Genomic DNA, 55,449 nt, shown 5'->3' on the forward strand with positions numbered 1-55,449 from the left:
TCCGCGCAGATCCGGATGATCGCGCATCTTGAGGAGATCGAGGCCTGGCTGCTGGCCAACCGGCCGAGGACGACGTCCCGGATGCGAACCCGGCCCGTCGACCCTCATCCGGACATCGATCCGAATCGCAAGCGCGCCGAGGTGCTCGCCGGCCTCATCCACGACGACATCGCCGACGGGGAACGCCAGGTCGGCGACGTTTTCGGGTCGGAGACCGACCTGCTGGCTCGCTACCGGGTCAGCCGGGCCGTGCTCCGCGAGGCGGTGCGGATCCTGGAGCACCACAGTGTCGCGCAGATGCGTCGCGGCCACGGTGGTGGGCTGGTCATCCTGGCGCCCGACCCGGCCGCGAGCATCCATTTGATGGCGCTCTACCTCAACTACCGGGGTCTGCGCGCCGAGCACCTGGTGTCGGTCCGTGAGGTCCTCGAACTGGGCTGCATCCGGGCCGCCACCACGGTGGCCCGCACCCCAGAGGGGTCGGCCCGGCTGCGCAGCGCGCTCGCCCGCGACGACGGCGAGGTCTTCCACACCGAACTCGCGGAGCTGGCCGGCAACCCGGTGTTGTCCCTGTTCCTCCGCATCACGACGGAACTCTGGGCCGACCAGGGCTGCGTCGATCTGTCGCCGGGAACGACCGACACCACCGGGGTCGGTGGCGTGCACGAGGCGATCCTGGAGGCCATAGTGGCTGGCGACGAAGGGCTCGCCCAGCACCGCATGCGTCGCCACCTGCGGAAAGTCGCCCTAGAACGACCGTAGGCCCGGCCCGTGAAACGGGCCAGGCCAGGTCGGAACGGATCAGCCGATGTCGCGGGACGCCTGACGGGCCACGTGTCGACCGGCCCGGTACCCCATCGTCACGCTGGAGCCGATGCACGCTCCCCCGCCCGGATACGTCGACCCGAGCACCGCGGCGGACGTGTTACCGGCCGCGTAGAGCCCCTCGATGATCGGCACCCGGTTACCCAGCACCCGGGCGTCAGCGTCGATCCGGAGCCCACCGTTGGTGCCGAGCGTGCCCGGCCACTGCTGGATCGCCCCGTAGGGCGGCCCGGCGATCGGCGCGATGTTGACGTTGTCCGGCCCGGTGAGGACGTGCGTCTGGAGCGGGTCGGCCCAGTCCGGGTCCTCGCCCTTCTCGGCATACAGGTTGTAACGGTCGACGGTTTCCTGGAGCGCCGCGGCGTCGATTCCCATCTTCGAGGCCAATTCCGCGATCGACTCGGCGACGGCCAGGAATTCCGGCGCCTCCTGTCCGTCCGGGCCGGTCAATTTCAGTTCGATTCCCGGTTTTGCCCCCATGATTCCTTCGGACAGGTGCCGGGCTCCGAAAATCACCCACGCCGGCGGCTTGTTCGGGAATCCCGGAAGCCGTTGATCGAATTCATTGAACGGGGCCGAGAAATCGTTGTACGTGTAACCGCCGTGCATGAACCGACGACCCGACTGGTTGACGATGATCGAACCCGCGCCCAGCCCCATGAGCATCTGCGGGAGCGGATTTCCGTCCCGGCCCTTCTCGAACGGCTCGTAGATCACGCCGTAGCTGAAGAAGCTGTTCATGGCCCCGAGCTTGGCGCCGACCTCCATCGCCATCAGGTGGCCGTCTCCGGTGTTCGACCACGGCGTCATCGGCTTGACCTCGTACCCGATGAACGTCTTGACCATCTCGGCGTTCCACTCGAAGCCACCGCAGGCCAATACGACGCCCTTCCGGGCCCCGAGCAGGCGTCCCTCGCCGACCTCGACTCCGATGACCGCGCCGGAATCGTCGGTGATCAACCGCCGGGCCGGCGTCTCGTTGCGTACCTCGACGCCCCGGTCCAGTAACGCCTTGACCAGCGGCGCGATCAGGCCACCGCCCTTGGCCCGCCAGCCCTCCCGCTGCCGCTTCGCCAGTTCCTCGTCGCTGACCCCACCGCGGCGCAGCTCCGGGAAGCTGACCTCGGCCGGCGGCACCCACGGTCCCCGGTTGATGAGCTCGGCCAGCTCACCCAGCTCGGCCCCGGCCGGATACGGCTTCACCGAGACCGAGCGGGGGAAGTGCCGGACGCCGGGGATCCGGTCGCCGATCACCGAGTAGTAGTCGTCCAGCTGCAGGTGCGGCTCGGACTCGTACCCGGTGTGCGCCTCCAGGTAGTCCAGGGCTTCCGGGGCGGTGTCGACGTACGTCTCGATCAGCGACGGATCGGACGCCCGTCCGTCGGAGAGCGCGGTGATGTATGCAATCGCGTCCTCGCGGGTGTCCTTGCCCGCGATGTGGTGGTTGTTCGGGATCCACATGTCCCCGCCGGAGACCGCGGTCGTTCCGCCGATGAAGTGGTCCTTCTCCACGACGACGACGCTCGCGCCGCCGTCCCGGGCCAGCAGCGCGGAGGTCAGCGCACCACCGCCGCTACCCACGACGACGACATCGAAGACCTCGTCCCAGTTCCGGGTCATCAGTCGGCCCAGATGAAGCGGTCGGCGACCCGGTGGTGGTTGTAGATCGTCATCTCCTGCTCCTCGGACAGGCGGTGCCCGTCGAAGCTCGGAGAGTGCATGCCGACCGTGACCTCCTTGGCGTTGGCCAGGTCCTGGTTGAAGACCTCGCCCAGGTCGGCGTCCTTCCAGTCGTCGAAGTACTCGGGCTGGAAGTTCCGCTTCTTGTCGTAGTCGGCGATCGGGATCAGGTCGAGGCTGCCGATCTCGAACAGGCAGCTGTCCGGGTCGTTGCCGTTCGGCCGGGCCCGATACATGAACATCGAGCCCTGGTTGGGCAGCAGGATCGTGTTCGGGAAGACGTTCCACGCCGTGCCGGCCTCGGCCCACTGCTGAGCCGAGATGTCGGGCCAGTCGTACCCCTCGGCGAGGGACAGCTGCCGGTAGATCTCCAGGTAGTGCTGGCCGGCGCTGACGCCCTCGGGCACGTCCGCGGTCTTCAGCGCCTCGGCCGCCCGCCAGCTCCGCTCGTTCTCCAGGCCACGCATGTCGTCCTGGATGTACTGCACGCTCAGCGCGACGGCGAGGCGCTCGTCGACGACGCCCTCGGTCCCCCGGTCGGTCGGGTCCTTGGCCGCCGCGCTCTGCTCGACGGTCTTCTTCTTGCCGACGGCCGAGTAGTGCGCGTGCCGCTCGTAGGTGGTCGTCGGCGCCCAGATGCGCTCCTCGATCTCCGCGAGCGAGGCGATGTTCGTGTTGGTCTTGTCGAATCGGTGCAGCTGGGGGTGGGTGCCGATGACGTGGTAGGCCTCGAGGAAGCCGTCGAGCGCGGTCTTCCAGTTGCACGGCAGGATGACGCCCTTGAGCCACCGGTACCGCATGTGCTCCAGGTTGAACGGCTCGAAGATCCGCGGGATCGGGTCGAGGTAGTCCAGCAGCGGGACCGCGTTCGGGTCCATGTTGATGAAGACGAAGCCGCCCCAGAGCTCGGCCCGCACCGGCACCAGACCCAGGTCGTCGTCCGACCTCGGTACGAACTCCTCGCGGTCGAGGACGAGCCGGATCGAACCGTCGAGGTTCCAGCGCCAGCCGTGGAACGGGCAGATCAGCGAGCCGACGCGACCCCGGCCCCGGGCCAGACGCGTACCGCGATGGCGGCACGCGTTGTGGTACGCGCGGATCGACGTCTTGGATTCGCGCACGATGAGGATCGAGTACGAGCCGATCTCGTACTCGATGAAGTTCCCGACGCCCTGCAGCTCCTCGACGCGGCAGGCCATCAGCCAGGTCCGCTTGAACATCTTGTCCAGCTCCAGCTGGAGGAACTCCTGGTCGAGGTAGCGGCTCTTGGGCACGAAGGCCCGCTGAAGCCGGAACTTCTCCGGTACCAACTCGGGCGGGATGTCACCCTTGAACCAGGGAGTCTTGCCACGCAGGCTGGGTTCAAGAACCACGGACACCGAGAATCACTCCTTGTTCGACTCTGAACGGGCGGTCAGCCGGCGTCGGGGCCGGCGACCTCGGCCCCGTCCGTGCGCCGCACCACGTGGATGCAGTTGCCCGGGCACTCGTCGGCGGCGTCGATCACGTCGAGGCGCAGCCGGTTCGACACATCGGCGGCCGCGCGATCCGCGGTCAGCAGATCGCCTTCCGGCTCCTGCTTGACGTAAGCCAGCCCGTCCCCACCGAATTCGAAGACGTCCGGCGCGAACTGCACGCACAAACCATCACCGGTGCAGAGCTTCTGATCGATCCACACGCGTACTTCTTCGTCGTCGCTCATCAGATTTTCCTCCGCGGGATACCCGCTCGTCTAGCGCCGGAATTGACTCTCTCCCGCTCGTCGACCGGCGTCCATCGCTCGTTCCACTAAACGGAATCGGCTGTGACGGAGCAGTTCTGGGCGCTCATATGCTGCCCCCGCTGCCGGCGCCACTCCGATCGCGCCGAGAGACCCCGGAGGGCTCCAATGACGGAACCAGCTACCGATCAGGGCTGGACGGCCAGACTCGTCCTGTCAACTCTCTTCATGGCTCTGGTGCTCGAGGCACTGGGGCTGGCCGCCACGATGATCGCCATCGCACTCCCGAGCGTCCTCGAGGAATTCCCGACCACCCAGGGCGGCTGGCTCACCACCGTCTACTTCCTCGTCGGCGCCATCGCCGCCCCGCTGCTCGGCAAGGCCGCCGACCTCTACGGCAAGCGCCGGATCCTGACGATCGCGGTCCTCGTCTCCGCCGCCGGCGCGCTGATCTGCGCCCTGGCCCCCAGCTTCGGCGTGCTGGTCGTGGGCCGGACGCTGCAGGGCGTCATCCTCGCGACGCTGTCGCTCATCCCGTCGCTGATCCGGGACGTGTTCCCGCCCAGACAGGCGGCGCTCGGCGCGAGCCTGGTGGTCACCGGGATGGGCGCGTTCTCGGTAGCGGCGCCGTTCATCATCGGCTACCTGATCGACCACGTCGGCTTCCGCGGCCTGTTCGGCTTCGACGCCGCGTACTCCCTGCTCCTGGCCATCGGCATCCGGCTGACGACAAGGGAATCCACCCAGCGCAAGGAGGCGCGTCCGGACGTTCTCGGCGGCCTGCTGCTGGCCGGCGGCATCGTCGCTCTGCTGCTCTACGTGAGCCAGGGCAACAACTGGGGATGGCTCTCCGGCACCGGCATCGGGCTGATAGTGGCCAGCGTCGTCCTTCTCGCGCTGTTCTTCCGGCGGACGCTCTCGGTGCCCGAGCCGATCGTCAAGCTCTCGCTGTTCCGGCGGCGCCAGCTGGTGTTCGTGGCCGGCTGCGGTGCCATCGCCTACGCGGTGTCGGCCTGTACGTTCCAGGTCATCCCGCTGCTGGCGCTCACCCCGCGGATCGCCGGGCAGACCTACGGGCTCGGCCTGACCACCACGGAGTACGCCCAGATCGCGACCCCGCAGGCGATCGTCTCCGTCGCGTGTGGACTGCTCATCGGGTTCCTGGTTTCCCGCGGCCGCAACGCCCGGGTGTTCTTCACACTCGGCCTCGTGGCCTGGGCGATCGGCATGCCACTGCTGGCCTTCTGGAACGACAGCTTCTACCAGGTCGTGATCGGCGCGATGGTGGTCGGCGCCGGTGGCGGTCTGACCGTCGCCGCCGTGCCGAACCTGGTCATGCGGGCCACGCCGGCCGGCGACCAGGGCTCGACCGCCGGTACGGTCCAGCTCTGCCAGACCGGGCTCTCGTCGATCCTGCCGGTGATCATGTTCTCGGTGTTCGCCCAGCACGCCACCGTCACCACCGGCGGGGTCCTCTACCAGGAGACCGGCTTCCGGACCTGGATGGTGATCGCGTCCGTGCTCGTACTGGTGACGCTGGTCATCGGTTCGACCGTCCTGCGGGAGCGCAAGGGACGGACCGTCGAGGAGTTCTCCGTCGACGAGCGGATCCCGGCGGTGGCGACCGTCGCCGCCGGTGACGGCGGAGCCACCGCCGTCGCGCAGGAAGTCTGAGCACCCGACTCCCTCGGGCGCCCCGCCACCGGCGGGGCGCCCCCTTATCTGCGAGGAGGTCGGTCCATGGCCGACACCGTCACCACTGACATCCTGATCGTCGGCGCCGGCCCGGTCGGGTTGTACGGCGCCTACTGCGCGGGTTTCCGCGGGCTGAGCGCCGTGCTCGTCGACGCGCTGCCCGCCTGCGGCGGCCAGATCACCGCGCTCTATCCGGAGAAGCAGATCCGCGACATCGCCGCCGTTCCCGGCGCTCGCGGTCGCGACGTCGTCGACGCTCTCAAACTGCAGGCGGACGCCTACCAGCCGACGTATCTACTCGGCCGGCAGGCCGTCGGGCTGACTCACTCCTCCGAGGGGCGCCCGCAGGTCACGCTCTCGGACGGCACGACGATCGACGCCGGTGCGGTGATCCTGACCGCGGGTATCGGGACGTTCACCCCCCGCACGCTGCCGGCCGGCGAAGAGCTGCTGGGTCGTGGGCTGAGCTACTTCGTCCCCGACCCCAGCGTCCATGCCGACCAGGACGTGCTGGTCGTCGGCGGCGGCGACAGCGCGGTCGACTGGGCGCTCGCCCTGCACCCGATCGCCCGCTCGGTCACGCTCGTGCACCGCCGCGGATCGTTCCGCGCCCACGCGGCGAGCGTCCGCGAGGTACTCGAGTGTGGCGTCGGGATCGTCACGAACGCGCAGGTGTCGGCCCTGATCGGCGAGGAACGGCTGCACGAGGCCCACGTCCGGGTGGACGGCGAAGACGATGTCCGCGTGCTCAAGGTCGACGCCTGCGTCGCCGCGCTCGGCTTCATCAGCAATCTCGGGCCGCTGGCCGACTGGGGCGTCGAGCTGGAGCGCCGGACGATCGTGGTCGACACCCGGATGCGCACCACCGTGGACCGGGTGTTCGCGGCCGGCGACATCACGGCCTACGCGGGCAAGGTCCGACTGATGTCGGTCGGCTTCGGCGAGGTCGCGACCGCGGTCAACAACGCGGCCGTGACGATGGACCCCAGCCTGTCGCTGTTCCCGGGCCACTCGTCGGAGGGCTGATCGGTGGGGCCTCACGGGGCCCCACCGCACTACTGCTGCGCCAGGTCCACGGCGGCGAGGTACGAGAACACCATCGACGAGCCGATCGGGCCGCCGGCACCGGGGTAGATCCGGCCGGTCGCCGGGGCCATCGTGTTCCCCGACGCGTACAGACCGCCGATCACCGAGCCGTCCGGCCGCAGCACGCGAGCAGCGGCGTCGGTGACCAGGCCGCCCTTCGTCCCGAGGTCGGAGAGCACGATCTTCGCCGCGTAGAACGGTCCCCGGTCGAGGACGCCCAGACATGGGTTCGGGCCGTCGGTGTGCGGCCCGGCCAGGTACTCGATCGTCCGGTCCCACGGGGCCTCGCCCCGATGGAACTGTTCGTCCACGCCGCTGCGCGCGTACCCGTTGAACTCCTCGACGGTCTTGGTCAGCACGCCGGCCGGCAGGCCGATCCGCTCGGCCAGTTCCTCGAGGGTGTCGGCCCGCTCCAGCACCCCCGCCGCCAGGAACCTCTCGACGTCGAACCAGCCCGGGACGTCGGGCCCGACCGGCAGCGCGGCGAACGCCCGCTCATTGTCGATCTGCCGCTGGTCGAAGATCCAGTGCGTGGACGCTTCCTGCCCCGCCCGCCGCATCTCGTGGCCGGCGCGGTCGTACGGCAGCCGCTCGTTGAGGTAGCGCTGACCGTCCGCGCCGACCCAGATGCCGCTCCAGACCGTCGTGTAGAACACCGGCCGGGTGCCGGGTACCACGAGCCCCGGCGCGAACCAGGCCTCGTCGAGCAGGCTGGTGTCGGCGCCGATCTCCAGGCCGGCGAGCAGCGCGTCGCCGGTGTTGCCCTCGCAGCCCTGGGTCCATTCGTCGGTGAGGCCGGGCTGGTATCGGGCACGTAGCTCGGCGTTGCGCTCGAACCCGCCCGACGCGAGGATGACGCCCTTCTCGGCGCGGATCGTGACCCGCTCCCCCTCGCTCAGCGCCTCGATCCCGACCACCCTGCCGTCCTCAACCAGCAGCCGCTCCAGCGCGGTGTTCGTCCGCACCGAGCCGTTGCCGGTCTCCAGGAACGCCAGCAGCGCCCGGGCGATGAGCGCCTGCCCGCCGACCATCATCGGCGGGACGTCGACGCCCCACCGCTCGGTCCACAGCGGACGGCGGAGCAGCGGCTCCAGATTGCGCAACTCGGACCGGTTGAGGTCCGGCGGAAAGATCGTCCGTCCCTGGGCGAGCGCCCCCGGGGCGTCGGCGAAGTAGTCCGGCACGCCCAGCCACTGGAACCATTGGAACCAGTGGTTCTGCTCGAGTTCTTCGATCATTACCGGGCCGCCCTGCAGGAAGGCTTCCCGCAGCACGGCCGGGGCGTCGTCGCCGACGAGAGCGTCGAGATACGGACGCGCCGCCTCAGGGCTGTCCTCGACCCCGGCCCGGAGCTCGGCCGCGTTGCCCGGCAGCCAGATCCCGGCGCCGGAGTAGGCAGTCGTACCACCGAGGAACTCGGTCTTCTCGATCACCAGCGTGCGCAGCCCGCGGGACGCGGCGGTGTAGGCGCCGATCAGCCCGGCGCCGGAGCCCACGACCACGACGTCGTAGCTCTCCCCGGTCATGCGTTCGACAGCGCTTCGAGAGCGTCGAACGGCGAGTTGCCCTCGCCCGAGTACTCCATGATCTCGACGAAGTGCCCGAGCTCGGCCGTCAGATCCAGATAGCCGAAGCGGATCGGGCCGCTGCGCCCGAACTGCGCCCAGGCCTTGCCGCTCGCCTCCACGACCGCCGTGGCCTCGTCGAAGTCGTCGACCGTGAACGCCACGTGGTGGAGCGTCGCGGGCACGCCCGGCCGGACCGCGCCGCGGTAGAGATCGACCGACCCCCCGACCGGCCGGATGATCTCGAGGTTGGTCGGTCCGGCGTTGACCAGGGCGACGTCGATGGTCCACTCGTCGGCAAGTTCGCCGCCGACCACCACGAAGTCCGACTCCCCGGGCCGGCCGCCGCCCAGCGACGACTTGTAATGCTTGACGACCTCGACCGTGCCGAGGGTCGATTCGAGATAGGTCGCGGCCACGTCGATGTCGTCCGTCACGTAGCCCAGCTGCAGGAAATTGCGGAAGAGGTCGCTCAACGATCGCATTCAGTTATCTTTTTCCAATCGGCGGCCGCGCTCCACCGCTCGTCCCGGTGGACGGAATCGCCGCCGGCGATTCTCCGCGCCGCCGTGCCAGGATGCGAGGGGTGACCACCCTGGACAAGGCCGCGATCGAGCATCGGCTGATCACGATCCGCAAGACCGTCGTGCAGTTGGAGTCGGCCGGCCGGGTGGACGTCTCGCGGCTGGACCAGTACCACGGGCACGGCATCGCGATCGAGCGGATGCTGGCGATCCTCGACGATCTGGCCTTCGCGATCAACCGGCACGTCGCCGTCGTCGTCCTGGGTGAGGCGCCCCCGACGTCCGAGGCCTCGTTCGCCGCGGCGCAGAAGGCCGGTCTGATCGACGAGGAGCTGGCGATCGCGCTCACGCCGGAGGACGGCCCGCACAACGTGCTCGTCCAGCTCTCCCTGGACGCCGAGCCGGGGGCGATCGAAGGCATCGTGGCCGGCGCGATCGCGGCCTACCAGGAGTACGCGCGTCAGGTCGCCGGCTGGACCTCGGCACAGTGAAAGGGGGCTCCCCGGCCGGGGAGCCCCCTTCAGCCGCCGATCAGGCCGGCGGCGGCGTGAACTTGTGCCCCCAGTACGCACCCTCGGTGATCTCGTAGGTCGGCTGCTCGCCCTTGACCCGCAGGCCGCCGAACCCGAACTCGATCGCGTAGCGCTCGGGCGACCACACGTAGAACGACACCATCTCGTCGTTCGTGTGCTTGCCGAGCGAGTTCATCATCGGCACGCCGAGCTCGCCCGCCCGGTCCAGCGCCAGCCCGACGTCGTCCAGGCTGGACGCCTCGACCATCAGGTGGATCAGGCGGCCGGGGCCGGGAGCCGACGTGATGCCGATCGTGTGGTGCCGGTCGTTGGAGCTGAGGAACCAGACCGTCCGCTCGCGGCCGCCCATCGTGTTGCGCTCGTAGAAGCCCAGGACGTTCGTGTAGAACTCCATCAACGCCCGGCCGTCCTCGCCGGTCATGATCACGTGCCCCATGCCCTGGTCGTCGGTGACGAACGAGGTCACGGTCGGGAGCACGACCGGCTTGTGGTCCAGGATCGGCCCGTAGAACAGCTCGATCGGGTTGCCGCCCGGGTCGTCGAACTTCACGAAGCCGGTGACCCGGCGCTCGTCGGCCTCGGCGTGCGTTCCCTCGACGACCTTGATCCCGGACGCCTCGACCGCGCTCGCGACCCGGCGCAGGTCCCGCTCGTTCAGGACCTCCAGGCCCAGGCCGGTCATCTTGCTCTCCGAGCCCGGGGTGACGACGAGCCGCGGTGGGTAGGCGTCCATGCGGTACCGCAGCGACTCGTCGCCTTCGCCGGCTACCGGCATCAGGCCGAGGAAATCACCCGCGAAGGTCTTCCAGGCATCGAGGTCTGACGATTCCAGCCTCAGATAGCCGAGCGAATGAATGGGCATGGATGAGGCTCCTTAACGCCGGATCCAGCGGGGGTCGTCGTGCCAGACCGTTTCGACCAGCGACATCGGCTCGTCCCAGCATTCCGTGTAGGTCACGCCAGTGGGACCCGCGGTGAGGACGTACGGTGTTCCCGCCTCGGCGGTGAAGAACCCACCGGCGGAAACCGATCCGATCCGAGCCCCGTCTTCGGTCTCCACCGTCAGGTCGCCGGAGACGACCAGGATCAACTGCGGCAGATTGTGGTGCCGCTTGGGCACGGTGAAATCGGGCCGGATACGTCGGCCCCGCCATTTGAAAGCGGGTTCGATCTGAGTCGAGGCCCACATCGCACCATCAAAAGTCTTGGCGACGTCGACCGGGGCGGCCGCGAACGTGCCGCCGTCGTTCCAGTAGAAACTCGGGTCGGCCTGGTCGAAGTGGAGTGCTTCCCACCCGGCGTCATCGGCGAGATCGGTGAAGAAGATAGGCACGGAAACATCGTTGGCTCCCGGCCCGACCAGGGTCAAAGCCCGATCCCGCTGGGCGGAACGGGGGCGGGACAGCCCCCGGATTCCCCGGCTTATCCTCCGGGACATGTCGATTGCTCTGGATGATCTGCTGACCGAAGACGGCTGGATTCCGATGCCGCTGAACCAGCAAGACAACCCTACTTATCTGTGGGAAGACGGCCGGCCACTGGCCGACGCGCCGGTGGACTTCGCGGCGACGTTCGGCGAGTCGATGTGGGTGACCACCAAGCCGATCGGTTTAGGCACGTTCAACCGGAATCCGCTGCGGGTCGTGCCGAATTTCATGGTGCCGCGGCACAGTCACAACATCGACGAGACCGTGTTGATCCTCAAGGGCGAATACACGATCGAATTCGGTGATCCGGAGAAGCCCGAGAAGGTGACGGTCGGCGCCGGCAATTTCTTCACCAGCCGGGCCGGCACGCCCTACACGATGACGGCCGGCGACGAGGGCGTCACCTACATCGAGACGTGGGGCGTGCCGGTCGGCAAGCTGAAGACGTTCTGGATGGACTACGGCTGGGTCCACCGCTGAATTCACCGGTTCGCCGGCTGGGCGTCAGCCCCAGCCGGGGAACCAGTCGATCAGCCGCGCTGCGTGAGGCTCGAACCCGCCGTACCCGCCGCGGAAGAACACCAGTGGGTGCTTGTCGGAGACCTTTTGCAGATCGGTGACCGCACCGAGCACCAGCAGGTGGTCGCCCGCCTCGATCACGTCGGCCAGTTCGCACCCGATCCAGGCCACGATGCCGTCGAAGACCGGTGCCCCGGACGAGCCCCGACGCGCCGTCTCGAACCGGTCCGGCACCTTGGTGGCCATCGCGTGGCACAACGCGGACTGATCCGACGCGAGCACGTTCACCACGAAGCGGCCGGCCGCCTGGATCTTGGGGAACGAGGTCGACCCTCGATCGGCCGTGAACAGCACCATCGGCGGATCCAGCGACACCGAGCCGAACGACCCCAGCACCATCCCGACGGGCTCGTCGTCCGGGTCCCGGGCGGTGACGATCACGACCCCGGTGGGTAGGTTGCCGAGCACGTCCCGGAAGTACCGCCCCGGGTGAACGTCCTGCGGAGAACTCGGGAAGACCATCGGCTCAGATCACTCCTCGCAGTGCGTCCGGGAGTTCGACGTCCATCATGAGTAGGGCGGTCGCGTGGTAGACGGGACCGGGCCCGTGGATGAAGTGCTGCAGACCCATGTGCGCGTCGCGCCAGAACCGCTGCAGCGGGTTGTCGCGACGTCCGGCGTTGCCGCCGGATCGCGCGAAGATCTCGTCCACCGCGGCGACCGCGCGCCAGGCACTGCGGACCTGGTTCCGGCGCAGCTCGGCGGTCTGCACCGGGGTCAGCGGGTAGCCGCGGTCGATCCGGTCGTAGGCCTGGCTGACGCCGTCGAGCAGCTGCGCCCGGGAGGCGGCGATGTCGGCGGCGGCCTCGGAGATCGCGTACATCGAGTAGGGGTCGTCCTTGATCCGGACGCCCGCGGCGTTGATGCGGTTGCGCTGGTAGGCCAGGTGCAGTCCCAGGGCACCTTCGGCGATCCCGATGACCGCCGCGGTGATCCCGAGCGGGAAGAGCACCGGGAACGGCAGCCGGTAGAGCGTCCCTTGCCGTCCGACCCGATCGGCGGCGACGCCGGTCGCTACGTCCAGGTGCGCCACGGTCCGGTAGTCCGGCACGAACGCCTCCTTCACGGCGACGGTCTTGCTGCCGGTGCCGTTGAGCCCGATCACGTTCCACGAGTCGTCGACGATCTCGTAGTCGCCGCGGGGCAGCAGGACGTGCCGGTACTCGGGCATCACGGCCGGCCGGCCGTTGCCGTCGCCGGTCAGCGCACCCAGGACGACCCAGTCGGCGTGGTCGGTCCCGGACGAGAACTGCCAGTTGCCGTTCACCACGTACCCACCGTCGACGCGCTCGGCGACACCGCTCGGGGTGTAGGGCGACGCGACCCAGGTGTCCGGGTTCTCGCCCCAGACCTCCTCGCCGACGCGGGGGTCGAGCATGGCCAGCTCCCACGGGTGCACGCCGACGACGCCCGCTACCCAGCCGCTGGCCCCGCACCGCCGGGCCACCTCCATCACGGCCTCGCCGAACGCCCGCGGGTGGGCCTCGTGGCCACCGTGCTCCCGTGGCGCCAGGAGCCGCATCAGCTGCGCCTGCTTCAGCGCCGCGACGCTGCGATCGGACAGCCGGCAGAGTCTCTCCGTCTCGTCGGCCGCGGCCTCGAACTCGTCCGCCACGGACGCCACGCGCGCGAGCGCCGCGCGCACCGAGTCCCCGACACCAGTGGTCGCTTCGATGGACACCAGGCACCTCCAGGTTGGTCCGCGTCATCGTGCGCGGGGTCACGCCGCGGGTGCCCGGCCACGTTCCACTCAACGGGAACGACGACGGACTTCACGCTTCGTCGTCTGTTTCAGTTCGGGCATGACCGACATCGACGTGCTTCACGAAGCCGCAGAGCGGCTCCTGACCGCGGAGCGCGAGCGCCGGCCCGGTTCGCCGGTCCGTGACCTGCTCGGCGACAGCGACATCGCCGCCGCCTATGCCGTGCAGCAACGCGTCATCGCGGCCAAACTGGCCGCCGGTGCCCGCCAGATCGGGCGCAAGATCGGGCTCACGTCCGAGGCCGTGCAGAAGCAGGTCGGCGTCGACCGGCCGGACTTCGGGCTGTTGCTGGACGACATGCTCTACCGGCACGGCGATGCGATCCCGATCAGCCGGCTGCTCCAGCCCCGGGCCGAGGCCGAGATCGCGTTCGTCCTGGCCGAGGACATCGAGGACCCGGACGTGACCCCGGAGTCGCTGACCCGCGCCGTCGCGTACGCGAGCCCGGCGATCGAGGTCGTGGACAGCCGGGTCCGGGACTGGGACATCGTCATCACCGACACCGTGGCCGACAACGCGTCCAGCGGCGTGTTCGTCCTGGGGAGCGCGCAGCTGTCGCTGGAGGAATTCGTTCCGCGGACGGTCACGATGCGGATGCTGAACAACGGGGTGGAGGTGTCCGCCGGAGACGGCACGGCCTGCCTCGGCGACCCGCTGGCCGCGGTGGCCTGGCTGGCCCGCACGGCGATCGAGTTCGGCGCCCCGCTACGCGCGGGCGAAATCGTGCTCTCCGGCGCGCTGGGCCCGCTGGCCCCGGTCGCGGCCGGTGACGAGCTCTCGGTGCTGCTCCGTCCACTCGGCACGGTCAGCGTCACGTTCACAGGAGGCGAGCAGGCATGAGTACGAAGGTCGCCATCATCGGGTCGGGCAACATCGGCACCGACCTGATGTTCAAAATCATCCGCCGGTCGACCGCCCTGGAGATGGGCGCGATGGTCGGCATCGACCCGGAGTCCGACGGCCTGGCCCGGGCGCGACGCATGAAGGTGGCGACGACGTCCGACGGCGTCAAGGGCCTGATCGACCTGCCGGGCTTCAGCGAGATCGAGATCGTGTTCGACGCCACCTCCGCGGGTGGGCACCGGGCGAACGCGGCCGCGCTGGAGCCCTACGGCAAACGGCTGGTGGACCTCACGCCGGCCGCCATCGGCCCGTTCGTCATCCCGGCCGTGAACCTGAACGAGCACCTCGACGCCCCGAACATCAACATGGTGACGTGCGGGGGGCAGGCCACGATCCCGGTCGTCGCCGCCGTCTCCCGGGTCGCCTCGGTCCCCTACGCGGAGATCGTGGCCTCGGTGGCCTCCCGCGGTGCCGGCCCCGGCACCCGGGCGAACATCGACGAGTTCACCGAGACGACCGCTCACGCGGTCGAGAAGGTCGGGGGCGCGGCCCAGGGCAAGGCGATCATCATCCTCAACCCGGCCGAGCCGCCGCTGATCATGCGCGACACGGTCTACTGCCTGGCCGGTGACGCCGACCCCCGCGAGATCGTCGCGTCGGTCGAGCAGATGGTCGGCGAGGTCGCCCGCTACGTCCCGGGCTACCGCCTCAAGCAGGCTGTCCAGGTCACGCCGATCGAACCGTCGAGCGTGAAACCGCTGGTAGACGCCGACGTCCGCTGGAAGGTCAGCACGTTCCTCGAGGTCGAGGGCGCTGCCGACTACCTCCCGGCGTACGCCGGGAACCTCGACATCATGACCTCAGCCGCCCTGCAGGTCGGCGAGCAGGTCGCCGCCCGCCTCGAGTCCGGAGCACGCCTGTGAAGCTCTATGTTCAGGACGTCACCCTGCGGGACGGCATGCACGCCATGCGCCACCGCATCGAGATCGACCCGCTGGTCGCGATCGTCACCGCGCTGGATGCCGCCGGGGTGGACGCGATCGAGGTGACGCACGGCGACGGGCTGTCCGGGTCCAGCCTGAACTACGGCATCGGCAGCCACACCGACTGGGAATGGATCGAGGCCGCCTGCGGGCACATGCCCCGGGCGATCCCGACCAGCCTGCTGCTGCCCGGCGTCGGCACGGTCGAGGACCTCAAACAGGCCGCCTCGCTCGGGATCCGATCGGTCCGGGTCGCGACCCACTGCACCGAGGCCGACGTGTCGGCGCAGCACATCGCGGCCGCGCGCGAGCTCGGGCTGGACGTCGCCGGGTTCCTGATGATGGCCCACCTCGCGCCGCCGGAGAAGCTGGCCGAGCAGGCGCTCCTGATGGAGTCCTACGGCGCGCAATGCGTCTACGTCACCGATTCGGCCGGGGCGCTCACCATGAACGACGTCCGCGACCGGATCCGCGCCTACCGTGCGGTGCTGCGGCCGGAGACCCAGATCGGCATCCACGCCCACCAGAACCTCTCGCTCGCGGTCGCCAACTCGGTCGTCGCGGTCGAGGAGGGCACCTACCGGGTGGACGCGTCGCTGGCCGGGCACGGCGCCGGCGCCGGGAACACGCCGATCGAGGCGTTCGTCGCGGTCGCCGACAAGCTCGGCTGGGAGACCGGATGCTCGGTGTTCGCGCTGCAGGACGCGGCCGACGACCTGGTTCGTCCGCTGCAGGACCGGCCGGTCCGGGTCGACCGGGAGACGCTCACGCTCGGATACGCGGGCGTGTACTCGAGCTTCCTCCGGCACGCCGAGGACGCCGCCCACACGTATGGCGCCGATGCTCGTGACCTGCTCACGGTGGCCGGGGAGCGCAAGCTGGTGGGCGGCCAGGAGGACATGCTCGTCGACATCGCTCTCGACCTGAAGAAGGCTCAACCGAAGTAGGCGGCCTGGGTCTTGTCCGGGTGGGCGAGGAGGTCGGCGGCGTCGCCGTTCACGACCTCCTCGCCGTGGGCGAGGAAGACGGCCCGATCCGCGGTCTCCAGCGCCAGGTGGACGTGCTGCTCGACCAGCACCACCGCGGCCCGGGTCTCGTCCGCGACCCGCCGGATCAGCGGCAGCAGCGCCTCGACGATCACCGGCGCCAGCCCCATGCTCAACTCGTCGATCAGCAACACGGTCGGGTCCTGCATGAGCGCCCGTCCGATCGCGAGCATCTGCTGCTCACCACCGGAAAGAACCCCTGCCGCCACCGACGACCGCCCGGCCAGGGCCGGGAACAAGTCGAAAACCTCGTCGATCTTGATCTTGCTGCGCCCGGCCAGGCGCAGGTTCTCCCGCGTCGTGAGCGTGGTGAACAGCGCGCGATCGTCGGGCACCAGCACCATGCCCCGTCGCACCGCCTGCCGCGGACGGCCGGACTTGAGCGGCACCCCGCCGACCGAGACGGCGCCCGCCCTGCGGTCGAGCAGCCCGGCCAGCGTCAGCAGCGTCGTGGTCTTCCCGGCGCCGTTGGGGCCGAGCAGGGCGAGGATCTCGCCCTCGGCGACGGTCAGGTCGATTCCGCGGACGACCGGCGCGCCGGCGTACCCGGCGGCCAGCCCCTCGCACACCAGAGCAGCGGTCATGCGGGGCTCACCTTCTCGGTCGGGGCCGATGCCAGGGCCGGTTCACTGCTGCCGAGGTACGCCCGGACGACGTCCGGGTTGGCGCGGATCTCGTCCGGTGTGCCGGTCGCGAGCACCCGTCCGAGGTCGAGAACGACGATCCGGTCGCAGACGTCCAGGACGAGCCCCATGTCGTGATCGACCATCACGACCGTCACCCCGGAGTTGCGCACGCCACGGAGCCGGTCACCGAGCCAGCGGCTCTCGGCGCTGTCCAGGCCGGCGGCCGGTTCGTCGAGCAGCAGCACGGCGGGCCGTCCGGCCAGCGCGCGCGCCACCGAGACGAGCTGGCGCTGCCCCTGGGAGAGCTCCTTGACGGTCCGGTCGGCCACGCCGCCGAGGTGCAGCACCTCGAACATCCGGCTCAGGTCGACGTCGGCGCCGGCCGGCGCCGCGTTCGTCCCCACCAGGACGTTCTCCCGCACGGTCAGGTCCTCGTAGAGCTCGACGGCCTGGAACGTCCGGCCGAGGCCGGCCCGGCTGCGCCGGTGCGGCGGCAGGCCGTCCAGAGTGTCGCCCTTCAGCGCTACCGACCCGGTCGAGCGCGCGTAGCCGCTCAGCGCGTCGATCAACGTGGTCTTCCCGGCCCCGTTGGGGCCGATCAGGCCGAGGATCTCACCCTCGTGGGCAGCGAACGTGACACCGTCGAGGGCGACCACCCCGCCGTAGCGCATCCCCACGTCCGACACCGTGAGGACGTCCGGCCCGGGCTCGGGCGGCGGGCCGGGTTTCGCCGAGCCGGAGAGGTCCAGGTCCACCGGCCCCGACGGTGTGCGACGCCGGCGGGCGATCAGCGCGTGCAGCGGCGCCACGATGCCCTCCGGGTTCAGGATCACGGTGACGACCAGCAGTATGCCGCTGAACAACCCGAAGTACTCGCCGAGCCCGAGATAGCGGTCCATCAGCAGGTACAGGATGCCGCCTGCGCCGATGACCCCGGCGTTCACGCCGCCACCGATCGAGGTGACCCCGGCCAGGTAGACGTTCGCGAACAACCCGATGCCGAGCAGCGCGCCGTAGCTCTCGGACGAGGCGAGGTTCTGCTGGTAGGCGAGGAGCGTGCCGCCGAGGCCGGCGATGAACGAGCCGATCGCGAACGCGATCACCTTCACCCGGCGGACGTCGATGCCCGCGGCGGCGGCCGATCGCTCGTTGGCCCGCACCGCCAGCATCGAGGCGCCGAGCCGGCTCCGGCGGAGCCACGCGACGCCCAGCCCGACCAGGAGTGCCACGACCAGGCAGAGCAGCCCGAATGAGATCCGGGGATAGCCGCGGCCGCCACCGATCCCCAGGTCGAGGCCGAACAGGCTCGGATCCGTGACCCGGGCTCCCCCGCTGCCGCCGTTGAGGTCGTTGTTGGTGAACCAGAGTGCTTGGACGGTGACCGCCATGGCCAGCGTCACCACGGCCACGGGTAACCCCCGCAAACGCAGTGCCGGCAACCCGACGACGACGCCGAGCACGGTGGCGGCCAGTGCGGCCAGCAGCGGCGCGATCGGGAACGGGATGTGCAGGCCGTCGGTCAGCCGGCTGAGCGTGAACGCTGCCGCACCGGCCAGCGAGAGCTGGGCCAGCGAGACCTGGCCCGCGAAGCCGGTGACGACGACCTGGGACAGGCTGAGCACCGCGAAGATGAACGTGGTGATGATCGCGGCCCGGACGCTGCCGTGCGTCAGCAGCAGCGCGACGATGCCGGCCAGCGCCGCGACCGTGGCCGGCACGTACAGGTTCCGGGGTCGGGGGGCCTGGCCGAGAGAGGGTGCGGCGACCGAGCCTCGCTGCGGCAGCCGGTCGTGCCGCGCGATCAGCAGCGCGAGGATGATCAGCAGCGTGACCAGTTCGGCGGTGCCCGACGAGGGGAACCAGTCGATCGTGTTCTGCAGGTAGGTCAGCACCGACTGGATCGCGCCGATCGCGAGGCCGGCCGCGACCGTCGGCCCGAGCCGACTGAAACCGCCGACCATTGCGGCGGCCAGCGCGGGCACGATGAACAGCGTGTAGGAGAGCGGGACCAGCGGCACGATCGGCGCGATCAGGATGCCGCTGACGCCGGCGACCACCGTGCTCAGCGCCCAGTTGATGGCCGCGATCCGGTCCGGCGACAGACCGGTGACCAGAGCGCCGCGCTCGGTCTCGGCCACCGCGCGGGTGGCCAGACCGAACCGCGTGTACTTCACAAACGCGCCGAGCGCGAGCGCGATCAGGACGACGATGCCGGCCAGCATCACCCGATCGAGCGGGATCTCCACGTCGCCGACCGTCCACCGCTCCTGGGTGAGGAACGGGTCGACCGAGACCGGATTGGTGCCCACCCGCAGCGCGAGCAGGCTCTGCGCGGCGAGCATCACGCCGATGCTCGCCACCGCCTTGCCGACCGGCGAGGCGGTCCGCACCGGGCGGAACACCAGGACGTAGAGCAGCAGGCCGAGGACCGCGGCCACCAGCAGCGAGATCACCATTGCCGACGCGACCGTCTGCGGCGCACCGACCGAGACCGACTGCGGGAGGCCCGGGATCGGGATCAGCAGCGAGCCGTTACGCAGGTAGGCGAACGTGTACGCGGTGTAGAGCGCGATCGCGCCCGTGCTGAAGTTGACCACCCCGGAGCTGCGGAAGGTCACGACCAGGGACGACCCGAGAGCGGCGAAGACGGCGCCGCTCCCGAGCCCCAGGATCAGGAAGACGACGTAATTCATCGCAGCAGCGAGCTGTCGACGACCTTCGTGCCCTGGATCGTCGAGACGACGCTGGAGCCGCTGCACACCGATGGGAAGCTCGGCAGCGCGGTCCCGTCGCAGGTCATCGTTCCACCGTGGCCGGCGGGCACCGGCACGTTCTTGGCCGCACGGATGGCCTGGTTGATCGATGCGGCGGTGACGTCGCCGGTCACCGCCGACGCACCCCGGATCAGGCCCATCATCGACTGGTAGCCGGGCACGGCCGCACCGGTCGTCTGCGCGCCGGGCGCGTACTTGGCCATGATCGCCCGGTAGATCTTGGCCTCCGGGTCGTCGGTGACGCCGTCACCGGTGGAGAACATCTTCGCCCCGTCCAGGGCCGGGCCGACCGCCTTGAACACCGTCGGGTCGTAGCAGGACTGGATGATCCACTTCTCGGCCTTGCTACCCAGCGCCGTCATCGCCTTGAGGATCGAGGTGCAGAACGTCGCGTCGCCGATCTCGGCGATGGCCTGCGGGTTCGTCTTCAGGCCGGCGGACACCTGCGGGGTGGCGTCCGGGGTGCCCGGGGGAACCGAAACGACGGTGAGCTTGACGCCCTGCTTGGCGAATGCCGGGATACCGATGGCCTTCGCGCCGGTCGTGACCGCGGGCACATCGAACGCGAACATCGTCACGTCCTTCATGTTCTTCTGCTTGGCGTACTGCGCCATGCCGTTGAGGTCGCCGGGGAAGCCCCCCGTCCAGGCGTAGCCGTAGTCCTTGGCGCTGAGCTCGGCGCCCGACGCCGCGTTGTAGGAGACGTAGGGGATCTTGGCCTTCTGGATGATCGGCGCCATCACCGAGCCGAAGCCGGTATCGGAGACGACGACCGCGGCCACGCCCTTCTCAACCATCTGGTTGGCGCAGTCCGCGGCCGAGGCCGGCTCTTCCTTCTGCTTGCAGATGATCAGATCGATCGGGTGTCCACCGAGGCCGCCCAGGTTGGCGTTGGCGTACTCGACGACCGCAGTAGCCGCGACCCGACCCTCGGGCTGCGAGACCGACGCACCGTTCTCGTTGTTGATCAGGCCGATCTTGACCGGGGAGCCGCTGGCCTTCTTGCCCGCGAACGTGCCGTCCGGGGCGTCGGCGATGGCCTGCGAGGTGGAGCCGGTACTCAGGTCGTTGTCGCTGGTCGACGATCTGGATTTGTCGGCACAGGCCGTCGCGGTCGCTAGCACCAACGCGAGTGCGACGGCGGCAGGGATGACGCGCATGGATGATCCTCTTCTCGACGGCGAGATGTGATCGAGCCCACTTAGTTAACTGTTTAGGCGAACATAAGACCGTCGATAAACTGTGTCAATAAGTAAACTGATTAAGCGGATTTTTCGCCAAGCAGGCGCTGGAGCACGGTTCGGCGAATCAACTTGCCGGTCTCGGTCCGCGGCAGTTCGGGCCAGAACCAGATCTCCTCGGGGGTCTTGCTCGATCGCAGCGAGGCGCGGGCGAACGCCCGGAGATCCTCGGGCTCCACGCCCCACGCTCCGGTCACGACGACGGCGCCGATCCGCTGGCCCCACACCTCGTCCGGCAGGCCCACCACGACCGCGTCCTGCACGGCCGGATGCCGGAGGAGGACGTCCTCGATCTCGGCCGGGGCGATGTTCTCCGCACCCCGGATGATCGTGTCGTCGGCGCGGCCACCGATGAACAGGTAGCCCTCGTCGTCCAGATAACCCTCGTCGCGGGTGTCGAAGAACCCACGCTCGTCGACCATCCGGCCCACCCCGGCGTACTCGGCGGAGACCTGGTCGCCGCGAACACAGATCCGTCCGGGCACTCCCGGCGGGACGACCTCGCCGGACGCACCCCGGATCTCGATCTCGACGCCCGGAACCGGCCGCCCGACGGAGGACAGCCGGGCCCGCGCTGCGTCGTCGGTGGATGCCGCCGCCGCACGGTGGTCATCCGGGCCGAGCAGCGCGATCGTCGAGCTGGTCTCGGTGAGGCCGTAGGCGTTCACGAAGCCGACGTCCGGCCAGAGCTCGAGCGCGCGCTCGATCAGGCTGGACGGCATCGGCGCTCCCCCGTAGGCGAGCGAGCGCAGGGTCGGTATCCCCGGCGAAGCCCCGGACTCGACGATCCGGGCCAGCATCGTGGGCACGATCAGCGCGTTCGTGACGCCTTCGTCCCGCACCGTGCCGAGCCAGTCAGCCGGGGAGAACGTCTCCAGCGTGATCGTCCGGCGGCCGGCGTAGAGGTTCGTGATCACGTTCGCGACCGCCGCGATGTGGTATGGCGGCACGGCCACCAACGCGGCGTCGTCCTCCCCCGCGGCGCCGAACTCGACGGTCTGGAGTACGTACGAGACGAGGTTGCCGTGCCGGAGGAGGACGCCCTTCGGCTCGGACGTGGTACCGCTGGTGTAGATGATGACGGCCGGGCCGTCGGCCGGTTCCTCCAGCTCGGGGGCGTCGTTCTCGGTGAGCCTCAGCCAGCCGTCGGGGGTCAGGCCGTCGATCCCGGCGGCCGCGAGCCGGCCGAGGCCGGGAGTGTCGGCGATACCCAGCGCTTTCGGGTGCTTGGCCAGCAGCCCGTCGAGTTGTGCGCTGCCGAGGCGATAGTTGAGCGGCACGAGTGGCACGCCCGCGTACGCGGCGGCGAACAGCGCGACCGGGAACGCCGGGCCGTTCAGTCCGAGGTAGACGATCGCGTCGGCACCGCGTTCCCGGATCACCGCCGCGCCGGCGCGAGCCCGCGCGGCCAGGTCCGCCGCGGTGATCCCCTCCGCCCGGCGGCCGATCAGCGTGCGCTCGCCGAACCCGTCCGCCGCCATCTCGAGCAGCAAGGTCAGGCGCACGGCTCAGTCCGAGGCCGGAAGCGGGCGGGCACCCTGGATCGACAGCGGGCGGCCGTCGAGCGCCAGGCTGCCCTCACCGCCGGTCAAGCACAGCACCTCGATCGAGTTCGCCTCGTCCGAGTAGCGCTTGCCGAGCTGGGTTCCGCCCAGCTGGGCCGGGTCCGCGGTGGCGGCCTCGTCGGCTGCACCCTTCTCCAGCATCGGCGCACCACCGCAGGTCAGCACGCCGTCGCCGGACGACGCGCGCATGACCAGCACGGACGTGTTGTCGACGGCGCTCAGCAACGTCAATCCCACTCGAAGCATGTCGCTACCCTTCCTAGTTGGAGTCCGGCTACTCAGCCGAGCCCGGCCGCGGCGAGGACCGGGCCGGCGGCGGCCACGGCGCGGCGGATGACCGGCTCGTAGCCCTCCCGCTCGGCGAGCGGGCCGATCAGCTCCAGCTCGATCGGCTCGGCGTACCCGGTCTCCCGGACGTAACCGAGCAGTCGTGCCAGTGGCAGTTCACCTTCGCCGAATGGCACCCGGCCGACCGGTTCCGGTTCGTCCGGGCCGGTGATCGTGCCGATCGTGACGTCGGCGACCTGGACGAGCGCGATCCGCGGCGCCGCCCGGAGCAGTGCTGCCTCCAGATCCCGCTCCATCCAGGTGTTGCAGAGGTCGGCGACCACGCCGACCCCGGTGCGCTCGGCCACGTCCACCGCGTCGCGGGTCGTGGTCACGAACGAGACGTCGACCCGGGTGGTCGGTTCGATCGCCAGCCGGACACCGCGTTCGCCGGCGTACTCGACGCTCGGCCCGATCGCCCGCGCGAACGTCTCGAGCACGTCGTCCCAGACCTCGCCGGTGGTGCGACCGGTCGTCAGGTACACCGACCAGCCACCGTGGTCGGCGACCGCGTCGACGATCCGGTGCAGGTATCGGCGGGTGGCCTCCCAGCCCGGACCAGAGCTTCACGTCCTGGTCGAACGACCAGCGCACCGAGCTGAGCGCGCTGACCGAGAGCCGGGCCCCAGTCACGCCGGGACGCTGCCGGTGTGCACTCTGGCCAGGTGCAGCCCGGCCTCCTGCGACGGCGCCTCGATCGCCCATTCACCGCACGAGCACCAGGCCCGGTAGTGATCTCCGTCGGGCACGATCGCCTGGCCGTCGCAGGAGCCCCCGCTGTTGGCGATGCTGGTCAGGAACTCGAGCGGCTTCTCCTCGAGTGCGCTCTCGTAGTCGTCAGCCATCAGTTCCCCTCGGGTCGGAACACGGGAAGCAGCCATCCGTCGGAGATGGGATGGAAGTCCACCACCAGCGACAGGCCGATCCGCACGTCGTCCGGTTCGACGTCGATCACGTTGCTGACCAGGCGCGCGCCGGGCGCGTCCGGCAGATCGACGACGGCGGGCACCAGCGTGACGTCCGGGAGACCGGGGAAGCCGTGAACCACGGCGAAGCTGTAGACGGTCCCCGTCCCCACGAGCGGAACCCAGTCGACGGCGCGGGACCGGCACTCCGGGCAGAACGGGGTCGGCGGCAGCCGGAACGTGCCGCACTCGCCGCACTGCGGCGCCACCAGGCTCCGTTCGCGGGCCGCGACCCAGAACGGTTCGGTCGCCTCGTCGGTCGAGATGCGGACGCGGTCGGCGGGCAGCACGGTCGCGAGGCTCATGAGTCCCGCCCCAGGATCAGGCCGCTGACCGGCAGGCTGGCCGGTCCCCCGGTGACCAACGCGAGCTCGGCCTCGGCCACCTGGTTGATCGCCGCGCCCCGCATCTGCTCGACGCCTTCCAGGATGTGGGTCATCCCGATCACGTAGGCCTCCGAGAGCTGGCCGCCGTGCGTGTTGACCGGGATGTGCCCGGCCGGCGGTTTCGGGTCGTACCGGATCGCGCCGCTCTCCACGAAGGCGCCACCCTCGCCCTTGGCGCAGAAGCCGTAGTCCTCGATCTGCATCAGCACCATGGGGGTGAAGTGGTCGTAGATCAGCGCGACGTCGATGTCCTGCGGGGTGACGCCGGCCTGCCGGTAGAGGCGGTCGGCGATCGGCTTGTGCCCGGAGGAAGCGAACACCTCGTCGGGCATGCCGAACCAGGAGAAGCCACGGCCCCACTCGCGGGTGCCGCCGTGGGCGACCGCGACCACCGGAACCGGCGGCTGCCGCAGGTCGCGGGCGCGCTCGATCGACGTGGTGAGCACCGCGACCGCGCCCTCGGTCTCCAGGCAGAAGTCGTAGACGCAGAGCGGCTCGGCGATCATCCGGCCGGCGAAGTACTCCTCGCGGGTCAGCGGCGCCTTCTGGATCGCCTTCGGGCGGTTCAGCGCGTTCTGCCGGGTGGAGATCGCGATCTCGGCGAACGCCTCCCTCGTGGTGCCGTACTGGTGCATGTGCCTGCGGGCGAGCACCGACATCAGGTGCCCCGGCCCGGCCAGACCCGAGGGCTGCACGAACGAGCCGGCCGGGGTCGGCGGCTTACTCGCCACTACCGTGCCCAGTCGCTGTTTCTGCTGCTGCAGGGCCATCACCGTGACGACGACCGACGCGTCGCCGGCGAGGATCGCCGCGCGGGCCAGGCCGATCGCCCCGGCCGAGCCGCCGCCGCCGTTGGTGAGCGTGGCCGAGAAGCCGATCTCGGGGATGCCGAGCGTCTCCATGAAGTCGACCGACTCCATCTTGTCGCCGTACCCGGCCCCGGCCCCGGAGTAGAACGCGAACCCGTCGATGTCGGTGGCGCTCAGCCCGGCGTCGGCACACGCCGCGAGGATGGCCTCGCCGGCCAGTTCGGTGATGCTGCGCCCGGCGGAGCCGCCGCGCTTGTAGTAGTCGGTCGCGCCGACGCCGACGATCGCGGTGTCGCGGCTCAACTCTGGTCCGCCGGGATCGGCGGCACCGAGGGGAACAGTTCGAAGAACGCGCCCTGGGTGATCCGCAGCCGGGTCTCGTCGGACACGCCGTGGAACAGCGACTTGAGGGTGTCCTGGGTGTGGCCGTAGGTGCCTTCCATGTGCGGGTAGTCCGACCCGAACATCACGTTGCGGTAGCCCATCGCGTCGAACGCGGCGACCGCGGTCTCGTCGTGCTGGAACGACGCGTAGACCTGCGTCATCAGCGTCTCTTTCGGGTCGCGCGTGAGCTTGGGCCGCACGGCCATCGCGTGCTGCCGGTAGCCCTCGAGCATGCGGTCACCGAGGAACGGGATCCAGGTCGCGCCGCCCTCGGAGATCAGCACCTTCAGGTCCGGGTGCCGGTCGAGCGCGCCCGACGCGACGAGCTTCATCGCCGCCCGCTGCCCGGAGAACGTGGTCTCGGTGTAGTTCATGACCGCGCCGCCCGGCCCCCGGTACACGACGCCGGCGCCGCCGGCCGTCATGTCGACCGGGTCGGTGCCGATGTGGAAGGCCAGCACGATCCGCGCGCGCTCGGCGGCGTCCCAGAACGGCTCCCACTCCTTGCGGTGCCAGTCGGGGGCGCTGGGGTGCGGTGTCGTCGGCAGGAACACGGCCTGGAACCCGTTCTCGGCCGCCCACTCCAGCTCGGAGACGGCGTCCTCGACCCGGAGCGTGGAGACCTGCGCGGTGACCACGTAGCGGTCGGACACCGCGGCGACCTCTTCCAGCGCCCACTCGTTGCTCGCGTGCAGGCAGGCCTTGAGCAGGCTCGGCGTGCGGAACGTCGAGGACCACATGCCAAGCGACGGGAAGATCACCTCGCCCCAGACGCCTTCCTGGTCCAGGTCGCGCAGGCGGGCCTGGGCGTCGCGGATGCCCTGGGCCTTGCGCGTCTCCTCCAGGAACTCCACCGCCGCCGAGGTCGGCAGCTTGCGCCGGAACGATTGGCCGTCGACGTGCACGGTCTCGTATTCGCCGTCCGGGTCCTTCTCGGACTTGGGAGTCAGGTCGGCCAGCTTCTTGGGCAGCCGGGTCTCCCACAGGTCGGCCGGCTCGAGGAAGTGCGAGTCCCCGGAGTTGGTCCACATCTTCGACATCTCTCGGATCCTCCTCGGCGTGGAATACGTCGACTAAATCACTAACTGATTTAACTGTCTAGGGTGCGTTGCAGGACCGGGACGTCCGCGAGGGAACGCAGCATGTCGTTGAGGTGGGTGCAGCCGGCTGCACCGGCCAGGTCGCGCAGCACGGTCGTCCGCAGCTCAGCCAGCTCGCGTCCGATGAGGTCTCCGGTCCGCGGGACCGCGAGCGGGCACTCCAGGTAGGGCAGCACCCGCGCAATCGGGTGGACGCTACGGAGGACGCCGTTCGTGGCTTCGGCGGTGAGCTGGTATTCGTGGATCGCCTGGCGGCCGCCGGTGGGGAGGGTGGAGGAGTCCTGGAAGAAGGCGTCTATTTCGGTGGCGTTCCAGACGTCGGTGCGGCGGGCCCGGCGCATGGCGATGCCGGTGGGGTTTCGTAGTTCGTGCCAGGCTTCGGGGTCGCCGACGTCGTCGAGGGGGCGGGCGGGTTCGCGGCGCTGGTTGTCCCAGCGCAGTGTGCCGTCGGGGTGCAGGGCCTCGGAGCCGTCCTGATAGCCACTGCAGACGTCGCGCATGATCCGTTGGCGGACGTCGAGTTTGGCGTTCAGGTACTCGTCCAGGCCGAGCCAGGACTGGAAGGCGGCTTGGGAGACGAGCGTCGCGCCCGGCAGGTCGTCGAGCAGGAGATGTAACGGGGAGCCGTCGGCGGTGGTGAGCCCGGCCAGGCGGCGGCGGTGGCCGCCCATGGCGGATTCGCCGACGAGTTCGGTGAGTCGCGGAAGTTCCGGCGAGGATTCGATCTGCAGGATCCGCCGCTTTTCGTCGAGCCGCGCGTGCAGGACAGCCTCGGCGGTCACTGTGATGGTGCCGTCGTCCCGGGTGAGGAGGTCGCGGGCTCGGCCCTCGAGGATCGTTTCGCCGCCCAGGCCGTCCGGGAACGTGGCGTCGATCGTGCTCGTGCGGCGGATCGAGCCGCGGCGCCGGGGCGGGGCGGAGGGCCCTGGGCCTCTCGTGGCGAGCTCGGCGGGGACATGGACGCTCACGAGATGACTTTCTGCTCGCGGAGTTCGGCGATTCGGGCCTCGCTGTAGCCGCTTTCGCGCAGAATCTGGTCGGTGTGCTGGCCGAGCGTGCAGCCGGCGTCGGGCTTCGTGCGCGATCGGGAGAATCGGTTCAGCGGCGCGAGCCGCCGGTGTTCCCCGAAGATCGGGCTGACCGCGTCGGCCGTGTAGCCCGCGGCGGCGAACTCGTCGCTCTGCATGTGCCGCTCGGCCGGCTCCTGCGCCACCACCACGCACCCCAGATCCCGCGCGCTGAGCTCGGCCTCCCAGTGGCCTTTGGGTTGCGTGGCGAAGATCCCGCTGAGCACGTCGCCGAGCTCGCCGGCGTGTGCGGCGCGCGACTCCGCCGTGGCGAAGCGCGCGTCGTCGAGGCCGGGGGCGCCGCCGGACACCGCACCGCCGCCGGCGACGGACGGCGTGCCGAGCGTCGCGACGAGGCAGGCCCAGTCGGTGGGGGCGTCGGCGGCGAGGAAGATCCAGCCGTCGGCGGCCCGGTACATGCGGTGCAGCGGGCCGGTGCCGAGCAGGTCGGGGTCGGCGGCCGGTGAGTCCGGGCGCCCCGCGTACCGGGTGTTGTACGAGATCAGCGCCTGGCTCGCGGAGCCGAGCATCGTCACGCCGAAGTCGGTGTAGGAGATGCCCCGCCGTTTGGCGTACAGGCCGAGGATCAGCGCGGAGGCGACCCCCATCGCCGCCAGCCCGTCGGCCTGCACGGCCGGAACCGCTCCCCCGGCGTAGAGCTTGCGGGCCCGGGCCCGCAGATCCTCCCGGTCGGCGGGTTTGTCGGCCCGGACCTGAGCGTCGACGAGGGCGACGCCGCTCGCCGCGCCGATCGAGGGCGCGTACGCCGGTTTGCGGCCGTACGGGCCGCCGAGGCCGTACCCGGTGGCGTTCACGTAGACCAGGTCCGGGTTGATCGCCTTGAGCGAGGCCTCGTCGACCCCCAGCCGGGCCGCCACCCCACCGCGGAAGCACTGGAGCACCGCGTCGCAACGGGCCGCGATGCCGTAAAGGACCCGAAGCCCCTCCGGGGTCCGGAGGTCGAGCGCGACGCTCTCCTTGCCCTGCAGAACCTTGGCCCCGCCGGCCTCGGGGTAGGCGAGGATGTTGCGGATGAGGTCGCCGTCGAGCGGCTCGATCTTGATCACCCGCGCCCCCAGGTCGGTGAGCACGGTCGCGCCGTACGGCCCGGCGAACATCGCCCCGAGCTCCAGAATCGTGACGCCGGAGAGCGGATGCCCGGCATCCGCCTGCGCACGGATGTCCGGAGTCTCGATCGGGCCGGTGGCCAGTTGCCGGAGCTCTGCGGTGTGTTCGCCCGGGCGGGGGGCGCGGCGGAGCCCGGTCAGGGGGCCTTCGGCGGTGTGCACGAGGGTCGACGGTTGGCGGATCGGGCCCAGGTCCGGGTCGTCGATCGTCACCACGCGGCCCTCGGCCACGATCTGGGGGTGCTCCAACGCCTGGTCCGGGGTCCGGAACTGCTCACCGAAGACGTCCGGGTTCCGGGCGAACGTCGCGTCCCACTCCGCCCTGGTCCGCTCCCCGACCCGGCTGAGCATCTTGTCCCACCACTCGGTCCGCAGCTCCGGCGTCGGCAGCATCGGATATCCGGCCCACTTCGGGTCCGCGACCTCCTCGGCCAGCCCGAGCTCCGCCAGCTGTGCCTGCTGGAGGCGCGGCGCCGACTGCGCGAACTGCAGCCAGACCCCGTCGGCGGTCGGCGCGATCAGTAAGGCGTACAGCAGCTTCGTCTGCGGCCGGCCATCGTCGTCGAAGCCCGCGTCGGCCGGCCGGAACGCACCCGGATACCGCTTGAGCACGAGCTCGTAGAACCAGTTGTAGGCGTCGAGGGCCCCGACCGCGGTGACCAGATCGGATTCGACGAGTTGCCCGCGGCCGCTGCGGTCGCGCTCGATCAGCGCGGCGAGAATCCCCTGCGCGGCGGCGTGCGCGGCCGAGAACGACCCGTACGGCACCGTCACGAACGCCGGTTCCGGTCCGGTCGTCAGCTGACGCTTGGAGTGGAAGACGCCGGTTTTCGCGAACACCAGCGACTCGTCGCTCCGGTAGTGCGCCCACGGCCCGGAGGTACCCCAGCCGGTGATCAGCGCTGCGACCAGCCGTGGGTACCGCTCGGCGAGCCGGTCCGCGGTGTATCCGGCCCGCTGGGCCTCGGCCGGTGACATCGTCGCGACGGCCACGTCGGCCCGCGCCAGCAACCCGTCGAGGACGTGGCCGTCCGAATCGAGATCCAGCGTGATGCTGCGCTTGCCGCGGAGCAGACCCGGCCAGCCCGGGTTCTTCCGCAGCACGCTGCCGCCGGGTGGCTCGACGAACACGACGTCGGCGCCGGAGTCGGCGAGGAACTGGGTCGCCTGGGCACCGGCCAGCGTGGTCGAGAGGTCGATCACGACGAGCCCGGCCAGCGGGCCTGTGCCAGCGGTATCGGTCATGACAGCCCCGTCAGAAGTTCTTGGTCGCCGCGGTCAGGCCGCCGTCGACCAGGAGGTCAGTGCCGGTGATGTACGACGCGCGATCCGAGGTGAGGAACTCGATCGCGTCAGCGGTCTCGACCATCGTTCCCTCGCGCCCCATCGGCGAACGGCCGAGCAGGTCGAGCTTGATCTGCCGGCTCGGGCCCTGCAGCTCGGCCGCGCCCATCGGGGTGTCGATCGGCCCGGGTGACATCGACACGATCCGAGCGCCCTTCGCGCCCCACTCCGCCGCCCGGCGCCGGCACATCCGGTTGAGTGCGTACTTCGACAGCCGGTAAGCCTGCAGCGGCGTGTGCTCAGCGACCAGTTCCTCCAGCCGGGTCAGAAACTCCGGTGCCAGCGGGTCGTCGAGCACCTCGACGACTGCAGGGTCCGGCGGCTGCGCGAGGTGCCCGGCGCTGGAGGAGACGAACACCGCCGCCGTGCCCGGCCCGGCCAGGTCCAGCGTGTTCCGCTCCATGAGCGTGGCGCCGACCAGGTTCACCCGCAGCAGCGCCCGCCAGTCCCCGCCCGACGGCGAGAGTGCGGCGACGTGCGCGAGCGTCCGCAGCCGGCCCCGGTCGGCCACCGTCTTCATCAGCGCCGCGACGGCCGCTGGATCCGTGATGTCACAGCTCACGACCTCGGCGTCGATCCCGTCGGCGCGCAGGGAGGCCGCCCGCTCCGGGTTCTTGGACGCGGACTGGCTGGCCACGACGAGCCGGTGGGACTGGCCCAGCCGGCGCGCGGCGGACATACCCATGCCCCCGCCGCCGATGACCAAGGCGACCGGCAGATCGGGGCGCTCACTCGTTCCGGTACGCATCAGCGGCCCACCATCTCCAGTACCTCCTCGACGAGATCCGGCAGTACCGGGCCCATCCGGGCCATTGCCGGGTTCACCTGAAAGCCGTGCTTGGCCGCGCGTTTGAGCAGCAGACCGGTGGCCGCGGCCTCCTTGTAGCGGGTGAGCGCGTGGAACCACTCCAGGTCAGGCACGGTCACTCCGCGGTGCCGTTCGTACTCGCGGACCAGCTCGGCCTGGGTCGGCGTGCCCGCCGGCGGCCCGGGCTCGGCCGCCAGGTGGCCGGCGTCGTCGGTGAAGAACAGGAACCAGGTCAGGTCGACGCGGGGGTCGCCGACCGACCAGATCTCCCAGTCGATGATCGCCTCGAGCCGGTCGGCCTCGCAGAGTGTGTTGCCCAGCCGGTAGTCGCCGTGGGTGAGTACCGGAGGAAGCGGCTCGGGAACGGTCGCTAGAAGCGCGTCGCCGGCGCGTTCGAAGTTTCCCTGCATCTCCGGGGGAAGCGTCCCGAACGCTCGCGTCCACCGACCGATCTCGGTCCGGAGATCGATCACCGGTTCGTCGCCGGCGCCGACCGATGCGGGGGTGATCTCGTGCAGATCGCCCAGCGCCCGGGCCGCGGCCAGGTAGCGGTCCCGCACCACGCCGGGTGCGGGGCGCTCGTCCACCGGCCGGAGGATCGGCTCGACGCACTCCCCCGGGACGAAGTTCATGGCCATGAACGGCGGCGCACCGGCGTCGGTGAACAGGACGGCCGGTGCCGGCGGCCGCCCCGCCGCGCGTAACGCGGCCTGCAGGCGGGCCTGCCGCAGCACGTCGCGGTTGCGGACCGGCTCCAGTCCCGGCGGAGCGACCTTCAGCACGATCGGGGTCTCGTTCTCCGCCACGCCACCCAGGTCGACCAGGAACGTGAGGCTCGAGTTGCCGCCGGTCAGCGGGCGGACGTCGAGCACCTTGGCGTCGGGGCGCCAGCCCTGCAGCGGAACCACCATCCGCTCGGTCAGGTCGGCGAGCAGTGCGGGGTCGGCGTACGCCTGGCGAACCGCCATCAGCCGGCCACCGCGAACTCCGCCGTGCCGTCGACCACCAGCGCGCCGTCGTCGTCGCGCATGCGGACGGCGAGTTCGACACGTCGCTCGTGATCCTGGTCGAAGTACCGCACCACCTCGGCCGACGCGGTCAGCTCCGCGCCCCGGTAGACGACTTTCGTGAACCGCGTGCGGAAGCGCCGGACGTTCTCCTCGCCGAGGTGCTCGGTGCAGTAGGTGGCCAGCCACCCGGCCGCGAGCATCCCCACGCTGAACGCCGCGGGGTAGCCCGACGCCCGGGCCTGCTCGTCGTCGTGGTGCATCGGGTTGAGGTCACCGCTGGCGCCTTGGTATCGGACGATGTCGGTCATCGTGATCGGTCCGAACGTCCGCTCGGGGAGATCGGTCATGACTTCTCCTTCCGGAGGTAGGCCGAGGTGTAGAGACATTCCGCGCGAAGCTCCCCGTCGTCGTCGTGGAACGACACGACGAACCGGACCATCACCATCGGACCCTGCCGGGTCTGCTTCACCCGGACGTCTCGCAGGCGCTCTGAGGCGTACAGCGATTCCCCCGCGCGCGGGGGAGGACCGGGGAAGACGTACTCCTGCTCCAGCGAGAGCAGTGTGCCGTAGCCGGGCTCGATTCCGGCCTCGGCGCAGGCCTCGGCCACCTCCGGGGCCCGCAGCGTGCGGCCGATGGTGGTCCAGTACACGACCGTCGAAAGGAATGTCGGCGGGATCGGCGCTTTCGGATCGTCGAGGTAGACGGGACGGTCCGCGCCGGTTGCCCGGGCGTACTCCCGCACCTTGCCCCACTCGATCGGCATGACCGCCATCGGCCACTCCTCGGCTCGTCGCTGCGCTTCCCACGTCCAAATTAATTTAATCAGTTCACTGAATCTAAGCCAAGGGGTCGGGTAAATTCGAGCAATAGGTATGCTATTCAAAGGTAACTACCGGTTAAGGAGCGCGATGAGCGTCACCAACGACTCCGCAGCGCGGGTCGGCGTCCTTGTGCGCGCCCCGAAGACGGCCGAGATCATCGCCACACACCTGCGCGGCCAGGTCGTGCGCGGCGAACTGCAGCCAGGGCAGACGCTGCCGCCCGAGACCCAGCTCATGGAGCAGTTCGGCGTCTCACGGCCGACGTTGCGCGAGGCGTTCCGCATTCTGGAGGCCGAGTCGCTGATCAGCGTGCGCCGCGGCAGCCGGGGCGGAGCGCAGGTCATGATGCCGGACCTGTCGGTGACCGTGCGAGCACTCGGACTGCTCCTGCAGATCCAAGGCACGACGATCGAGGACGTCTACCAGGCCCGGATGGTCTCCGAGCCCGCCTGCGCCCGCCTGCTGGCCGCGCGCCGGGACGAGCAAGATCTGGCCGACCTCGCCGAGGTGATCGAGGCGCTGCGGACCGAGCTGGCCGCCCGCGAGACGTTCGTGCCGGACCCGGACGTGTGGACCGCGCTCACCGGGCGCTTCCACGAGCTGATCGTGCAGCGTTCGGGCAACAAGACGCTGGCCATCCAGGGCGCCGTGCTGCAGGACATCGTCCGCACGCACACACGCACCCGGGTCCAGGGGTACGGCGCGGCCGACACCCCGGAGCGCTACCAGCGACTGATCACGTCCTACGAGAAGTTCGTCGGGCTGATCCGTGACCACCAACCCGACCATGCCGAGCGGCACTGGCGGGCGCACATGGAGGCCGCCGGCCAGTACCTGCTCAAGGACGATCTGAAGAACAAAGCCGTCGTCGAACTATTCTCCTAGGACGGACACCGTCGGCTCGACGAAGTTCTCGTCCGCGAGTTCACCCCTCGGTCAGCGCCTTGGCGCCGTACCGCAGCCGTACCTCGGGCGCGCTCATCGGATCGCGAACCCGGCGTCGAGTGGTAGTTGCACACCGGTGAGGTAGGCCGCCTCGTCGGAGACCAGCCAGGCGACCGCGTTGGCGATGTCCTCGGGCTGCAGCACCGAGATCGGCAGGGCGTTCTGCATCCGGCTGATCGTGTTGTTCTCTCCCCGCGCGGCCTCGGCCATCAGCTGCTCCATCACCGCGCTGGTCGTCATCCCGGACGCGACCCCGGTCGGGTGAATCGTGTTCACCCGGATCATCTCCGCGGCGTACTCGTTGGCCAGCGACTGCATCAGACCGACCAGACCCCGCTTGGCCGCGGTGTAGGCGAGAGCGCCGGCCTTGTCGGTCCCGGTCCCCTTCAGCCCGGCCGATGAACTCGTGAGGACGATCGACCCACCGCGTCCGCCGGCCCGGATCGCCGGGAGCACGACTTCGATCGTCCGCCAGACGCCGGTCAGGTTGACGTCGATGATGTCGACCCAGGTCCGGTCGCGATCGCCGTCGGGCGAGAGCCTGATGATGCCGGCGTTGGCGATCAGGACGTCGACCCGGCCGAACCGGTCGAGCCCGGCGGCGAGCGCTCGGCGCAGGTCGTCGTAGCTGCGCACGTCACCGACTTCCACGACGATCCGCCCGCCCGCGGCCTCGACCTCCTTGACGGTCGTCGCCAGATCGTCCGGTGTGGCGTTGGAGTAGTCCATCGTCGGGATGTCGGCGCAGATGTCGAGGCCGACGACGTCGAACCCGGCCGAGGCGAGCTTCACCGCATGCGCGCGGCCCTGGCCGCGGGCGACACCGGTGATGAACGCGACCTTCCGGTCCGTGGCCATCAGCGGGGCGCCATCCGGATGCCGCCGTCCAGGCGGATCGTCTCGCCGTTGACGTAGCTGTTCTCCAGCAGGGTCACCGCGATGTGGGCGTAGTCGTCCGGTGCGCCGAGTCGGCTCGGGTGCGGCACCGTACGCTCCAGGGCCTCCCGGATGTCCGGGCGTAGCCGGGCCAGCATCGGGGTGTCGAACACTCCCGGAGCGATCGTGTTGACCCGGATCAGCCGGCTCGCCAGGTCACGGGCCGCGACCAGCGTGATGCCGTGGACCCCGGCCTTCGCCGCGGTGTACGAGGTCTGGCCGATCTGGCCGTCGAACGCCGCGACCGACGCGGTCAGCACGATCGCGCCGCGTTCCCCGTCGACCGGCTCGGCCTTCGAGATCCGGGCCGCGCCCAGCCGGAGCACATTGTAGGTACCGACCAGGTTGACCCGGATGACCTCGGCAAACGTGTCCAGCGAGCCCGGCTCACCGTCCCGGTCGAGGATCCGGACCCGGTCGCCACCGCGGCCGGCGCAGTGCACGACCGCGCGGATCGGGCCGTGCGCCTCCTCGGCGGCGTCGAGGGCAGCGACGGTCGAAGCCTCGTCGGCGATGTCGGTCTTGGCGTACACGACGGAGCCGAGCAGCGCGCCGTCCTCCGGGGGGTTGAGATCGGCGATGCCGACCCGGGCGCCGGCCGCGAGCAGGCGGCGAACGGTGGCCAGGCCGAGGCCGGACGAACCGCCGGTGACGAAGGCGGAAACGGAATCGAGGCGCATGGAGGCTCCTAGAGCAGTTCGAGGATCGTCGCGTTGGCCATGCCGCCCGCCTCGCACATCGTCTGCAAGCCGTAACGAATGCCCTGGTCACGCATGTGATTGATCATTCGGGTCATCAAGATCGCGCCGGAGGCCCCGAGCGGGTGACCCACCGCGATCGCCCCGCCGAGCGGGTTGAGCTTGGCGTGGTCGGCGCCGGTCTCGATCTCCCAGGCCAGCGGCACGCTCGCGAACGCCTCGTTCACCTCGTACACGCCGATGTCGCCGATCGTCAGGCGGGCCCGCTTGAGCAGCTTGGCGGTGGCGGGGATCGGACCGGTGAGCATCGTGACCGGGTCGTCCCCGGCCACGGCTCCGGTGTGGAAGCGCGCGATCGGGCGCAGGCCCAGCTCGGCGGCGCGCTCGCTGGTCGTGATCAGCAGCGCGGCGGCGCCGTCGGAGATCTGCGAGCTGTTGCCCGCGTGGATCACGCCGTCGGGCCGGAACGCGGGCTTGAGCGCGGCGAGCTTCTCCGGCGTCGTTTCCCGCCGGATGCCCTCGTCGGCCTTGAGCCCCTCGATCGGCAGCACCTGCCCGTCGAACGCCCCCGAGTCGATGGCCGCGATCGCCCGCTGGTGCGACTCGTAGGCGAGATCGTCCAGTTGCTCGCGAGAGAGCTTCCAGCGCCGGGCGATGTCCTCGGCGCCCAGACCCTGGCTGAAGCTGTCGCGCTGGTAGCGCTGGCGCACCCGGGGGCCGAACGGTTCGCCGATCGCCCGCGCGGAGCCGATCGGCACCCGGCTCATCGACTCGACCCCACCCGCCACGACCAGGTCGTAGTGGCCGGCGATCACGCTGGCGGCCGCGAAGTGGACGGCCTGCTGGCTCGATCCGCAGGCTCGGTCCAGCGTGACGCCGGGAATCGACTCCGGCCAGCCTGCGGCCAGCACCGACAGCCGTCCCACGTTCGTCGACTGGTCGCTGATCTGGGTGACGCAGCCGAGGATCACGTCCTCGATGAGGTCGGGCGCCACCTGCGCGCGCTCGACCAGAGCGCGGAGTACCTCGCCGGCCAGGTCGACCGGGTGGACGCCCTTCAGCGAACCATTGCGCCGGCCGATCGGCGTCCGTACCGCCTCGACGATCACAGCATCGCGCACGGTGTAGCTCCTTTCAGACGGAAAGCGTGAAGCCGCCGGAGACCCGGAGGGTCTCGCCGGTGATGAACGACGCCCGGCGGGAGACCAGGTAGAGCAACGCCTCGACGATGTCCGTCTCCGCGCCTTCCCGGGACAGAACCTGGCCGCTCATGACCCGCGCCACCTCGGACTCGGGAAGTTCGGCCCGCAGTGTGTCGGTGAAGATCAGCCCGGGCGCGATCCCGTTCACCCGGATGCCCTCGCGCCCCAACTCGTGGGCGAACTGCGCGGTCAGGCCGCGCACGGCGAGCTTCGAGACCCCGTAGGCCGTGCGGTTGGGGTACGACGCCGACGACGAGAGGTTGACGATGCTCGCGCCGAGCCGGCCGCGCATCGCGTCCGCGGCCGCCAGCGTGCAGACGACGACGCCCATCACGTTGACGTCGAAGAGCCGGCGCAGGCGCTCGACGCCGAGTTCCACGCTGGGCTTGTTATAAGCGGCCGAGTGCAGCCCGGCGTTGTTGATCAGGATGTCCAGGCCGCCGTGGGCGCCGACGATCTCGGCCACCACCTCGCCGACCCTGGCCTCGTCGGTCACGTCGCAGGCGACCCCGGTCGCGCTGCCACCCTTACCGTTGAGTTCGGCCGCGGCTTCGCTCGCCGCCTCGCCGTCGACGTCGGCGAGGACGACGTGCGCGCCGAGCGCGGTCAGCGCCGCACCGAACGCCTTGCCGAAGCCGCGGCCGCCACCGGTGATCAGGGCGACCTTGCCCGCGTGCTCGTTCTCCGGCATCGAGTCCTCCATCCGTCAGGCGATCGCGTTCTGGGCGCGAAGTTCGGCCAGCTCCGGAGCGGTGAGCCCAAGGCCGGTCAGAATCTCGTCGGTGTGGCTGCAGTGACCGCCGCGCGGCTTTTCCGTCGCCGGGGAAGCCGACAATCGAGGGGCCGGCGCCGGCTGCGGGACGCCGTCCCAGTCGACGAACGTGGCCCGTTCCCGCAGCTCCGGCGAGGACGCGGCCTCGGCCAGGCTGAGCACCGGCGTCACGCAGGCGTCGAGCGGGTCGAAGATCGTCTCCCAGTCGGCGCGGGCTTTCGTGCCGAAGATCGAGGCCAGCTCTTTTTCCAGCGCGAGCCACCGGGAGCGGTCGTGCTGGGGCCAGTCCGCCGGGTCGAGCCCGAGAGTCTCCAGGAGCAGCCGGTAGAACTGCGGCTCCAGCGCACCCACCGCCACGAAGCCACCGTCGGCGGTCCGGTACGTGCGATAAAACGGGGCCGCACCGTCGAGCAGGTTGTCCTGCCGCTCATTGCTCCAGAGCCCGGCGGCGAGCATGCCGTGCATCATCGTGGTGAGGTTCGCGACGCCGTCGACCATCGCCGCGTCGACAACCTGGCCGGTGCCGGTGGAGGCGCGCTGGTGCAGCGCGGCCAGCACACCCAGCGCCAGGTAGGCACCGCCGCCGCCGAAGTCGGCGAGCAGGTTGAGTGGGGGCACCGGGGGCAGCTCTCCCGGCCCGAGCGGATAGAGGCCACCGGCCAAGCCGGCGTAGTTGATGTCGTGGCCGGCGCGCAGGGCCCGCGGGCCGGTCCGGCCCCAGCCGGTCGCGCGTCCGTAGATCAGCGCGGGGTCGAGGTCGTCCGGGCCGAGGCCCAGCCGTTCGGCGACGCCGGGGCGCATCCCTTCCAGGAACACGTCCGCGGTGTCCAGCAGCCGCAGCAGGGTGGCGCGGCCGGCCGGGCTGCGGACGTCGATCCCGATACCCTGGTGACCCCGCGTCCGCGGGTCGTCCTCCAGCGGCAGACCGGTGACGCCGCCTGCCCCGTTGACGCGATCGACCCGGATCACCCGGGCGCCGAGATCGGCGAGCAGCATGGTCGCGAACGGCACCGGCCCCATCGCGCTGAGCGCGACGACCGTGACGTCGCCGAGGGCCTGCGTCATGCGTCTTTCCAAACCGGGGCCCGCCGCTCCCGGAACGCCGCGACACCCTCCGTGGCGTCCTCCGACGCGAAAACCGGGTCGAGGATCGCGCTCTGCCGGTCGAAGCCGTCGTCGATCGGCCAGTCCGCCGACTCGATCGCGACCTTCTTCGAGGCGCGCACCGACAGTGGCGCCGACTCGGCGATCATTTTTGCGAGTTCCTGCGCGGCGGACAGCGCGCCGCCTTCGTCGGCCAGGCGGTTGACCAGGCCGAAGTGGGCCGCCCGTTCGGCGTCGAACGGAGCGCCGGTCATGATCAGCTCCAGCGCGACCGCGCGCGGCAGGACCCGGGGCAGCCGGAAGACGCCGCCGCCCCGAGCGGCCAGGCCGCGGCGGACCTCGGGTAAGCCGAAGCGCGCGCCACTGCCGGCCGTGACCAGGTCACAGGAGAGCACGATCTCGAACCCGCCGCCGAGCGCCCAGCCCTCAACCGCGGCGATCAGCGGTTTGGTCGGCGGACGCTTGACCAGCCCGGCGAAGCCGCGCACCGGGTCGGCGATCGTCTCGCCGGCGGCGAACGCCTTGAGGTCCATGCCCGCGCTGAAGACGCCGCCGGCGCCGGTGAGGATGCCCACCCGCAGGTCCGGGCTGGACTCGAGCCGGTCGAGGGCGTCCGCGATCTCCCGCGAGACCGCGCCGTTGACGGCGTTGCGCTGCGCGGGACGGTTGATCGTCAGAACGAGAACTGCACCGTCTTGGTGGACGAGAACCGCGTCGGACAAGAGAACTCCTCTCAGCGCAGGGCGGCTGTCATCGCAGGGCGGATTGGCCGAGCAGCGCCTTGCCCAGATGCAGGATCTGCATCTGGCTGGTGCCCTCGGGGATCGTGGCCTCGCGCGCATCCCGGAAGTAGCGCTCGACCGGGGACTCCTCCATCAGCCCGGCCCCGCCGTGCAGCTGGATCGCCAGGGTCGCGGCCCGGCCCGCCGACTCGCCGCAGTAGAGCTTGGCCATCGAGCACTCGTACCGGCCCGGCTCACCGGCGTCGATGGCGCGCGCGGCGTGGTAGCCGAGCAGCCGGGACGTCTCGGTGATCGTGGCGATCTCGACCACCATCTGCTGCACGAGTTGGAAGCCCGCGAGCGCCTTGCCGAACTGCTCGCGCTGCCGGCAGAACGTGATCGACGCCTCCAGGCAGGCCTGGGAGAGCCCGACGGCGCCCATCGCCATGTTCAGCCGCCCGGCGTTGATCGCTTTCATCCCCAGCCCCAGCCCGCCGCCGAGCGCGCCCAAGACGTTCTCCGCCGGAACGTACGTGTCCTGGAACGACAGTTCGCAGGAGGTGGTGGAGCGCAGCGGCATGTGCGGGATGTCGGACACCCCGAAGTCGGACTCGTCCTTCTCGACCAGCAGCGCGGTCACGCCGTGGTCGGTGCCCTCGGCACCGATCACGCGGGCGAAGAGAATGCCGAAGTCGCTGCCCAGGGCGTTGGTGATGTACAGCTTGCTGCCGTTGATCACGTAGCCGTCGCCCTTGGCCCGGGCGGTCGTCCGCAGCGACCCGGCGTCGGACCCGGCCTCGGGCTCGGTGAGGCCGAACCAGCCGAAGCGACGCCCGGCCAGCAGCGGGTCGAGGAAGCGCGCACGTTGTTCCTCGTTCGCCGTCGCGGCCAGCGTCCGGGCGACCATGCCCTGAACGTTGACCGTCGTGCGGAGCGAGCCCCAGCAGCGACCGGCCTCCTCCATGAGGATGGCCTGCATCATCATCGGCAGCTCGTCGCCGCCCAGAGCCTCCGGAACGCCACCCCGGACGTAGCCGAACTCGTAGAGCTGCGGCAGTAACTCCCACGGGAACGTGCGGGCGCGCTCGTGCCCGGCGACGACCGGGGCGACCTTCTTCTCGAGGAAGGACCGTACCGAGTCGCGCAACGCGCGTTCTTCTTCGTTGAGGAGCATCTCGACCTCATCACCCGCTCGGACGAATCGACTTAGATTAGTTATCTCATTACACTATAATCGAACCCAGTCGACCAGACTGAAAGGCCGGCATGACCACCTCTGACGCAGCTGGTTCCGCGGAGGACGACGCGCGGACCTTGATGGCCCGCCGCATCCGCGGCGTGTTGGCCGTTGATCCCGGTGCGACCGCCCTGACCTTCCAGGGACGCAGCTTCCCGTGGTCGTACTACGCCGACGCCATCGCCGACCTCGACACCCTGCTGGCCGGTTTTCCGGACGCCAAGCGGGTCGGGATCGTCCTCCGCAACCGCCCGGCTCAGCTGTCCGCCGTGGTCGCCACGATCGCGACGGGCCGGTCGGTCGTCACGCTCAGCCCGCACCTGGGCGACGTCGGACTGGCCGAGGACATCATCGACCAGGCGCCAGACGTGCTGATCGCGGACACGGACGACTGGAGTCGCGAGGCGGTGACCGCGGCGGCCGAGAGCGTCGGCGCCGTGCCGGTGTGCGCCGGTGTCGAGCGCGCGCTGGTGAGCCACCCGGTGAGCTGGCTGCCGGCTCCGGCGCTCAAGCCGACCGGCGGCGTCGCCGTGCTGATGATGACCAGCGGCACCACCGGCCGGCCGAAGCGGGTCGAGCTCACCTACCCGAAGATGGTGGCAGCGTTCCGCGCCGCGGGCACCCCGGTCGACGACGCCCAGGAGCCACGCCTCTACAACCGCCCGGCCATCCTCTGGGCATCGCTGGCGCACATCAGCGGCCTCTACTTCGTGATCGCCCACGCCCTGGAGGGCCGTGGGGTCGCGTTGCTGGAGAAGTTCGATGTCGACGACTGGGTCGAGCTCGTGCGGGAGCACCGGCCGGGTTACGTCCGGCTGGCGCCGACCGCGTTGCGTATGGTGCTCAACGCCGAACTGCCCCGTGAGGTCTTCGAGAGCGTCTCCGCGGTCGGCTCCGGCACCGCCCCGCTGCCGCCGGACCTCGCGGACGCGTTCGAGGAGCGCTACGGCGTACCGGTCCTCGGGGTCTACGGGGCGACGGAGTTCGCCGGCGCGATCGCCGGCTGGAGCCTGAAAGCCAAGCGCGAGTGGGGTGCTCGCAAACGCGGCAGCGCGGGGCGCGCACACCCGGGCGTCGAGCTGCGGATCGTGGACCCGCAGAACGGTGACCTGCGCCCGACCGGGCAAGTCGGGCTGCTCGAGGCCCGCGGCGGGCAACTGTCCGACGACGGCTCCTGGGTGCGGACCACTGACCTCGCCTCGCTCGACGAGGACGGATTCCTGTTCATCCACGGCCGCGCCGACGACGCGATCAACCGCGGTGGGTTCAAGATCCCGCCCAGCGTCATCGAGGACGCGCTGGCCGAGCACCCGGCCGTCGACGAGTCCTCGGCGGTCGGTGTTCCGCACGTCCGGCTGGGCGAAGTACCGGTCGTCGCGGTGACGCTCACGGGCCCGGCGACCGAGGACGAGCTCCTGGAGTTCCTGGCCCAGCGGCTCACCCGCTACCAGCGCCCGGTCGAGCTCAAGATCGTTGACCAGCTACCCCGCACACCGTCGATGAAGATCAGCCGCGCGATCGTCCGCGAACAGATCTTCCGCGCAGGGAGGAAAGCGTGACCACCACCTTCGGGGTCCTCACCGACGAGGCCTTCGCCCGGTCGCGGCAGCGGATCGGCGTGCCGCAGCGCCTGCGTCCGCCGCACATCACCGAGGTCCACGTCGACGCGACCCGGCACTTCGCCTACGGCTACGGCGACGACAACCCGCTGTACTGCGATTCCGACTACGGTCGCAAGACACGCTGGGGTGGGCTGATCGCGCCGCCGAACTTCCTCTACTGCATGGGCGAGAACGCCGCCCCGGATCCGACGCCGGCGCAGAAACAGCTGCTCAAGGGTGATCCGTTCGCCGGGCTGGGCTCATACCAGGCCGTGATGGAGTTCGAGTACTACCGGCCGCTCCGGGCCGGCGATCGGTGCCGGATGCTGCGGGCACAGGTCGGCGTCGAGGAGAAGGCGAGCCGATTCGGCGGGCGGACGGCCCACGTCACCAACGACTTCCTGTTCGCCAACGGCGCCGGGCAGGTCGTCGCCCTCCAGCGCGGGACCTGGATCAATGCCGAGCGGCACGGATCCCGGGAAAAGTCCGCGCCGGAATTCCCGCCGTACACGCCGGCGCAGCTCGCCGAGATCGATGCGGCCTACGATGCCGAAACGCGCCGGGGCAGCGAGCCGCGGTACTTCGAGGACGTGGTGGTCGGCGAGGAGATCCAGCCTCGGGTGAAGGGCCCGCTGCTCGTCACCGACGTCGTCGTCTGGCACGTCGGCTGGGGCATGCAGCTGACGCCGCCCGGAGCGTTCGGGATCTCGCGGAAGATCCGCCGCAAGGCGCCCGGGCTCTATCCGCCGAACGCCCGCAACGTTCCGGACACCGTGCAGCGCCTGCACTGGGAGCCGGAACGGGCCCGCGAGCTGGGCATCCCGATGAGCTACGACTACGGCGCGATGCGCGAGACCTGGCTGACCCACGCGCTCACCGACTGGATGGGTGACGAGGGCTGGCTGTTCCGGCTCCGGTGCGAGCACCGCAAGTTCAACTACATCGGCGACACTACCTGGGTGCACGGCCGGGTGACCGACAAACGGCAGGTCGACGGTCGCAACGAGGTGCACCTCGAGGTGAGCTGCACCAACCAGCGCGGCGAGACCACGACGCCGGGCACGGCCGTAGTGCTGCTCCCGACCCGCAGCGCGCCGGTCGATCTCCCCCAGCCGCCCGCCGACAGCCTCGACGAGCTGCTAGCGGCCGAGATCACCCGGCTCGCCTGAGTCAGCGCAGGTGCCAGGTGGGCTTCACGAAGCCCTCCCTGGCAACCTGTGCCTTGCCGATCGGGTTGCCGAGCGTCGTGTAGTTGAGGCCGACGGCCTGGGCGGTCTCGCGCTCCAGGTCGAGCGTCTCCCAGATCGCTTTGACCGTGCCCTGGATGGAGACCGCGGGCTTGGCCGCGATGATCCGGGCGAGCTGGTCGGCCCGGTCCCAGAGCCGCTCGTACGGCACCAGCTCGGAGAGCAGCCCGATCTCCCGGGCCCGCTCGGCCGACATCCGCTCGTCCAGCCCGAGCAGCGCCCAGCGAAGCGCCTCGCCCAGCGGAATCCGCCGGGCGAGCCCGATCGGCTCCAGCGCCGACGTCAGGCCGTAGCTGACGTGCGGGTCGAAGAACGTCGCGTCGTCGGCGCCGATCACGATGTCGGCCTCGTTGAGCCAGTAGAACGCCCCACCGGCGACCATGCCGTGCACGGCGGCGATCAGCGGCTTCCAGACCTTGTTCTGCTTCGGGCCCAGGCCCCGCCCCGGGTCGTTCTTCTGCCAGACGTCGTCCGGCATGTGGATGCCTTCGGTGGTGTCGACGCCGGTGCAGAACGCCCGGTCGCCGGCCGCGCGCAGGATCAGCACGAAGATGTCGTCGTCGGCGCGGGCCCGGGCCCAGATATCGCGGAACTCGTTGATCATCGTCTGGTTGAAGGAGTTGAGCCGCTCCGGCCGGTTCAGCGTGATCGTGGCGATGTGGTCGGCCACGTCAAACAGCACCGTGTCGTACTTCTCGGCCATCCCGGCTCCCTTGCCAATCAAGTGTAAAGAGTTAGATCATATACCTCGTGGACTTCGAACTCAGTGACGAGCAGACCATGCTGCGCGAAGTTTCCCGCACGATGCTGGCCGACCGACGCGACCAGGATCTGTGGCGGCGTGGCGTCGAGCTGGGATGGATCGGGCTTGCGGTTCCGGAGGAATTCGGTGGCGTCGAGCAGGGGCTGGTCGAGCTCTGCCTGGTCGCCGAGGAACTCGGTCGTGCAGTGGCACCCGGACCGATCGCGGAGTCCGCCCTGGTGGCGCTGATCGCCGCGCGCGGCCCTGGAGGGCCGTCCGCGCCCACCGCCCGCAACGGCGCGCGAGAGGCCTCGGCGCCGGCCGCGGGCCGAGGCGACGGCAAGCTGGCCGCAGCGCTCGCCGCGGGCGACGTCAGGGCGAGCCTCGCCGTGAGCGGCGCGGTCAGCGCCACCCGCGGCAGCGACGTCCTGACCCTGGACGGCCGGCTGACCGCGGTGCAGTCGGCCGACGACGTCGACTGGCTGCTGGTCACCGCCGACCTCGCCGGGACGCCCACGCTGATTCTGGTCGAAGCGGGGCTCGCCGACGCGCGTCGCCTGCTCACGCTCGACGAGACCCGGGCCTGGTACGAGGTCACCCTCACCGGGGTACGGGTGCCCGTCGCTCAGATTCTGGGGGACGCGGAGTGGCTGCTCGCCGCAGCGGCGGTGCTCACCGCCGCCGACGCGCTCGGGGCCGGCGAGCGCCTGCTGGAGGGGACGGTCGAGCACGTGAAGACCCGGGAGCAATTCGGAAAGCCGCTCGGCACCTTCCAGTCCGTGAAACACAAGGCCGCGGACATGCTGATCTCGATCAAGGGCGCCCGGGCCGCGATCTACTACGCCGCGATGGCGCTGGATGCGGGCGCTCCCGACGGTGTGCTGGCGGCCAGCGTCGCGAAGGCCTACACGTCCGAGGCGATGAGCCGGCTCGCCGGCGAGGCGCTGCAGACCCACGGCGGTGTCGGCTTCACCTGGGAGCACGACCTGCACCTCTACCTGCGCCGCCTGAAGGTGGACGAGGTGCTCCACGGCACCCCGTCCGACCACCACGAGCGCATCGTGTCACTGCTCGCCTAGTCACGCGCCTGCCGCACGGGTGCGCCGGAGCGCACCCGGCGACGGCGCCGACCGGCGAGACAGGGACTAACGACCTCGCCAGACCGGGGGCCGCTTGGCGGCAAACGCCGCGGCGCCCTCGCGGGCGTCGTCGGATGCCATCACCGGGCCGTAGATCTCGGCCTGGATCTTCCAGCCCTCGGTCACCGTCCAGTCGGCCTGCTTGCTCGCAATCTCCTTGGTCGCCGCGACCGCGAGCGGGCCGTTGGCGGCGATCGTGGCCGCGAGCTCCAGCGCGCCGTCGAGTGCCCCGCCCACCGGCGTCACCCGGTTGACCAGCCCGAGCGCTGCCGCTCGCTCGGCTCCGATCGGATCGCCGGTCAGCAACATCTCCAGCGCGACGGTGGACGGAATCCGCCGTGGCAGCAGCATGGCCGCGCCCCCGCCGGCCACCAGCGACCGCTTCACCTCGGGTACCCCGAACCGGCTGTTCTCGGCCACGACCGCGAGGTCGCAGGCCAGCATCAGCTCGAATCCCCCGGCCAGCGCGTACCCCTCGACCGCGGCGATCAGCGGCTTGCGCGGCGGGGTCATCGTGATCCCGGCGAATCCGCGCCCGGGAATCACCGGCTTGTCGCCGCGTAACCAGGCCTTGAGATCCATGCCTGCGCAGAACGAGCCCCCGGCCCCGGTGAGGACGCCGACCCGCAGCTCGGCGTCGGCGTCGAGCTGGTCGACGGCGGCCATCAGCTGACGGGCGGTGTTGCCGTCGACCGCGTTCTTCACCTCGGGGCGGTTGATCGTGATGATCTGGACGCCGTCGCGCCGCTCGACCAGGACCTCGTCAGGCATTCCGGGCTCCTTCGGTGACCGTGATGACGACCTTGCCGGTCGGCACCCGGTCCGCGACGCGCTGCAGCGCCACCGCGACGTCGTCCAGGGGATGGGTCTCGGAGACGCGAGGACGCAGACCGCCGGCGATCAGCTCGGCCAGGCCCGCCTTGGCGGCCGCGGTCGCCTCGGGCAGCCGCGCGATCCAGGTGCGCAGCTCCAGGCCCCGCACCGTGACGTTCTTCAGCAGCACGAGGTTGAGCGGAATCCGTGGGATCTCGCCACCGGCATAGCCCAGCGTCACGAAGGTGCCGCCCCATGTGATCGCGCGCAGCGCCGGCTCGGCCCAGCGGTCACCCACCGGGTCGATGACCAGGTCCGCGCCTCCACCGGTGATCTCCTTGATCCGGTCCTTGAGGTTCTCGGTGGCGTAGTTGACGCCTGCCTCCGCGCCGAGCTCCTTGGCGACGGCCAGCCGGTCGTCGGACGAGGCCGCCGCGATGACCCGGGCCCCCAGGCGGGTGGCGATGTCGACGGTGGCGGTGCCGACCCCTCCGGCGGCGCCGAGCACCACCACCCACTGTCCCGGCCGGACGTTCCCGGCCGTGACCAGGGACAGGTAACCGGTGAGGTAGGTGACGCGGAACGCCGCCGCCTCCACCATCGACAGGCCGTCCGGCACCAGGGTCAGCGCTTCGACCGCCACCAACGCCTTCTCAGCCATCGCACCCTGCGGAACGGAGCCGTAGACGGCGTCGCCGACTGCGAACCCGCTGACGCCCTCACCGACCTCGGCGATCCGGCCGGAGAACTCGTTACCAGGGGTGAACGGCACCGGGATCGACATCTGGTACTTGTCGGCGATGAACAGCAGGTCCGGGAAGTTGATCGCGGCGGCGGCCACGTCGACCACCACGTGGCCGGGCTTCACGACGGGATCCGGGATGTCGCGGATCACGATGTTCTCGGGCCCGCCGTAGACCTCACAGCGTGCGGCTTTCATGGAACTCCTCTCAGACAGCTTCGATGACGACGGCGCCGCCCTGGCCACCGGCGGCACACATCGCGGCAACCGCGACCCCGCCGCCGCGCCGGTGCAGTTCGTGCGCGAGCGTGGTGAGCATCCGGGCCCCGGAAGCGGCCACCGGGTGGCCCAGGCTGCAGCCGCTGCCGTAGATGTTGACCCGCTCGTCGTCGATGCCGAGGACGCGGCAGGCGGCGATCGGCGTCGAGGCGAACGCCTCGTTGATTTCCCAGAGGTCGATGTCGTCGACCCCGAGACCGGCCCGTTCGAGCACACGGGGAATGACCTCGACCGCGCCCATGCCACAACGGTGCGGTTCGACGCCTACCGCGGCCCAGGACCGGATCCGGGCCAGCGGTCGCAGGCCGCGTTCTCGAGCGACGTCTCCGGCCACGAGCGTGAGCGCGGCCGCGGCGTCGTTGATACCACTGGCGTTGCCTGCGGTGATGCTGAAGCCCTCGATCGCCGGGCGCAGCGGCTTGAGTGAGGCCAGCTGCTCCAGCGTGGTGCCGCGGCGGGGGTGCTCGTCGACCTCGAACCTGACCTTCTCGCCGCCGGCGACGACATCGAGCGGGAGGACCTCGTCAGCGAAGATGCCGGCGTCGATGGCCGCGATCGCCCGGTCGTGCGAGCGCTTGGCCCAGGCGTCCATCTCCTCGCGGGTGATGCCGACCTCCTGGGCCGCGTTCCAGCCCACCGCGACCGCGACGTCGTCGTTCGCGCCCTCGTAGTAGGGGAAAGTCGGGCCGAAGCCGAGGCGGGGTTCCTCGGAGCCCGGCACCCGCCAGCTGAGCTTGGGGTTCATCGACGGGGCATGGGTGCCGCCGGCGACGACCACGCGGTCCATCCCGGCCCGGATGGTGGCCGCCGCGTTGCTCACCGCGGCCAGGCCGCCCGCGCAGTGCCGGTTGATCGCCTGCCCGGGAACGTGCGTCAGTCCGGCGGCGACCGCCGCGTACCGGGCGATGTCGCCGCCGCCGGCCAGCTCCTCGGCCAGGATGACGTCGTCGATGTCGGCCGGATCGAGCCCGGACCGTTCGACCGCGGCCCGCACCACGGCGGTGGCCAGCGCTTCGGCCGAGGTGTCGCGGAGGGTGCCCTTGAACGACCGCCCGATCGGCGTCCGTACGGCGCTGACGATGACGGCTTCGGTCATGAGGCCGCCTCCGAAGTGAGCATCGTAGGGAGCCCTAGCGACCGAGGAGCGGAGCGGCGGAGGTGGACGGGGCACACGGTCATGTCGGTCCTTTCAGAGTCGGCCGTTGACTTTCAAGGCCTCCGGAACCCAGGACGGCGAGCGCTTCTCGAGGAAGGCGCGGAAACCCTCGCGCGACTCCTCCCGCTGGAGGCTGTCGAAAAACGCGAGCCGGTCCTGGAGGCCCATGTACTGGTCGAGGACGCGCTTGGTGTCCCGCCGGGCCTCCGGAGCGGAGCGGCAGCACTGGGCCGCGACCTCGGTGGCGGCGTCGATCAGGTCGTCGTGCGGCACGACCCGGCTGACCAGGCCCCAGTCTTCGGCCTCCGGTGCGCTCAGCGAGCGCCCGGTGAGCATCAGGTCGCGGGTCCGCACCGGCCCGATCAGGCGGACGAGGAGCTGCGCGAAGTAGGTGTCGGAGATTCCGCGCAGCAGTTCCGGCACCCGGAACGTGGCCCGGTCACTGACCACGGCGACGTCGGAGCAGAGCGCAATCAGCAGGCCGCCGCCCTGACAGATGCCGTTGACCGCCGAGACGACCGGCTTGACGCTCTGCCGGAGCACGTCGAACGGGAGGATGTCGATGACGCCGGCGACGTTCCCGGGGCGCAGCCAGGCGTCGCCCGGGCTGTTGCCGAGGTCGCCGCCGGGGATGAACACGCTGCCGGTGCCGGTGAGGATCGTCGCGGCCAGATCGGGGTCGGCGTCGACGTGCCGGACCGCGTACCGGATGCCGAAGTACATCGACGGGCTCAGCGCGTTGCGGGCCTCGGGGCGGTCGACGACCACGTGGGCGAACGGCGCCTTCCGCTCGAAGCGCAGGTAGGGCGTCCCGAGCCAGTCACCGTCGGGTGGACGCACGTCGTTGTCGGCCACAGATTCTCCTTTTTAGTGAGATCATATAACTGATTAGGAGAGGACGCGTGTCAACCAGGTCACTGCGCGCTCGGCGGCGGCGGCGCCGATCACGTCGACCCGCGGGCCGTTCAGTTCGACGTCGAACACGCCGGCGTAGCCACCGTCGAGCGTCCATCGCACCAGCTCTTCCAGCGGGATGCCGCCGTCGCCGGGTACCGCACGGCACGGGAGCGAGCGGTCGCCGAGGACCATGTCGCTGAGCTGGACGTGGGCCACCGCGTCGCCGTGGTCGCGCAGTTCGGTGCGGAGCTCGCCCTCGGTCCAGACGTGGAAGAAGTCCACGCAGACGCCCAGCCCGGCCGGACGGGCCAGGCGCAGCGCGTCGTGGAACGTGTGGACGAACGTGAGGTCGGCGTAGAGCCAGCTGGTGGGCTCGACCGCGAGCACGATGCCGCGCTCGGCGGCGTACGCGACCAGCGGGGCGATCGCGTGCCGGTACGCGGCGGCAGATTCGTCCCAGTCGGCGATCGGGCGCGGGCCGGTGAGGCCGTACACGACGCCGGCGCCGACGGTGGCCGCGTTGTCGACGTCGCGCCGGGCGTCGCGCAGCCATGCGTCGCCAGCGCCGCCCGCCGCGTGCCGCGCGTCGGCGTCGGCGTCGGCTCGGCGGAGGCCCGGGCCGAGGGCGCCGGTGGTCGTGACGACGCGGACGCCGTGCGCGCGGGCGGCGGCCGCGACCTTGTCGGCGCCGGACTCGCGGACCTTGCGTCCGGTCAATGACGTATTGGCGACGCCGAGCCCGGCGACCACCTCGATCGTCTCCACCGCCGACAGCTCGGGGAAGCACAGACCGCTGACGCTGATTCGTGGATGTGCCGCCATCGATTCTCCGCCCCGGTCGACAGCTAATCAGCCATCTCCTACATTTGAGTTAGATGATTGCACCTCTTCGACAGCGGAGCGAACCTATGTGGGACTTCTCGACCGAACCCGAGTTCCAGGAGAAACTGGACTGGATGGCGCGGTTCGTCCGCGAGGAGTGTGAGCCTCTCGACCTGCTCTTCCCCCACGGCGGCGACCCGTACGACGTCCGCAACACGATGTCGCGCGCGATCCTCAAGCCCCTCCAGGAGCAGGTCCGGGCGCAGGGCCTCTGGGCCTGCCACCTCGGCCCCGAGCTCGGCGGGCAGGGTTTCGGGCAGCTGAAGCTGGCGCTGATGAACGAGATCCTCGGCCGCTCGTACTGGGCGCCGACGGTCTTCGGCACCGCCGCTCCGGACACCGGCAACGCCGAGATCCTCGCGATGTTCGGCACCGAGGAGCAGAAGAAGCGGTATCTGCAGCCGCTGCTCGACGGTGAGATCGTCTCGTCGTTCTCGATGACCGAGCCGCAGGCCGGCGCCGACCCGAAGGAGTTCGTCTGCTCGGCGACGCGCGACGGCGACGAGTGGGTGATCGACGGCGAGAAATGGTTCTCCTCCAACGCCCGCTACGCCGAATTCCTCATCGTGATGGCAGTGACCGACCCCGACGCGGCCCCGCACCGGCGGATGTCGATGCTCGTCGTCCCGACCGACACGCCCGGCGTCGAGATCCTCCGCAACGTCGGCACGATCAACGAGCGCGACGAACTGGACGAGGGCATCCACGGGTACCTCCGGTACAACCAGGTCCGGGTGCCGTTGGACGCGATGCTCGGCGAGCCCGGCGACGGCTTCAAGGTCGCCCAGGCCCGGCTCGGCGGTGGCCGCGTCCACCACGCGATGCGGGTGGTCGGCAAGTGCCAGCGGGCGTTCGACATGATGTGCGAGCGCGCGCTGTCCCGGCGTACCCAGGGAAAGCTGCTCGCCGAGCACCAGTTCGTCCAGGGCTTCATCGCCGACTCGGCGATCCAGCTGGAGATGTACCGGCTGCTGGTGCTCAAGACCGCGTGGATCATCGACCATGAGCCGCACGGGGCCGCCCGCAAGCACATCGCGATGTGCAAGGTGGCCCTGACCGAGGTGCAGCACGACATCCTCCAGCGGGCCCTCCACCTGCACGGCTCGCTGGGCGTCACCCACGAGACGCCGCTGGGCGAGTGGTGGGCGGGCGAGCCGCACCTGGGCCTGGCCGACGGGCCGACCGAGGTGCACAAGGTCACGGTGTCCAAGCAGGTTCTCAAGGGATACCAGCCGGCGCCGGGGCTGTTCCCGACCGAGCACATCCCGACCCGGCGGGCAGCCGCGCGGGCCAAGTACGCCTCGGTGCTGGAGGGCCGGTGAGCACCGATCTGTTCGACCTGACCGGCAAAGTCGCGCTGGTCACCGGCGGCAGCCGGGGGCTCGGCCGGGAGATCGTGCTGGGGTTCGCGGCTGCCGGGGCCGACGTCGTCATCGCCAGCCGCAAGCTCGACGCCTGCGAGGTCCTGGCCAAGGAAGTCGAGGCGATGGGCCGGAAGGCGCTGCCGGTGGCCGCGCACGTCGGGCACTGGGACGAGTGCGCGGCGCTGGTCGAGCAGGCCTACACGGCGTTCGGGCACGTGGACGTGCTGGTCAACAACGCCGGGATGTCGCCGCTCGCGCCGTCGTCCGCGGAGACGTCGGAAGAGCTGTTCGACAAGGTCATCGGGGTCAATTTCAAAGGCCCGTTCCGCCTCGGCTCCTTGATCGGGCAGCGGATGCACGAGGGCGACGGTGGGTCGATCATCAACGTCTCGAGCAGCGGCGCGCTGTTCCCGACGCCGCGGTTCGGCCCGTACGCGGGGGCGAAGGCGGCGCTCAACGCGCTGACGACCGTGCTCGCGCTGGAGTACGCGCCCAACGTCCGGGTGAACACGCTCTCGGCCGGGCCGTTCCTGACCGACATCGCCAAGCACTGGCCCGAGCCGAGCAAGCGCACCTGGAAGAACGCCGCCGGCCGGCCCGGCAACCCGCCGGAGATCGTCAGCACCGCGCTCTACCTGGCGTCCCCGGCGTCGAGTTACACGACCGGCTCACTCATCCGCGTGGACGGCGGTCTGCACTGAGGCAGAGCGCCCCGGGCGTCGCCCGGGGCGCTAGGCGATCAAGCCGAGGGCCGCGAGGGCGTAGCGCTCGCCGCGGCTTCTGCTGACCAGGTACGACGGCGGCGCGAGGTAGGCCACGTCGCGCGGGAGGGTGTCGCCTCGGCGGACCATCGCCGCCCGCCCCTCCGCGGTGGTGCCGCAGATCGCGATCGCCTCAAGCATGTCGTCGGTCACCGCTGCCGCCATCCCCTCGTTGTCGCCGCGGCGAAACGCCTCGCGGATCGCGGTGACCTGCGGCGTCCAGCCGTGGTGCTCGACGTAGGGGTCGTACGTCTTCACGGTGAGGTAGAACGCGATCATCCGGCGGGCGTCGAGGACCGCGCGCTCCGGGTCCTCGTCGTTGATCGCGGTGATCACCCAGCCGTGCTCCAGCGGGTGGTCGGCGTCCTTGGTCATCGCCGGACGCACCACGTCTTCCCACCAGGACGCCGTGAACAGCCCGTGCCCGATCAGCCCGTCGCCGACCCGGGTGGCCGTCGCGGCCATCAGCTTGTTGAATCCGGCGACCAGCACCGGGGCGTCGATGCGACCGAGCACGGGTGCCCCGACGGAGGCGTCCACGCGGTAGAACTCGCCCTCGTAGGTCACCGGCCGGCCGTTCTCGGCGTGCAGCCAGGCCCGCACGGCACCGACGAGGTCGGCCATCCGGGCCACCGGCCGGTCCGCGGGCACGCCGAACCAGTCCCGGTTGATCCGGAACGCGCCCGAGCCCAGCCCGAGGAAGACCCGGCCGGGCGCCAGGTTCCAGGCGCTACGGATCCCGGCCGCGTGGGCGTACGGAGTACGCGCGAACGCATACGCAATCGCCGGCCCCACCAGAGCGTTAGACGTGCCCAGCGCCATCTCGGTCAGCACCGAGTAGGCGTCGTGGTCGACGAACTCGCCGCTGCAGAACGCGGTGACACCGGCCTTCTCGGCCGCCGCGGCCGCCACCGGACCCTTCCATGACAGCCCGTACCGGCGGTTCATCGGGGCAACCCCAGCGCGCGCTCGGCGACGATCGTCTTGAGCACCTCGTTCGCCCCGCCCGCGATCGTGTAGGCCCGGGCGTAGAGGAACGCGTCCTGCCACCAGCCGCCGGACCACGGGGCGTCGGCCTCGATGCCGATTCCGTCGACGCCCTGCAGCGCGACCCCTGTCTCGGCCAGCTCGAGGTTGACGTCGCTGTAGAACACCTTGGCCAGCGGTGCATCGGCCGCGTCCTCGGTGCCGTTGATCATCCTGGACTGCACGGCCTTGCTCATGCGGTCGGCGACGTAGACCCGGGCCGCGAGCCGCCCGACGCGTTGCCGGACCGCGTTGTCGGCCAATGGCGCCCGACCCTCGAGCCCAGGGCGCGCGGCCTGCGCGAGCAGTTCGTCCAGCTGGCCGAAGAGCTCCACGCCGCGGGCGCCGACGCCGCTGCGTTCGTGGGCCAGGCTGGCGTTCGCGACCCGCCAGCCGTCGTCGACCGCGCCGATCACCTGGTCGGCCGGGATTCGCACCTCTTCGAGGAAGACCTCGTTGAAGTCGCTGGTTCCGGTGATCTCCCGCAGCGGCCGGACGTCGATTCCCGGGCTCCGCATGTCGACCGCGAACGCGGTGATCCCGGCCTGCTTCTTGCCTTCGGTGCTGGTCCGGGCGAGCAGATAACCCCAGTCGGCGTGGTGGCCGTTCGTGGTCCACACTTTCTGGCCGGTGACGACGTAGTGGTCACCGTCGCGACGGGCACGGGTGCTGAGTGCGGCCAGGTCGCTGCCGGCGCCGGGTTCGCTGAAGAGCTGGCACCAGAGGTGCTCGGCGGTCCGGATCCGGGGCAGGAACCGCTGCTTGAGCGCGTCGCTTCCGAACGTGATCAGCGCACCGGCGGCCAGCGGCGCGGCGCCGATCTCGCCCCAGGCCCGCACCCGGGCGAGCTCTTCCGCCACGATGAACCCGTACTCGGGACGCGAGTCGGGCCGGCCGCCGTACTCCACCGGCCAGGCGTGACCGAAATAGCCGGCGGTGTAGAGCTGGGCGATCCAGGCTCGCAGGGCGGGCAGTTCGTCGGGCTCGGGCGCGCGGACGCCGGTCCGGCGCCGGGCCGGGGGCGCGTTCCCGGCGATGAATGCCCGCACCTCGGCGCGGAACCGTTCCAGCTCCGGACCGGAGTCCAGCCTCATGAATACGTCCTCTCAGCGGGGCGGCATCGCGGGGTCGTGCGGTAACCCAAGCACCTGTTCGGCCACCGTGTTCAGCTGGATCTCGCGCGTGCCGGCGCCGATCGTCGAGGCCCGGGTGCGCAAGAACCCCTGCAGCCAGCGCCCGCCCTGCACCGCGTCCGGATCGGGCTTGAGCAGCAGACCGGCGGGCCCGAGGACGTCGACGGCGAACTCGTGGAGCTCTTGCTCGAACGCGGAGATCAGCAGGCGGGACACCGACGATGTGGCGCCGGGCTCGCCTTTGGCCAGGATGTCCGAAATCACGCGTTCGGCGTTGTAGTGCATCAGGCGGACGCGGATCTCGAAGCCGGCCAGCCGATCCCGGACGAGCGGGTCGGCGAGCAGGCCCCGCTCACGGGCGAGCGCCACCAGGTCGGTGAGCACCCGCCGGTAGAGCGCGGCCTGGTTCATCGCACCGGCCGCCCGCTCGTGGCCGAGGCTGGTCCGGGCCAGCTTCCAGCCCTCGTTCTCGGTACCGACCCGGTCGGTCACCGGCACCCGGACGTCGTCGAAGAACACCTCGGCGAAGAGGTGCCCGCCGGTCAGGTCGCGGAGCGGCCGGACCTCCACGCCGGGGGCGTGCGCATCGATGATCAGGTAGGTGATCCCCCGCTGCCGGCTCTCCCGAGAGCCGGTCCGGACGAGCGTGAACAGGTGGTCGGCGGTCTTCCCGTGCGAGGTCCAGACCTTCTGTCCATCGACGACGTAGTAGTCGCCGTCTCGGCGCGCGGTGGTGCGAAGGCTCGGCAGGTCGGAGCCGGCGCCCGGCTCGGAGTAGCCCTGGGCCCAGATCGTGTCGCCGCGCAGCATCGGGGCCAGCCAGCGTTCCTTCTGGTCCTGGGTGCCATAGGTCAGGATCGTCGGCGCGGCGATGCCGAGGCCGGTGCCGAGCGGGCCCGGCACCCGGGCGCGGGCCAGTTCTTCCTGGTAGATCACCTGGTGGGCGAAGGAGAGCTCCATGCCGCCGAACTCGCGGGGCCAACTCGGGCCCGCGAACCCGGCATCGAAGAGCGTGGCGAGCCAGGCCTTGTTCCAGCGGAGGCGTTCCTCGGGAGGCTTGGGCGGGCGGCCCGGGTGGTGGGAGGTGAGGAAGTCGCGGAGTCGGGCGCGGAACTCGCCGTCGTTCATCGGAGTCCTACCAGATCGGCGAGGCGGGCCCGGTTTTCGGTGGGGGTGCCGAGCAGGAGTTCGGATGACTTCGCCCGGCGGAGGTAGAGGTGGGCGTCGTGTTCCCAGGTGAAGCCGATGCCGCCGTGGATCTGGATGCAGTCCTTGGCGGCGTGGGTGAACGCCTCCGAGGCGGAGGCCTTGGCCACGGTGGCGGCAGCGGGCGCGTCGGGGTCGGCGGCGTCGAGGGCCGCGTTGGCGTGGTACACGGCCGAGCGGCTGCTCTCGACCTCGACGAGCAGGTTCGCGCACTTGTGT

At 70.4% G+C, this 55,449-nt stretch carries 55 protein-coding genes and 1 pseudogene (2 of these 56 running past the window's edge); 14 read left to right on the forward strand and 42 right to left on the reverse strand.

Annotated features, from left to right (window positions below; translation table 11 throughout):
- A protein-coding gene (locus ACGFY5_RS15780; protein WP_392720332.1) for a FadR/GntR family transcriptional regulator crosses the window boundary here: on the forward strand, positions 1-762 show its 3' portion. Its footprint begins 627 nt before the window's first position; the window shows 762 of its 1,389 coding nt (coding positions 628-1,389); its start codon lies off the left edge, out of view; its stop codon occupies positions 760-762.
- 39 nt (positions 763-801) lie between these two features.
- On the opposite strand, the gene ACGFY5_RS15785 is transcribed toward ACGFY5_RS15780, so the two are convergent.
- The 3 genes from ACGFY5_RS15785 to ACGFY5_RS15795 are packed head-to-tail and all read right to left on the reverse strand — an operon-like array spanning position 802 to position 4,207.
- A complete protein-coding gene (locus ACGFY5_RS15785; protein WP_392720333.1) occupies positions 802-2,445 on the reverse strand; it encodes an FAD-dependent oxidoreductase in 1,644 nt (547 codons plus the stop codon).
- Positions 2,445-3,884: an SRPBCC family protein gene (locus tag ACGFY5_RS15790; protein WP_392720334.1), complete on the reverse strand. Its 1,440-nt coding sequence runs from the start codon at positions 3,882-3,884 to the stop codon at positions 2,445-2,447. Before ACGFY5_RS15790 ends, ACGFY5_RS15785 begins: the two co-directional genes overlap by 1 nt.
- Before the next feature lie 35 nt (positions 3,885-3,919).
- A complete protein-coding gene (locus ACGFY5_RS15795) occupies positions 3,920-4,207 on the reverse strand; it encodes a ferredoxin (protein ID WP_392720335.1) in 288 nt (95 codons plus the stop codon).
- A 246-nt stretch (positions 4,208-4,453) separates the two neighbouring features.
- Here ACGFY5_RS15795 and ACGFY5_RS15800 point away from each other — a divergent pair, with 246 nt between their 5' ends.
- Positions 4,454-5,899 carry an MFS transporter gene (locus tag ACGFY5_RS15800; protein WP_392720336.1) on the forward strand — a complete coding sequence of 482 codons (1,446 nt, stop codon included), beginning with the start codon at positions 4,454-4,456 and terminating at the stop codon, positions 5,897-5,899.
- A gap of 66 nt (positions 5,900-5,965) precedes the next feature.
- Complete coding sequence (locus ACGFY5_RS15805) at positions 5,966-6,946, forward strand: NAD(P)/FAD-dependent oxidoreductase (RefSeq protein WP_392720337.1); 981 nt, start codon at positions 5,966-5,968, stop codon at positions 6,944-6,946.
- A gap of 29 nt (positions 6,947-6,975) precedes the next feature.
- Here the strand turns inward: ACGFY5_RS15805 and ACGFY5_RS15810 are convergent, their stop codons facing one another.
- Both ACGFY5_RS15810 and ACGFY5_RS15815 read right to left on the reverse strand, forming a co-directional pair.
- The gene (locus ACGFY5_RS15810; RefSeq protein WP_392720338.1) at positions 6,976-8,532 is read right to left on the reverse strand and encodes an FAD-dependent oxidoreductase; all 1,557 of its coding nucleotides are present in this window, start codon (positions 8,530-8,532) and stop codon (positions 6,976-6,978) included.
- Entirely contained in the window at positions 8,529-9,056 is a 528-nt protein-coding gene (locus ACGFY5_RS15815) for a VOC family protein (protein WP_392720339.1), read from the reverse strand. Before ACGFY5_RS15815 ends, ACGFY5_RS15810 begins: the two co-directional genes overlap by 4 nt.
- 101 nt (positions 9,057-9,157) lie before the next feature.
- Here ACGFY5_RS15815 and ACGFY5_RS15820 point away from each other — a divergent pair, with 101 nt between their 5' ends.
- Entirely contained in the window at positions 9,158-9,586 is a 429-nt protein-coding gene (locus ACGFY5_RS15820) for a hypothetical protein (RefSeq protein ID WP_392720341.1), read from the forward strand.
- A 40-nt stretch (positions 9,587-9,626) separates the two neighbouring features.
- Here the strand turns inward: ACGFY5_RS15820 and ACGFY5_RS15825 are convergent, their stop codons facing one another.
- Both ACGFY5_RS15825 and ACGFY5_RS15830 read right to left on the reverse strand, forming a co-directional pair.
- Complete coding sequence (locus ACGFY5_RS15825) at positions 9,627-10,490, reverse strand: VOC family protein (protein WP_392720342.1); 864 nt, start codon at positions 10,488-10,490, stop codon at positions 9,627-9,629.
- Between the two features lie 12 nt (positions 10,491-10,502).
- Entirely contained in the window at positions 10,503-10,961 is a 459-nt protein-coding gene (locus tag ACGFY5_RS15830) for a hypothetical protein (RefSeq protein WP_392720343.1), read from the reverse strand.
- 103 nt (positions 10,962-11,064) lie between these two features.
- Here ACGFY5_RS15830 and ACGFY5_RS15835 point away from each other — a divergent pair, with 103 nt between their 5' ends.
- Positions 11,065-11,535 (forward strand): hypothetical protein, encoded by a 471-nt coding sequence (locus tag ACGFY5_RS15835; RefSeq protein WP_392720344.1) that lies wholly within the window; start codon positions 11,065-11,067, stop codon positions 11,533-11,535.
- Between the two features lie 24 nt (positions 11,536-11,559).
- Here ACGFY5_RS15835 and ACGFY5_RS15840 read toward each other — a convergent pair whose 3' ends face one another.
- Both ACGFY5_RS15840 and ACGFY5_RS15845 read right to left on the reverse strand, forming a co-directional pair.
- On the reverse strand, positions 11,560-12,096 hold the full coding sequence (locus ACGFY5_RS15840) for a flavin reductase family protein (protein WP_392720345.1): 537 nt from the start codon (positions 12,094-12,096) through the stop codon (positions 11,560-11,562).
- A 4-nt stretch (positions 12,097-12,100) separates the two neighbouring features.
- Entirely contained in the window at positions 12,101-13,315 is a 1,215-nt protein-coding gene (locus ACGFY5_RS15845; protein WP_392720346.1) for an acyl-CoA dehydrogenase family protein, read from the reverse strand.
- Positions 13,316-13,436: 121 nt separating this feature from the next.
- Between ACGFY5_RS15845 and ACGFY5_RS15850 the strand changes: the two genes are divergently transcribed.
- From ACGFY5_RS15850 to dmpG, 3 genes are read left to right on the forward strand one after another with little or no spacing between them, the layout of a single operon-like run.
- Positions 13,437-14,237 (forward strand): 2-keto-4-pentenoate hydratase, encoded by an 801-nt coding sequence (locus ACGFY5_RS15850; protein WP_392720347.1) that lies wholly within the window; start codon positions 13,437-13,439, stop codon positions 14,235-14,237.
- Complete coding sequence (locus tag ACGFY5_RS15855) at positions 14,234-15,163, forward strand: acetaldehyde dehydrogenase (acetylating) (protein WP_392720349.1); 930 nt, start codon at positions 14,234-14,236, stop codon at positions 15,161-15,163. Before ACGFY5_RS15850 ends, ACGFY5_RS15855 begins: the two co-directional genes overlap by 4 nt.
- Entirely contained in the window at positions 15,160-16,170 is a 1,011-nt protein-coding gene (gene dmpG, locus ACGFY5_RS15860; protein WP_392720350.1) for a 4-hydroxy-2-oxovalerate aldolase, read from the forward strand. Before ACGFY5_RS15855 ends, dmpG begins: the two co-directional genes overlap by 4 nt.
- Here the strand turns inward: dmpG and ACGFY5_RS15865 are convergent.
- The 16 genes and pseudogenes from ACGFY5_RS15865 to ACGFY5_RS15940 all read right to left on the reverse strand — a co-directional run bounded on the left by ACGFY5_RS15865 (position 16,158) and on the right by ACGFY5_RS15940 (position 32,577).
- The gene (locus ACGFY5_RS15865; RefSeq protein WP_392720351.1) at positions 16,158-16,853 is read right to left on the reverse strand and encodes an ABC transporter ATP-binding protein; all 696 of its coding nucleotides are present in this window, start codon (positions 16,851-16,853) and stop codon (positions 16,158-16,160) included. The genes dmpG and ACGFY5_RS15865 overlap by 13 nt on opposite strands.
- The gene (locus ACGFY5_RS15870) at positions 16,850-19,588 is read right to left on the reverse strand and encodes an ATP-binding cassette domain-containing protein (RefSeq protein WP_392720352.1); all 2,739 of its coding nucleotides are present in this window, start codon (positions 19,586-19,588) and stop codon (positions 16,850-16,852) included. Before ACGFY5_RS15870 ends, ACGFY5_RS15865 begins: the two co-directional genes overlap by 4 nt.
- Positions 19,585-20,829: an ABC transporter substrate-binding protein gene (locus ACGFY5_RS15875; RefSeq protein ID WP_392720353.1), complete on the reverse strand. Its 1,245-nt coding sequence runs from the start codon at positions 20,827-20,829 to the stop codon at positions 19,585-19,587. Before ACGFY5_RS15875 ends, ACGFY5_RS15870 begins: the two co-directional genes overlap by 4 nt.
- A 101-nt stretch (positions 20,830-20,930) precedes the next feature.
- Positions 20,931-22,415: a class I adenylate-forming enzyme family protein gene (locus ACGFY5_RS15880; RefSeq protein ID WP_392720354.1), complete on the reverse strand. Its 1,485-nt coding sequence runs from the start codon at positions 22,413-22,415 to the stop codon at positions 20,931-20,933.
- Between the two features lie 3 nt (positions 22,416-22,418).
- Positions 22,419-22,721, reverse strand: coding sequence for a hypothetical protein (locus ACGFY5_RS15885; protein ID WP_392720356.1), 303 nt, complete (start codon positions 22,719-22,721; stop codon positions 22,419-22,421).
- Between the two features lie 32 nt (positions 22,722-22,753).
- Positions 22,754-23,344, reverse strand: a pseudogene (locus ACGFY5_RS15890) (sugar phosphate isomerase/epimerase family protein); the annotation flags it as partial.
- A gap of 87 nt (positions 23,345-23,431) precedes the next feature.
- Positions 23,432-23,647, reverse strand: a complete 216-nt coding sequence (locus tag ACGFY5_RS15895; protein ID WP_392720357.1) for a hypothetical protein — start codon at positions 23,645-23,647, stop codon at positions 23,432-23,434.
- The gene (locus tag ACGFY5_RS15900; protein WP_392720358.1) at positions 23,647-24,072 is read right to left on the reverse strand and encodes a Zn-ribbon domain-containing OB-fold protein; all 426 of its coding nucleotides are present in this window, start codon (positions 24,070-24,072) and stop codon (positions 23,647-23,649) included. Before ACGFY5_RS15900 ends, ACGFY5_RS15895 begins: the two co-directional genes overlap by 1 nt.
- Positions 24,069-25,265: a thiolase gene (locus tag ACGFY5_RS15905; protein WP_392720359.1), complete on the reverse strand. Its 1,197-nt coding sequence runs from the start codon at positions 25,263-25,265 to the stop codon at positions 24,069-24,071. Before ACGFY5_RS15905 ends, ACGFY5_RS15900 begins: the two co-directional genes overlap by 4 nt.
- Complete coding sequence (locus tag ACGFY5_RS15910) at positions 25,262-26,386, reverse strand: amidohydrolase family protein (RefSeq protein WP_392720360.1); 1,125 nt, start codon at positions 26,384-26,386, stop codon at positions 25,262-25,264. The genes ACGFY5_RS15905 and ACGFY5_RS15910 overlap by 4 nt, the downstream gene beginning before the upstream one ends.
- Before the next feature lie 50 nt (positions 26,387-26,436).
- Positions 26,437-27,414 (reverse strand): DUF2889 domain-containing protein, encoded by a 978-nt coding sequence (locus tag ACGFY5_RS15915; protein WP_392720361.1) that lies wholly within the window; start codon positions 27,412-27,414, stop codon positions 26,437-26,439.
- A complete protein-coding gene (locus ACGFY5_RS15920) occupies positions 27,411-29,885 on the reverse strand; it encodes a CoA transferase (RefSeq protein ID WP_392720362.1) in 2,475 nt (824 codons plus the stop codon). Before ACGFY5_RS15920 ends, ACGFY5_RS15915 begins: the two co-directional genes overlap by 4 nt.
- A gap of 10 nt (positions 29,886-29,895) precedes the next feature.
- Positions 29,896-30,732 carry an SDR family oxidoreductase gene (locus ACGFY5_RS15925; RefSeq protein ID WP_392720363.1) on the reverse strand — a complete coding sequence of 279 codons (837 nt, stop codon included), beginning with the start codon at positions 30,730-30,732 and terminating at the stop codon, positions 29,896-29,898.
- Entirely contained in the window at positions 30,732-31,760 is a 1,029-nt protein-coding gene (locus ACGFY5_RS15930; protein ID WP_392720365.1) for a phosphotransferase family protein, read from the reverse strand. The genes ACGFY5_RS15925 and ACGFY5_RS15930 overlap by 1 nt, the downstream gene beginning before the upstream one ends.
- Complete coding sequence (locus ACGFY5_RS15935) at positions 31,760-32,149, reverse strand: MaoC/PaaZ C-terminal domain-containing protein (protein WP_392720366.1); 390 nt, start codon at positions 32,147-32,149, stop codon at positions 31,760-31,762. Before ACGFY5_RS15935 ends, ACGFY5_RS15930 begins: the two co-directional genes overlap by 1 nt.
- Entirely contained in the window at positions 32,146-32,577 is a 432-nt protein-coding gene (locus ACGFY5_RS15940; protein WP_392720368.1) for a MaoC family dehydratase N-terminal domain-containing protein, read from the reverse strand. The genes ACGFY5_RS15935 and ACGFY5_RS15940 overlap by 4 nt, the downstream gene beginning before the upstream one ends.
- 136 nt (positions 32,578-32,713) lie before the next feature.
- Between ACGFY5_RS15940 and ACGFY5_RS15945 the strand changes: the two genes are divergently transcribed.
- Positions 32,714-33,511, forward strand: coding sequence for a FadR/GntR family transcriptional regulator (locus tag ACGFY5_RS15945; RefSeq protein ID WP_392720370.1), 798 nt, complete (start codon positions 32,714-32,716; stop codon positions 33,509-33,511).
- A 93-nt stretch (positions 33,512-33,604) separates the two neighbouring features.
- Here ACGFY5_RS15945 and ACGFY5_RS15950 read toward each other — a convergent pair whose 3' ends face one another.
- From ACGFY5_RS15950 to ACGFY5_RS15980, 7 genes are read right to left on the reverse strand one after another with little or no spacing between them, the layout of a single operon-like run.
- Positions 33,605-34,429, reverse strand: coding sequence for a mycofactocin-coupled SDR family oxidoreductase (locus ACGFY5_RS15950; protein WP_392720372.1), 825 nt, complete (start codon positions 34,427-34,429; stop codon positions 33,605-33,607).
- Positions 34,429-35,187: an SDR family oxidoreductase gene (locus tag ACGFY5_RS15955; RefSeq protein WP_392720373.1), complete on the reverse strand. Its 759-nt coding sequence runs from the start codon at positions 35,185-35,187 to the stop codon at positions 34,429-34,431. The genes ACGFY5_RS15950 and ACGFY5_RS15955 overlap by 1 nt, the downstream gene beginning before the upstream one ends.
- An 8-nt stretch (positions 35,188-35,195) precedes the next feature.
- Entirely contained in the window at positions 35,196-36,326 is a 1,131-nt protein-coding gene (locus tag ACGFY5_RS15960; protein WP_392720374.1) for a thiolase family protein, read from the reverse strand.
- Positions 36,327-36,339: 13 nt separating this feature from the next.
- A complete protein-coding gene (locus ACGFY5_RS15965) occupies positions 36,340-37,098 on the reverse strand; it encodes an SDR family NAD(P)-dependent oxidoreductase (protein ID WP_392720375.1) in 759 nt (252 codons plus the stop codon).
- 15 nt (positions 37,099-37,113) lie between these two features.
- Positions 37,114-38,244, reverse strand: a complete 1,131-nt coding sequence (locus ACGFY5_RS15970; protein WP_392720377.1) for a CaiB/BaiF CoA transferase family protein — start codon at positions 38,242-38,244, stop codon at positions 37,114-37,116.
- Entirely contained in the window at positions 38,241-39,005 is a 765-nt protein-coding gene (locus ACGFY5_RS15975; RefSeq protein ID WP_392720379.1) for a crotonase/enoyl-CoA hydratase family protein, read from the reverse strand. Before ACGFY5_RS15975 ends, ACGFY5_RS15970 begins: the two co-directional genes overlap by 4 nt.
- Before the next feature lie 28 nt (positions 39,006-39,033).
- Positions 39,034-40,179: an acyl-CoA dehydrogenase family protein gene (locus ACGFY5_RS15980; RefSeq protein WP_392720380.1), complete on the reverse strand. Its 1,146-nt coding sequence runs from the start codon at positions 40,177-40,179 to the stop codon at positions 39,034-39,036.
- Positions 40,180-40,271: 92 nt separating this feature from the next.
- Between ACGFY5_RS15980 and ACGFY5_RS15985 the strand changes: the two genes are divergently transcribed.
- Both ACGFY5_RS15985 and ACGFY5_RS15990 read left to right on the forward strand, forming a co-directional pair.
- Entirely contained in the window at positions 40,272-41,801 is a 1,530-nt protein-coding gene (locus tag ACGFY5_RS15985; protein ID WP_392720382.1) for a class I adenylate-forming enzyme family protein, read from the forward strand.
- Complete coding sequence (locus ACGFY5_RS15990) at positions 41,798-43,012, forward strand: MaoC family dehydratase N-terminal domain-containing protein (RefSeq protein WP_392720384.1); 1,215 nt, start codon at positions 41,798-41,800, stop codon at positions 43,010-43,012. Before ACGFY5_RS15985 ends, ACGFY5_RS15990 begins: the two co-directional genes overlap by 4 nt.
- 1 nt (position 43,013) lies before the next feature.
- Here ACGFY5_RS15990 and ACGFY5_RS15995 read toward each other — a convergent pair whose 3' ends face one another.
- Complete coding sequence (locus ACGFY5_RS15995; RefSeq protein ID WP_392720387.1) at positions 43,014-43,793, reverse strand: enoyl-CoA hydratase/isomerase family protein; 780 nt, start codon at positions 43,791-43,793, stop codon at positions 43,014-43,016.
- Positions 43,794-43,840: 47 nt separating this feature from the next.
- On the opposite strand from ACGFY5_RS15995, the gene ACGFY5_RS16000 reads away from it, so the two are divergent.
- On the forward strand, positions 43,841-44,911 hold the full coding sequence (locus tag ACGFY5_RS16000; RefSeq protein ID WP_392720389.1) for an acyl-CoA dehydrogenase family protein: 1,071 nt from the start codon (positions 43,841-43,843) through the stop codon (positions 44,909-44,911).
- Between the two features lie 66 nt (positions 44,912-44,977).
- Here the strand turns inward: ACGFY5_RS16000 and ACGFY5_RS16005 are convergent, their stop codons facing one another.
- The 5 genes from ACGFY5_RS16005 to ACGFY5_RS16025 all read right to left on the reverse strand — a co-directional run bounded on the left by ACGFY5_RS16005 (position 44,978) and on the right by ACGFY5_RS16025 (position 49,680).
- A complete protein-coding gene (locus ACGFY5_RS16005; RefSeq protein ID WP_392720391.1) occupies positions 44,978-45,742 on the reverse strand; it encodes a crotonase/enoyl-CoA hydratase family protein in 765 nt (254 codons plus the stop codon).
- A complete protein-coding gene (locus ACGFY5_RS16010) occupies positions 45,735-46,724 on the reverse strand; it encodes an NADPH:quinone oxidoreductase family protein (RefSeq protein ID WP_392720392.1) in 990 nt (329 codons plus the stop codon). The genes ACGFY5_RS16005 and ACGFY5_RS16010 overlap by 8 nt, the downstream gene beginning before the upstream one ends.
- A gap of 10 nt (positions 46,725-46,734) precedes the next feature.
- Entirely contained in the window at positions 46,735-47,901 is a 1,167-nt protein-coding gene (locus ACGFY5_RS16015) for a thiolase family protein (protein WP_392720394.1), read from the reverse strand.
- A gap of 93 nt (positions 47,902-47,994) precedes the next feature.
- Positions 47,995-48,816, reverse strand: a complete 822-nt coding sequence (locus ACGFY5_RS16020) for an enoyl-CoA hydratase/isomerase family protein (RefSeq protein WP_392720396.1) — start codon at positions 48,814-48,816, stop codon at positions 47,995-47,997.
- Positions 48,817-48,849: 33 nt separating this feature from the next.
- Complete coding sequence (locus ACGFY5_RS16025) at positions 48,850-49,680, reverse strand: sugar phosphate isomerase/epimerase family protein (RefSeq protein WP_392720397.1); 831 nt, start codon at positions 49,678-49,680, stop codon at positions 48,850-48,852.
- 86 nt (positions 49,681-49,766) lie between these two features.
- Between ACGFY5_RS16025 and ACGFY5_RS16030 the strand changes: the two genes are divergently transcribed.
- Positions 49,767-51,062: an acyl-CoA dehydrogenase family protein gene (locus ACGFY5_RS16030; RefSeq protein WP_392720399.1), complete on the forward strand. Its 1,296-nt coding sequence runs from the start codon at positions 49,767-49,769 to the stop codon at positions 51,060-51,062.
- On the forward strand, positions 51,059-51,805 hold the full coding sequence (locus tag ACGFY5_RS16035) for an SDR family NAD(P)-dependent oxidoreductase (protein ID WP_392720400.1): 747 nt from the start codon (positions 51,059-51,061) through the stop codon (positions 51,803-51,805). Before ACGFY5_RS16030 ends, ACGFY5_RS16035 begins: the two co-directional genes overlap by 4 nt.
- Before the next feature lie 30 nt (positions 51,806-51,835).
- On the opposite strand, the gene ACGFY5_RS16040 is transcribed toward ACGFY5_RS16035, so the two are convergent.
- The 4 genes in view from ACGFY5_RS16040 to ACGFY5_RS16055 are tightly spaced (at most 12 nt apart) and all read right to left on the reverse strand, a layout consistent with a single transcriptional unit that may run on beyond the window.
- Positions 51,836-52,813 carry an LLM class flavin-dependent oxidoreductase gene (locus ACGFY5_RS16040; protein ID WP_392720402.1) on the reverse strand — a complete coding sequence of 326 codons (978 nt, stop codon included), beginning with the start codon at positions 52,811-52,813 and terminating at the stop codon, positions 51,836-51,838.
- Entirely contained in the window at positions 52,810-53,985 is a 1,176-nt protein-coding gene (locus ACGFY5_RS16045; protein ID WP_392720404.1) for an acyl-CoA dehydrogenase family protein, read from the reverse strand. The genes ACGFY5_RS16040 and ACGFY5_RS16045 overlap by 4 nt, the downstream gene beginning before the upstream one ends.
- 12 nt (positions 53,986-53,997) lie before the next feature.
- Positions 53,998-55,152 (reverse strand): acyl-CoA dehydrogenase family protein, encoded by a 1,155-nt coding sequence (locus tag ACGFY5_RS16050; protein ID WP_392720406.1) that lies wholly within the window; start codon positions 55,150-55,152, stop codon positions 53,998-54,000.
- Positions 55,149-55,449, reverse strand: the final stretch of a protein-coding gene (locus ACGFY5_RS16055; protein ID WP_392720407.1) for an acyl-CoA dehydrogenase family protein. Its footprint extends 803 nt past the window's final position; 301 of the gene's 1,104 nt are visible here — the last part of the coding sequence; its start codon lies beyond the right edge, outside the window — the gene reads right to left on this strand; its stop codon occupies positions 55,149-55,151. Before ACGFY5_RS16055 ends, ACGFY5_RS16050 begins: the two co-directional genes overlap by 4 nt.

Origin of the sequence: Cryptosporangium sp. NPDC048952 (genome assembly GCF_043197895.1) — a bacterium.
Lineage (GTDB): Bacteria > Actinomycetota > Actinomycetes > Mycobacteriales > Cryptosporangiaceae > Cryptosporangium.

Bases quoted from the DNA above. Each gene is read 5' to 3' on its own strand.
- ACGFY5_RS15785 (WP_392720333.1), bottom strand. From the start codon at position 2,445: ATGACCCGGAACTGGGACGAGGTCTTCGATGTCGTCGTCGTGGGTAGC.
- ACGFY5_RS15795 (WP_392720335.1), bottom strand. From the start codon at position 4,207: ATGAGCGACGACGAAGAAGTACGCGTGTGGATCGATCAGAAGCTCTGC.
- ACGFY5_RS15800 (WP_392720336.1), top strand. From the start codon at position 4,454: ATGGCTCTGGTGCTCGAGGCACTGGGGCTGGCCGCCACGATGATCGCC.
- ACGFY5_RS15805 (WP_392720337.1), top strand. From the start codon at position 5,966: ATGGCCGACACCGTCACCACTGACATCCTGATCGTCGGCGCCGGCCCG.
- ACGFY5_RS15810 (WP_392720338.1), bottom strand. From the start codon at position 8,532: ATGACCGGGGAGAGCTACGACGTCGTGGTCGTGGGCTCCGGCGCCGGG.
- ACGFY5_RS15815 (WP_392720339.1), bottom strand. From the start codon at position 9,056: ATGCGATCGTTGAGCGACCTCTTCCGCAATTTCCTGCAGCTGGGCTAC.
- ACGFY5_RS15825 (WP_392720342.1), bottom strand. From the start codon at position 10,490: ATGCCCATTCATTCGCTCGGCTATCTGAGGCTGGAATCGTCAGACCTC.
- ACGFY5_RS15835 (WP_392720344.1), top strand. From the start codon at position 11,065: ATGTCGATTGCTCTGGATGATCTGCTGACCGAAGACGGCTGGATTCCG.
- ACGFY5_RS15840 (WP_392720345.1), bottom strand. From the start codon at position 12,096: ATGGTCTTCCCGAGTTCTCCGCAGGACGTTCACCCGGGGCGGTACTTC.
- ACGFY5_RS15850 (WP_392720347.1), top strand. From the start codon at position 13,437: ATGACCGACATCGACGTGCTTCACGAAGCCGCAGAGCGGCTCCTGACC.
- ACGFY5_RS15855 (WP_392720349.1), top strand. From the start codon at position 14,234: ATGAGTACGAAGGTCGCCATCATCGGGTCGGGCAACATCGGCACCGAC.
- ACGFY5_RS15865 (WP_392720351.1), bottom strand. From the start codon at position 16,853: ATGACCGCTGCTCTGGTGTGCGAGGGGCTGGCCGCCGGGTACGCCGGC.
- ACGFY5_RS15870 (WP_392720352.1), bottom strand. From the start codon at position 19,588: ATGAATTACGTCGTCTTCCTGATCCTGGGGCTCGGGAGCGGCGCCGTC.
- ACGFY5_RS15875 (WP_392720353.1), bottom strand. From the start codon at position 20,829: ATGCGCGTCATCCCTGCCGCCGTCGCACTCGCGTTGGTGCTAGCGACC.
- ACGFY5_RS15885 (WP_392720356.1), bottom strand. From the start codon at position 22,721: ATGCTTCGAGTGGGATTGACGTTGCTGAGCGCCGTCGACAACACGTCC.
- ACGFY5_RS15895 (WP_392720357.1), bottom strand. From the start codon at position 23,647: ATGGCTGACGACTACGAGAGCGCACTCGAGGAGAAGCCGCTCGAGTTC.
- ACGFY5_RS15900 (WP_392720358.1), bottom strand. From the start codon at position 24,072: ATGAGCCTCGCGACCGTGCTGCCCGCCGACCGCGTCCGCATCTCGACC.
- ACGFY5_RS15910 (WP_392720360.1), bottom strand. From the start codon at position 26,386: ATGTCGAAGATGTGGACCAACTCCGGGGACTCGCACTTCCTCGAGCCG.
- ACGFY5_RS15920 (WP_392720362.1), bottom strand. From the start codon at position 29,885: ATGACCGATACCGCTGGCACAGGCCCGCTGGCCGGGCTCGTCGTGATC.
- ACGFY5_RS15925 (WP_392720363.1), bottom strand. From the start codon at position 30,732: ATGCGTACCGGAACGAGTGAGCGCCCCGATCTGCCGGTCGCCTTGGTC.
- ACGFY5_RS15930 (WP_392720365.1), bottom strand. From the start codon at position 31,760: ATGGCGGTTCGCCAGGCGTACGCCGACCCCGCACTGCTCGCCGACCTG.
- ACGFY5_RS15935 (WP_392720366.1), bottom strand. From the start codon at position 32,149: ATGACCGATCTCCCCGAGCGGACGTTCGGACCGATCACGATGACCGAC.
- ACGFY5_RS15940 (WP_392720368.1), bottom strand. From the start codon at position 32,577: ATGGCGGTCATGCCGATCGAGTGGGGCAAGGTGCGGGAGTACGCCCGG.
- ACGFY5_RS15945 (WP_392720370.1), top strand. From the start codon at position 32,714: ATGAGCGTCACCAACGACTCCGCAGCGCGGGTCGGCGTCCTTGTGCGC.
- ACGFY5_RS15950 (WP_392720372.1), bottom strand. From the start codon at position 34,429: ATGGCCACGGACCGGAAGGTCGCGTTCATCACCGGTGTCGCCCGCGGC.
- ACGFY5_RS15955 (WP_392720373.1), bottom strand. From the start codon at position 35,187: ATGCGCCTCGATTCCGTTTCCGCCTTCGTCACCGGCGGTTCGTCCGGC.
- ACGFY5_RS15965 (WP_392720375.1), bottom strand. From the start codon at position 37,098: ATGCCGGAGAACGAGCACGCGGGCAAGGTCGCCCTGATCACCGGTGGC.
- ACGFY5_RS15970 (WP_392720377.1), bottom strand. From the start codon at position 38,244: ATGACGCAGGCCCTCGGCGACGTCACGGTCGTCGCGCTCAGCGCGATG.
- ACGFY5_RS15980 (WP_392720380.1), bottom strand. From the start codon at position 40,179: ATGCTCCTCAACGAAGAAGAACGCGCGTTGCGCGACTCGGTACGGTCC.
- ACGFY5_RS15985 (WP_392720382.1), top strand. From the start codon at position 40,272: ATGACCACCTCTGACGCAGCTGGTTCCGCGGAGGACGACGCGCGGACC.
- ACGFY5_RS15995 (WP_392720387.1), bottom strand. From the start codon at position 43,793: ATGGCCGAGAAGTACGACACGGTGCTGTTTGACGTGGCCGACCACATC.
- ACGFY5_RS16005 (WP_392720391.1), bottom strand. From the start codon at position 45,742: ATGCCTGACGAGGTCCTGGTCGAGCGGCGCGACGGCGTCCAGATCATC.
- ACGFY5_RS16010 (WP_392720392.1), bottom strand. From the start codon at position 46,724: ATGAAAGCCGCACGCTGTGAGGTCTACGGCGGGCCCGAGAACATCGTG.
- ACGFY5_RS16015 (WP_392720394.1), bottom strand. From the start codon at position 47,901: ATGACCGAAGCCGTCATCGTCAGCGCCGTACGGACGCCGATCGGGCGG.
- ACGFY5_RS16025 (WP_392720397.1), bottom strand. From the start codon at position 49,680: ATGGCGGCACATCCACGAATCAGCGTCAGCGGTCTGTGCTTCCCCGAG.
- ACGFY5_RS16030 (WP_392720399.1), top strand. From the start codon at position 49,767: ATGTGGGACTTCTCGACCGAACCCGAGTTCCAGGAGAAACTGGACTGG.
- ACGFY5_RS16040 (WP_392720402.1), bottom strand. From the start codon at position 52,813: ATGAACCGCCGGTACGGGCTGTCATGGAAGGGTCCGGTGGCGGCCGCG.
- ACGFY5_RS16045 (WP_392720404.1), bottom strand. From the start codon at position 53,985: ATGAGGCTGGACTCCGGTCCGGAGCTGGAACGGTTCCGCGCCGAGGTG.
- ACGFY5_RS16050 (WP_392720406.1), bottom strand. From the start codon at position 55,152: ATGAACGACGGCGAGTTCCGCGCCCGACTCCGCGACTTCCTCACCTCC.